The organism is Bacteroides sp. AM54-2NS (genome assembly GCF_003602935.1).
Classification (GTDB): domain Bacteria; phylum Bacteroidota; class Bacteroidia; order Bacteroidales; family Bacteroidaceae; genus Bacteroides; species Bacteroides xylanisolvens.
Map to the genome: position 1 here is coordinate 1 of NZ_QTMZ01000038.1, position 55,939 is coordinate 55,939.

The 55,939-nt window shown below is 38.8% G+C and carries 27 protein-coding genes, 1 tRNA gene and 10 pseudogenes; 14 read left to right on the top strand and 24 right to left on the bottom strand.

Features of this window, described 5'->3' with window-relative positions:
- Positions 1–245: 245 nt before the first annotated feature.
- Positions 246–330, bottom strand: a tRNA-Ser gene (locus tag DXA05_RS19425).
- A 133-nt stretch (positions 331–463) separates the two neighbouring features.
- On the opposite strand from DXA05_RS19425, the pseudogene DXA05_RS19430 reads away from it, so the two are divergent.
- The 3 genes and pseudogenes from DXA05_RS19430 to DXA05_RS19440 all read left to right on the top strand — a co-directional run bounded on the left by DXA05_RS19430 (position 464) and on the right by DXA05_RS19440 (position 5,330).
- Positions 464–2,963 (top strand): annotated as a pseudogene (locus DXA05_RS19430) (Smr/MutS family protein).
- Between the two features lie 86 nt (positions 2,964–3,049).
- Entirely contained in the window at positions 3,050–4,102 is a 1,053-nt protein-coding gene (gene corA, locus DXA05_RS19435) for a magnesium/cobalt transporter CorA (RefSeq protein ID WP_004315191.1), read from the top strand.
- A gap of 19 nt (positions 4,103–4,121) precedes the next feature.
- On the top strand, positions 4,122–5,330 hold the full coding sequence (locus DXA05_RS19440) for an L-serine ammonia-lyase (RefSeq protein WP_009040762.1): 1,209 nt from the start codon (positions 4,122–4,124) through the stop codon (positions 5,328–5,330).
- A gap of 64 nt (positions 5,331–5,394) precedes the next feature.
- Here the strand turns inward: DXA05_RS19440 and DXA05_RS19445 are convergent, their stop codons facing one another.
- From DXA05_RS19445 to DXA05_RS19555, 21 genes and pseudogenes are all read right to left on the bottom strand, one after another.
- Positions 5,395–5,895 carry a PepSY-like domain-containing protein gene (locus DXA05_RS19445; protein ID WP_128859512.1) on the bottom strand — a complete coding sequence of 167 codons (501 nt, stop codon included), beginning with the start codon at positions 5,893–5,895 and terminating at the stop codon, positions 5,395–5,397.
- 37 nt (positions 5,896–5,932) lie between these two features.
- A pseudogene (locus DXA05_RS19450) lies at positions 5,933–6,378 on the bottom strand (PepSY-like domain-containing protein).
- Positions 6,379–6,724: 346 nt separating this feature from the next.
- Positions 6,725–7,081, bottom strand: a complete 357-nt coding sequence (locus tag DXA05_RS19455) for a hypothetical protein (protein ID WP_008643089.1) — start codon at positions 7,079–7,081, stop codon at positions 6,725–6,727.
- A gap of 1,095 nt (positions 7,082–8,176) precedes the next feature.
- Entirely contained in the window at positions 8,177–9,145 is a 969-nt protein-coding gene (locus DXA05_RS19470) for an NAD(P)-dependent oxidoreductase (RefSeq protein WP_128859514.1), read from the bottom strand.
- Positions 9,142–10,263 (bottom strand): glycosyltransferase family 4 protein, encoded by a 1,122-nt coding sequence (locus DXA05_RS19475; RefSeq protein ID WP_128859515.1) that lies wholly within the window; start codon positions 10,261–10,263, stop codon positions 9,142–9,144. Before DXA05_RS19475 ends, DXA05_RS19470 begins: the two co-directional genes overlap by 4 nt.
- Before the next feature lie 6 nt (positions 10,264–10,269).
- The gene (locus tag DXA05_RS19480; protein ID WP_128859516.1) at positions 10,270–11,367 is read right to left on the bottom strand and encodes a glycosyltransferase family 4 protein; all 1,098 of its coding nucleotides are present in this window, start codon (positions 11,365–11,367) and stop codon (positions 10,270–10,272) included.
- Positions 11,367–12,419, bottom strand: coding sequence for a glycosyltransferase family 2 protein (locus DXA05_RS19485; RefSeq protein ID WP_128859517.1), 1,053 nt, complete (start codon positions 12,417–12,419; stop codon positions 11,367–11,369). The genes DXA05_RS19480 and DXA05_RS19485 overlap by 1 nt, the downstream gene beginning before the upstream one ends.
- A complete protein-coding gene (locus tag DXA05_RS19490) occupies positions 12,416–13,147 on the bottom strand; it encodes a glycosyltransferase family 2 protein (protein WP_128859518.1) in 732 nt (243 codons plus the stop codon). Before DXA05_RS19490 ends, DXA05_RS19485 begins: the two co-directional genes overlap by 4 nt.
- 127 nt (positions 13,148–13,274) lie before the next feature.
- The gene (locus DXA05_RS19495; protein WP_128859519.1) at positions 13,275–14,615 is read right to left on the bottom strand and encodes an O-antigen ligase family protein; all 1,341 of its coding nucleotides are present in this window, start codon (positions 14,613–14,615) and stop codon (positions 13,275–13,277) included.
- Positions 14,616–15,218: 603 nt separating this feature from the next.
- Positions 15,219–16,046: a polysialyltransferase family glycosyltransferase gene (locus DXA05_RS19500; RefSeq protein WP_128859520.1), complete on the bottom strand. Its 828-nt coding sequence runs from the start codon at positions 16,044–16,046 to the stop codon at positions 15,219–15,221.
- On the bottom strand, positions 16,036–17,574 hold the full coding sequence (locus DXA05_RS19505; RefSeq protein WP_128859521.1) for an oligosaccharide flippase family protein: 1,539 nt from the start codon (positions 17,572–17,574) through the stop codon (positions 16,036–16,038). Before DXA05_RS19505 ends, DXA05_RS19500 begins: the two co-directional genes overlap by 11 nt.
- 106 nt (positions 17,575–17,680) lie before the next feature.
- Entirely contained in the window at positions 17,681–17,971 is a 291-nt protein-coding gene (locus tag DXA05_RS19510) for a hypothetical protein (RefSeq protein ID WP_256145599.1), read from the bottom strand.
- A gap of 582 nt (positions 17,972–18,553) precedes the next feature.
- A complete protein-coding gene (locus DXA05_RS27910; RefSeq protein WP_284515621.1) occupies positions 18,554–18,898 on the bottom strand; it encodes a hypothetical protein in 345 nt (114 codons plus the stop codon).
- A gap of 59 nt (positions 18,899–18,957) precedes the next feature.
- Complete coding sequence (locus DXA05_RS27915) at positions 18,958–19,230, bottom strand: hypothetical protein (RefSeq protein ID WP_284515622.1); 273 nt, start codon at positions 19,228–19,230, stop codon at positions 18,958–18,960.
- Between the two features lie 114 nt (positions 19,231–19,344).
- Positions 19,345–20,756, bottom strand: a pseudogene (locus DXA05_RS19520) (undecaprenyl-phosphate glucose phosphotransferase).
- Positions 20,757–20,775: 19 nt separating this feature from the next.
- Positions 20,776–21,909, bottom strand: a complete 1,134-nt coding sequence (locus tag DXA05_RS19525; protein WP_128859522.1) for a chain-length determining protein — start codon at positions 21,907–21,909, stop codon at positions 20,776–20,778.
- 24 nt (positions 21,910–21,933) lie between these two features.
- Positions 21,934–24,346, bottom strand: a pseudogene (locus DXA05_RS19530) (SLBB domain-containing protein).
- Complete coding sequence (locus DXA05_RS19535) at positions 24,324–24,920, bottom strand: UpxY family transcription antiterminator (protein ID WP_008019042.1); 597 nt, start codon at positions 24,918–24,920, stop codon at positions 24,324–24,326. Before DXA05_RS19535 ends, DXA05_RS19530 begins: the two are co-directional and overlap by 23 nt.
- Before the next feature lie 336 nt (positions 24,921–25,256).
- Positions 25,257–26,222, bottom strand: coding sequence for a tyrosine-type DNA invertase cluster 3b (locus DXA05_RS19545; RefSeq protein ID WP_128859524.1), 966 nt, complete (start codon positions 26,220–26,222; stop codon positions 25,257–25,259).
- Positions 26,223–26,408: 186 nt separating this feature from the next.
- Positions 26,409–27,605 (bottom strand): heparin lyase I family protein, encoded by a 1,197-nt coding sequence (locus DXA05_RS19550; protein WP_165861536.1) that lies wholly within the window; start codon positions 27,603–27,605, stop codon positions 26,409–26,411.
- Positions 27,606–27,728: 123 nt separating this feature from the next.
- A pseudogene (locus tag DXA05_RS19555) lies at positions 27,729–28,278 on the bottom strand (DUF4738 domain-containing protein).
- Between the two features lie 241 nt (positions 28,279–28,519).
- On the opposite strand from DXA05_RS19555, the gene galB reads away from it, so the two are divergent.
- The gene (galB, locus tag DXA05_RS19560) at positions 28,520–30,967 is read left to right on the top strand and encodes a beta-galactosidase GalB (RefSeq protein ID WP_128859525.1); all 2,448 of its coding nucleotides are present in this window, start codon (positions 28,520–28,522) and stop codon (positions 30,965–30,967) included.
- A 132-nt stretch (positions 30,968–31,099) separates the two neighbouring features.
- Here the strand turns inward: galB and DXA05_RS19565 are convergent, their stop codons facing one another.
- Together DXA05_RS19565 and DXA05_RS19570 are read right to left on the bottom strand one after the other, a co-directional pair.
- The gene (locus DXA05_RS19565) at positions 31,100–31,786 is read right to left on the bottom strand and encodes a TrkA family potassium uptake protein (RefSeq protein WP_008770828.1); all 687 of its coding nucleotides are present in this window, start codon (positions 31,784–31,786) and stop codon (positions 31,100–31,102) included.
- Positions 31,787–31,790: 4 nt separating this feature from the next.
- Positions 31,791–33,618: pseudogene (locus DXA05_RS19570) on the bottom strand (potassium transporter TrkG).
- A gap of 132 nt (positions 33,619–33,750) precedes the next feature.
- Between DXA05_RS19570 and DXA05_RS19575 the strand changes: the two are divergent.
- The 10 genes and pseudogenes from DXA05_RS19575 to DXA05_RS19620 all read left to right on the top strand — a co-directional run bounded on the left by DXA05_RS19575 (position 33,751) and on the right by DXA05_RS19620 (position 55,833).
- Positions 33,751–35,121: a TrpB-like pyridoxal phosphate-dependent enzyme gene (locus DXA05_RS19575; RefSeq protein ID WP_128859526.1), complete on the top strand. Its 1,371-nt coding sequence runs from the start codon at positions 33,751–33,753 to the stop codon at positions 35,119–35,121.
- Positions 35,122–35,329: 208 nt separating this feature from the next.
- Positions 35,330–39,390: pseudogene (locus DXA05_RS19580) on the top strand (two-component regulator propeller domain-containing protein).
- Between the two features lie 124 nt (positions 39,391–39,514).
- On the top strand, positions 39,515–40,636 hold the full coding sequence (locus DXA05_RS19585) for an ATP-binding protein (RefSeq protein ID WP_004316595.1): 1,122 nt from the start codon (positions 39,515–39,517) through the stop codon (positions 40,634–40,636).
- A 601-nt stretch (positions 40,637–41,237) separates the two neighbouring features.
- Entirely contained in the window at positions 41,238–43,427 is a 2,190-nt protein-coding gene (gene hepC / locus DXA05_RS19590; protein WP_128859527.1) for a heparin-sulfate lyase HepC, read from the top strand.
- Positions 43,428–43,439: 12 nt separating this feature from the next.
- Positions 43,440–45,711: pseudogene (locus tag DXA05_RS19595) on the top strand (surface glycan-binding family protein).
- Positions 45,711–48,884 (top strand): TonB-dependent receptor, encoded by a 3,174-nt coding sequence (locus tag DXA05_RS19600; protein ID WP_008643033.1) that lies wholly within the window; start codon positions 45,711–45,713, stop codon positions 48,882–48,884. The pseudogene DXA05_RS19595 and the gene DXA05_RS19600 overlap by 1 nt, the downstream one beginning before the upstream one ends.
- 16 nt (positions 48,885–48,900) lie before the next feature.
- Positions 48,901–50,574 (top strand): RagB/SusD family nutrient uptake outer membrane protein, encoded by a 1,674-nt coding sequence (locus DXA05_RS19605; RefSeq protein WP_008643031.1) that lies wholly within the window; start codon positions 48,901–48,903, stop codon positions 50,572–50,574.
- Between the two features lie 179 nt (positions 50,575–50,753).
- Positions 50,754–52,057, top strand: a pseudogene (locus DXA05_RS19610) (DUF4995 domain-containing protein).
- A gap of 59 nt (positions 52,058–52,116) precedes the next feature.
- On the top strand, positions 52,117–54,117 hold the full coding sequence (hepC, locus tag DXA05_RS19615) for a heparin-sulfate lyase HepC (RefSeq protein WP_087323742.1): 2,001 nt from the start codon (positions 52,117–52,119) through the stop codon (positions 54,115–54,117).
- A 101-nt stretch (positions 54,118–54,218) separates the two neighbouring features.
- Positions 54,219–55,833, top strand: a pseudogene (locus DXA05_RS19620) (sulfatase).
- The last annotated feature ends 106 nt before the right edge of the window (positions 55,834–55,939 follow it).

A 55,939-nucleotide genomic window follows, 5' to 3' on the forward strand; every position in this document is an offset into this window, starting at 1 on the left:
CAAGGATTCCTGAAGGCAAGAACAAGCTTAAAGAAGCAACAGGATCAATCGTTTGGGAAGAGGATGTTTTCATGATGCAAAAATAAGAATTTTAACGCAATCCCCCAAGTTTTCAGACTGAGCCCTAAATTGGGATCAAATCACAAAAAAATATCATAAAATAAAAAAGCATCCCATAAGGTCATTTTCTGATACCTTAATTAGGATGCTTATTCTATAATACATTGATATTCAATGCTTAAAAGCGGAGAGACAGGGATTCGAACCCCGGGTACCTCGCAGTACAACGGTTTTCAAGACCGCCGCAATCGACCACTCTGCCACCTCTCCAAAACTCCTTTATCAGAAGTGCTTTCCGTTGAAAGCGGTGCAAAGGTACGAATCATTTTTAAATCTGCAAACATTCTGATATTTTTTTCGCGAATTAATCGTATTTTTGCAGTCCATTAGTAAGAACAAAGATATGATATACCCTCAAAATTTTGAGCAAAAGATAGGATTCGACCAGATCAGACAGTTACTAAAAGATAAGTGTCTTAGCACTTTAGGCGAAGAAAGAGTTACAGACATGACCTTTTCCGAACAACATGAAGAAGTAGAGGAGAAATTAAACCAGGTAACAGAGTTTGTCCGTATCATCCAGGAAGAAGACGGATTTCCCGATCAATTTTTCTTTGATGTCCGCCCTTCACTAAAGCGAGTGCGGATAGAAGGAATGTATCTGGACGAGCAAGAACTATTCGACCTGCGCCGTTCGTTAGAAACCATCCGTGACATTGTACGCTTTCTCCATCGGAATGAAGATGAAGAAGAGAACGACACCCCCTACCCCAGTCTGAAACGACTGGCAGGAGATATAGCCGTTTTCCCTCAACTGATAGGAAAAATAGACGGTATCCTCAACAAATATGGAAAAATCAAGGATAATGCTTCCACCGAATTAGCCCGTATACGTCGCGAGCTTGCCAGTACAATGGGAAATATTTCCCGCTCGTTAAACAGCATTCTGCGCAGCGCACAATCCGAAGGATACGTAGATAAAGACGTAGCTCCCACCATGCGTGACGGACGTTTGGTGATCCCCGTCGCACCCGGACTCAAGCGAAAAATCAAAGGTATTGTACACGATGAATCCGCTAGCGGGAAAACAGTGTTTATAGAACCGGCGGAAGTCGTAGAAGCCAACAACCGTATTCGCGAACTCGAAGGCGACGAACGACGCGAAATTATTCGCATCCTTACCGAGTTTTCAAACATTCTCCGTCCGTCTATCCCGGAAATCCTTCAATCATACGAATTTCTGGCAGAAATAGATTTTATCCGTGCGAAAAGCTATTTCGCCATACAGACCAATAGTCTGAAACCCGCCGTAGAGAATGAGCAACTACTGGACTGGACAATGGCTGTGCATCCTTTATTACAACTTTCACTTGCCAAACACGGAAAGAAAGTCGTACCACTGGATATAGAACTGAATCAAAAACAACGTATTCTTATTATATCCGGTCCGAATGCCGGAGGTAAGTCCGTCTGCCTCAAAACAGTCGGTTTACTACAATATATGTTGCAATGCGGTATGCTTATTCCCTTGCACGAACGCAGTCACGCCGGTATATTCAGCAGCATCTTTATCGATATTGGTGATGAGCAATCTATTGAAGACGATTTGAGTACCTACTCTTCTCACCTGACCAACATGAAAATCATGATGAAGAGTTGCAACGAGCGGAGCCTCATCCTGATTGACGAATTCGGTGGAGGTACGGAACCGCAAATTGGAGGTGCTATTGCCGAAGCCGTCCTGAAACGTTTCAACCAGAAAGGAACCTCGGAGTCATCACCACCCACTACCAGAATCTGAAACATTTTGCCGAAGATCATGAAGGAGTAGTGAACGGAGCCATGCTTTACGACCGCCATCTCATGCAAGCACTTTTCCAGCTACAAATCGGAAATCCCGGAAGTTCGTTTGCCGTAGAAATCGCACGAAAAATCGGATTGCCGGAAGATGTCATTGCAGATGCTTCGGAAATCGTAGGAAGTGAATATATCAATGCCGACAAATACCTTCAGGACATCGTGCGCGACAAGCGTTACTGGGAAGGAAAACGTCAAACTATCCGTCAACGGGAAAAGCACATGGAAGAAACCATTGCCCGCTACCAAACGGAAATGGAAGAGTTGCAGAAATCACGGAAAGAGATCATCCGGCAAGCAAAAGAAGAAGCGGAACGGATGCTTCAGGAATCCAATGCACGCATTGAAAACACAATACGCACAATCAAGGAAGCACAAGCTGAAAAGGAAAAGACACGCCAGGCACGTCAGGAACTGACAGACTTCCGTACTTCTTTAGATGCGCTGGCTTCTAAAGAGCATGAAGAGAAGATTGCACAGAAAATGAAGAAATTAAAGGAGAAACAAGAGCGGAAGAAAAATAAGAAAAACGAACCGAAAGCCGCAGTCTCTTCCCCGTCAAGTGCTCCTAAAGTAGTGCCGATTGCAGTAGGTGAGAATGTAAAAATCAAAGGACAGACAAGTGTCGGCCAAGTGATGGAAATCAATGGTAAAAATGCAACCGTTGCTTTTGGGAGTATAAAAACGACCGTAAAAATAGACCGTCTGGAACATACCAATAACGCCCCCAAGACGGAAGGAATCGCCAAAAGCACCTTTGTCAGTAGCCAGACGCATGATCAGATGTACGAAAAGAAGCTTAGCTTCAAACAAGACATCGATGTGCGTGGAATGCGTGGAGACGAAGCTCTGCAAGCAGTCACCTATTTTATTGATGACGCCATATTAGTCGGCATGGACCGTGTACGCATCCTTCACGGCACAGGAACGGGAATACTTCGTACATTAATCCGCCAGTATCTGGCACTGTACCGGGAGTGAGCCACTATGCAGACGAACATGTGCAGTTTGGCGGTGCCGGAATCACAGTAGTTGATTTTGACTAACCTGTAAACAAAACGTCCAAAGAACTTGTTCTCATTTAGAAAACCACTACCTTTGTTACAGTGGTTTTCTAAAACGAGAATAAAGCATGAAGAATAATCTGTTAAGCGAAAAGCTTATTTACACAGGAGACAGTCTTACTCCTACCCACTTACATCTTTGTACTTACAATGCTACCGAGATGCAGGAAAGCGCCAACGACACCTTTCAAGCCATCAAGGGAACACTGAACAGCGATCGGATCAATTGGCTACAAATACACGGAATGAAAGATACGGAGACTATCCGGGAAATTTGCAGTCATTTTGAAATAGACTTCCTAGTCCTGCAAGATATACTGAATGCGGATCATCCTACCAAGATAGAAGAGCATGACAAATACATCGTCCTGATCTTAAAAATATTCTACCCCAACGAACATAAAGAAGAAGACGAACTGGACGAGTTGCTCCAACAGCAAGTTTGTCTTATTCTAGGTAACAATTACGTACTTACTTTCCTCGAAAAAGAAACCGACTTCTTCGATGATGTCAGTTCCGCTCTGCGCAATGATGTCCTGAAGATACGCAGCCGCCAGACTGATTATCTACTTAGCGTGCTGCTCAACAGCATCATGGGAAACTATATTTCAACAATCTCTTCCATTGATGACGCACTCGAAGATTTGGAAGAAGAACTGCTCACCATCACCAGCGGTGATGACATCGGAATTCAGATTCAGGCATTACGACGCCAATATATGCTGATGAAAAAATCCATCCTTCCACTAAAAGAACAATATATCAAGTTACTACGGGCAGAAAACCTGCTCATTCACAAAGTGAACCGTGCCTTTTTCAATGATGTAAACGACCACTTGCAATTTGTATTACAGACCATTGAGATCTGCCGGGAAACTCTTTCCTCATTAGTCGATCTGTACATCTCCAACAATGATTTACGTATGAACGACATCATGAAGAGATTAACCATCGTATCCACCATCTTTATCCCTTTGACATTTCTGGTCGGAGTATGGGGAATGAATTACAAATGGATGCCCGAGCTCGAATGGCAATACGGGTATTTATTTGCCTGGATTGTAATGGCAATTATCGGTATTATTGTATATTTGTACTTCAGAAAAAAGAAATGGTATTAACAAAAACACATCATCAATCATGAAATCGATAAAAGAGCTATATAGAATAGGCACAGGACCTTCCAGTAGCCACACTATGGGACCGCGCAAAGCTGCCGAAATGTTTCTGGAACGTCATCCGAATGCTGCATCTTTTAAAGTAACCCTTTACGGCAGTTTAGCTGCTACAGGCAAAGGACACATGACGGATGTAGCCATTATAGACACTTTGCAACCCACTGCCCCGGTAGAAATTGTGTGGCAGCCCAAAGTCTTTCTACCGTTCCATCCGAACGGAATGACATTTGCAGCTTTGGATAGCAACGATAAAGTGCAGGAGAATTGGACTGTTTATAGCATCGGTGGTGGTGCACTAGCAGAAAATAATGACAATCCAACCATCGAAAGCCCCGATGTATATGGTATGGAAAACATGACTGAAATACTCCAATGGTGTGAAGATACCGGAAAAAGTTATTGGGAATACGTAAAGGAATGTGAGGAAGAAGATATATGGGACTACCTGGCTGAAGTATGGGCTACCATGAAAGATGCCATTCACCGTGGACTCGAAGCAGAGGGCGTACTACCCGGACCACTAAATCTCCGGCGGAAAGCCTCCACTTATTACATACGTGCTACCGGATACAAACAATCCCTGCAATCCAGAGGGCTCGTCTTCTCTTATGCTTTGGCAGTAAGTGAAGAAAATGCTTCCGGCGGTAAAATAGTAACCGCTCCGACTTGTGGTTCTTGTGGAGTTATGCCTGCCGTACTTTATCATCTTCAAAAAAGCCGTGACTTTAGCGATATGCGCATTTTACGTGCGTTAGCCACTGCCGGTTTGTTTGGCAACATCGTCAAATTCAACGCATCCATTTCCGGAGCAGAAGTAGGTTGTCAGGGAGAAGTCGGTGTTGCCTGCGCAATGGCTTCAGCTGCCGCCAATCAATTGTTCGGGGGCAGTCCTGCACAAATTGAGTATGCAGCAGAAATGGGCTTGGAACACCATTTGGGAATGACTTGCGACCCGGTATGCGGATTGGTACAAATTCCCTGCATCGAACGAAATGCATACGCCGCCGCACGTGCGCTGGATGCTAATCTTTATTCAGCTTTCACCGATGGCATGCACCGTGTCTCTTTCGACAAAGTAGTGCAAGTGATGAAACAGACCGGACATGACCTACCGTCACTCTATAAAGAAACAAGTGAAGGAGGATTGGCCAAGGATTACAAACAAATGTAATTATAAAAAGCAACGGACCATTCCTTTTATAGAAATGGTCCGTTGTCATTTTTATGATTAAAAGTTATTCAGTTGGCGGCCAATTCGTATCGTCTCCGTTACTGATATCTTTCTCATGTATCAATCCGCCATCCTGCGTGAAATAAAGCGAGTAGCGCTGGCTACCTTGTTTCACCTGAATCACAGATTCCATCGGATTCTGTGGAAATGTCAACACATATACATCTGTCACTACCCACGCGTTATATTTAGAATCCATAAAAGCCGTATAAACAGCCGGCACCAACTGATCAATACTGTTCAGTTCATTTTCTGTCATCACCCAGTTGGCATTAGCATCAAACCAGACTTCCAATTCATCATTGCTCACCCAACAGTCAGCTACATAATAAGCACCTTTCATCTCCCATTCTATATTCTGGGCAGCCGGATATACCTGTTTCAAGGCCTCCGTAATATTACTGGGCGGAACAAAAGTATCATCATCGTCATTATCACATGCACCGAAAAAAAGGGCAGTCATAAGCAACACTACTGCCCATGCGCTAAACTTAAATCTCCACATAGTTATCTTCTTGTTTAGGTCTATTTACTGCAACTTGTTAATCATCAGCCTTGATAAATTTTCCTTTCTTATCAAATTTGAAAGAAAGCCCGGTAGACAATTCAATCTCATACCCTTTGCGGTCACGTTCCACTTTTGTCACTCCTTCATTCACAAAATTATGCGCTTTCAGGTAGTTGACAGCAAATCCCGGAACAATACTAACAGGAACAGTCTGCCCTTTCTTAGCACTTACCTCTTCCCAGTTTCCCTTACTGTCAAAATCAATTTCCGTACCATCCATCAATACCACTTCATACTTGGTAGATTCCATCATATCCTTATCAATTTGATATGGGCAACCTGTGGCTTTGTAAAATTACTATTGATAAAATTACGTGCCGGAAGCGGCAACTGATTCATGTCTTTAGTTATCACATCTTTTGCGAATGAAAACTGCACGGCTACCAGAGCCAGTACAAGTAGAGATAGAAATTTCTTCATAATCGTTATTCTTTTAGCGTTAATACTATACTTTATTCTATGCTACAAATAACGATACAGATTCCGGAAAGATTTAGGAACATTATGAGTTTGCTCTTTTTTTGTATTCTTTAACCATCTATTCTATTTTCCACTCCCCTATGGTACAACGTTCCCTTAAAACGCAATATACCAACGATCCTCACAGACAGTTGGTATATTTCACATATAGATACATATCAGTTTTTACACCGATACGAGGATCAAGTTAAAAATATACCGCTGTACGATTTCTAACCTGCAAAATGTAGGGATTTCATGAGTTTATCATGAATCTAGGGACCTACATATTTCTTCATTTCAACATTTATTTTATACCATCCCAATGCATTACTACCACCCACTCTTTCGGTTGGTAAGTTCCGTGAAAACGGTGCGGAATCGTAGCAACCACCAAATCACAATTGGAAGCTAATACGGTTCTTAATTCCTTCAGCAACATATCCATTCGAACAATTAAATGAAGATACTTCATCATACACCGTATCACCCGTACATACTGATAAATGCACATATCCTCTCCCCGTCTTATCTCACTCAGTGTATTGGGAGAGATAGCAAATTCGCTGGAAAAGAAACTGTTACTGAAAATACGATCTGTTCCCATTAAAGCCAATACCAAATTGCTTAAAAACTCGTATGGTTTCTGTTTTTCTTTTGCCATGTCATTCTATGATTAATAATTTATAATATTTCAGTTTTTATTACTTTATCAAATATTGTCCACATAGGAAAACAATTAGCGATCCACTGCTAAAATCAACTGTCACTGACACTATTCGCAAAAAAGCATATTACGTGAGCTTCCTGCATTTTTTCGAGCACACAAAATTTCGTTCCTAAAAAAACAGCGAGAGTTTATCAACTGGATACAAGCAAGTTACAAACCTCACACACCTCTTCTTTCCCCCACCAACGCGCCCTCTTTTCAAAAGGACAAAAGGACATAAGGACAAAAATCCCCTATGGTACTATAAAAATTCCAATGCCAACGACGAAGCCTATTAGTTGGGAGAGGAATTCCAGAAAGGAGCTCCTTTATTTCCCCGATATTTATAAAATAATCTTACCTTATTGTCGAATGATTGTGTTACTGAAGACGGAAGCAAACGCGAACAAGATGTCGCTCTTCTTTCCAAGCACGGCCCTTTCACTAAATAATCCTTACAATATACATAATTTCGTTCAAGAGTTGACCAAGCATTTCATGACAGACAAAACGATTCAGGTTGGCGCAAAACACGATTTCAACATTCGTAAGGTAACACGTCTACAAAATCATTTAACATAATAAAGATCAGCAATATACCTCATGATTCTTATACTAAGATGAATAAAAACAGTCATATATGTCCTTTTTGTCCTTTTGTCCTTTTGGAGAGTCGGAAAAACATCGGAAGATTTGAAAAAAACATCTCAATGATTGAAATCAAACATTGGGATATTTCGATACAAATTTCCCAATGTTTTTTCTTTATATTTGTGTGTCTAAATACATCACTATACGTAAAATTAGGAAATATCAACGATCTTCACAGACAGTTGATATAGTGGGAAATTCACATCGGCTTTAACCTCCGATGTCAGGGCGTAGATCAGAAAAGTACCGTCGTGCTATTTCTGATCCACAATGTAGGAGAATCATGCTTTTTACAGCATGAAGCTAGGGACCTACATTTTTTTCATCTCACATACGAAACACTCACGTGTTTATTACATCTCAACATTTATTTTATATACCCAAATTGTTTCAGAAAAATCATCTCAAATACTTATTATCGTTATCTCTATACCAATCCTTAATAGCTTCTTCAAATGTATAATGAAACTTATACCCCGAATCAGCCAGTTTCTTTCCGCATATATTAGTAGAAATCATTAACTTCTTCACACGAGCAGGACAAATACCTAAAGCTTTTCCCCCTAACGGACCGACAATCCTTGCAACTGTCATTAGAAGACTTCCCGGCACCTCGACAACGGTACGTTGTAGTCCCGTAGCCTTTTTCATCGTTTCTACTATTTGCTCGATAGTAAAAGCTGGTTCATATGTACAGTTATATAACTCTACTCCTTCATTATGATTCTCTAAACGATAAAGCATAAAGCGAACCAGTTCTTTCACATAAATGCAAGCTTTAATCGTATCTTTACGGCCCGGATAGAAGAACTTACCACCACGGATCCCCCAATACAAACGGGTAAAGTTACCATTTTCCCCTTTACCGAATACCACACCCGGACGAACAATAGTAAGTTGTCGTTCGTTCGACTTTTTTGCCTGCCAAATCGTATGTATTTTTTCAGCCACTAACTTAGAAATTCCATAAGGCGTGTTCGGTGTGGGAAGCGTCTCTTCTGTTTTCAAATCTTCTGCTGCACCATAAGGAGCTATGGAACTGGTAAAAACGATTTTCTTTATCCCGAACTTCTCGGCAAAAGCACATACATTCTCTGCACCACGAATATTCGTCTCAAAATAAGCCTGGTCCGGATGCCCCGGGGTACGATGAACGGCTGCAAAGTTAAAGATGACGTCTTCGGAAGTAACGGGAACATCAATATTTATTTCAGAACGAACATCACAATTGATATATGTAGATTTACCTTCATGGCTATTCTCCACAATATCCAGATTGTATATTTTTGTACCCGGATATAAATTATCAATTAGAGCAATAAGATGCGTACCGATAAAACCGGAACCGCCAAATATAAAATAACTCATTTCAATAGATGATTAAATTCATTATATTTTAACTCTACAAACTCCTTTATTTCCTTCTTAAAACGTTCTTCCGAAAAAGTCTCCGCATGGTTACGTATTATTTTAGGATCAAACGATGTTTCTAGTTTTTCAAATCTTTCTACTGCATCAATAATCGATTCTACAGTTTGTTCATAAAAGAAAAGACCTGTTACTCCTTCTTTTACTGTTTCCAAAGAACCTCCCCTGCCATAAGCAATAACAGGAGTCCCACATGATTGCGCTTCGATCGGAATCATACCAAAATCCTCATCTGCTGCAAAAACAAAGGCTTTAGCTTTCTGCATCTTTTCTTTTAGTACCGCAAATGACTGATATCCCATGACAGTTACATTATGCCCGGCAATCTTGCGTATCTTTTCCAAATTAGGACCTCCACCAATCACAACCAGCTTTTTATTAGGCATACGACTGAAAGCTTCGACAATAAGATCTATTTTCTTATATCCCACCAAACGACTACTAGTTAAATAGAAATTTTCTTTCTCTACGCACAAATCAAAGTTAGAAATATCAATATTAGGGTGAATTGTTACAGCATCCCGCCTATAAGTCTCCTGAATTCGACGTCCCACATAATCGGAATTACTTATAAAATAGTCAACCCGGAAGCTGGATATCAAATCCCATTTACGAATACGGTGAAGCATATATTTAGCCAGATATCCTTTCAAGCCTTTTGTCAACCCCGATTCTTCCAAGTATTCATGATACATATCCCATACATAACGAATAGGAGAATGACAATAACAAATATGCAGTTGATCCGCTTTGGTTAGAACTCCTTTGGCAACAGCATGAGAAGATGATATAATCACATCATATCCCCGTAAATCAAACTGTTCTATTGCAAACGGAAATATAGGCAAATACATCCTATGCTTCTTTACCCCTAAAGGCAACTTCTGAATAAATGATGTATGGACTTTATTCCAGTCAATCCCTAATTCGTCACAAACTTGTTTTTTAGCAACTAAGGTGTAAATATCTGCGTCTGGAAATACATCCGCAATAGCTTTGACTACTTTATCTGAACCGCCAACGGTCACTAACCATTCTTGAATGATGGCAATCTTCATCTTATTTCAATTAATGATTTGTGCAATTTCATGTAACATTTTTCTTTCAAATTGATCTTTACTTAAAAACTCAGATACAATCTGATGTATAGCGATAGATATCTTTTTATAAAGAATATTATTCGAACATAAATTAGATATTTTCTTTGCAAGTTCATCAGAATCTCCTACAGAAAAAAGCATTGATTCACGATATTCATGTAAAAAGGTGTAAACAAGTTCTTTCATTCCCCATGCATTTGTTGCTATAGTAGGAATTCCTAATGACCAACTTTCTGTCATTGCTAAAGAAAACGTTTCGAAAGGCGAGATAGAAGGAATAACAACCAAACTAATTTTAGCCTTAACTAAAAAATCAGGTACATCCGATATAAGACCTGTAAAATGACAATTCACTGAATATGCGAGAAGTTCATTATAATAATCCCGATCTATAATATTACCTATAATGTATAATTCATAATTATCTGATAAGCTTTTTATGGATTCGAATACAATATGTTGTCCTTTAGACCGTATCACATCACCCACTACGGCTATTCGCTTGTTGCAATCTTCGATATGAATATTCTCTCTTAAAAAGACCGGGTTATAAAGTACACAACTCTTCTTTTTATTTTTAAGAGAGATTTGTGTTAATGTATAATTAGAAACCCCAAAAATTCTTACAACAACTGCACTATTCAAAAAATAATCCACAAATAATCTAACTATGCGATCTATATAAAAGACATGAAGGTGTGATATTATTTTTATCTTTCTCCTTTTAGCTAACAATATAGCTACAGGGAGAATATTTTGATGCTGAATATACAAAAGATCAAAAGTATTTTTCTTCAAAACCTCATTCAATTGTACAGAAGTATGGTAAATGTTAAATATCAAATTAAAATAATCTTTCAATGTTTTTCGTCCTCTTGTATATTGTTTCAAGTTGTAATGATACAATTGATAGCCTGATAACAAATTCGATATATCGTTATTGCTTCCTGGAACAAAAATAGCAATATCATATTTTTTTGAAAGTACATCACAAATACATTTAGTTATAATTTGTCCCCCTCCTATAGTCTCTCTCCCTTCTAAAATTAGAATACGCTTCATTACAAATCAATATATTTAGTTTTCAACATTAACAAAACGAATAAAAGTTTTATTCGTTTTGTTCGAAACAGAGATATAAGAATTATATAATATATCATATCTATTTTCAAAGTATTACTTTTATAACACTTCATTAGATTTACATCCAAAATAATATGATAATATGCTGCAGATTCAACTTTTTCGTACATCAATTTTATAAATGCCCTAAATTTTTGATAATCTCCACTACATATGTGATATCCAGTTTTTAAAGAGACAGCTAAACATTCTTTTGCAAAACACAAGCAAAACAAAGCAAGATTACCACTATCTATTATCCCTTTTGCAAATAACCTAGTAGGATGTTCCAATGCAGCTTCAACAATATCAATACTAGATTTAGTAGAAGTACTAAATCCATATCTAATATAATGATTGTAATAAATGTTAGGATTTACCACCAAACTAGAAATATAGTCTAAATAAGCAGAGTTAAAATCAATATCTTCTCCACCTCTTTTAAAGAAAGCATCGAATAATAATCCGTTTTTAGAAATTATTGTTCTTTTGTAAAGTCCATCCCAAACTAATTCAAATACTCCCTCATATCGAAATAGCATATTTTTTTGCATAATCTCAGATTGATTATAAACTGCAAAATCTCTTTTAAGATCAACTCTCCGATATGAGTCTTTCAACATATAAATATTCCTTTTACCAAACTTTACTAAGTCTGCATTATATTGCTGTGCCAATGTATAATTATCTTCTAATAAATCATTTTCCCATTCATCATCGTGATCCATAAAGACAATATATTCACCTATAGCACATTTTAGCCCAAAATTACGAGCATCACATATCCCCCCATTTTCTTTGGTATACAATTTTATTCGATTATCTCGCCCCATCAGATTCAGACAAATATTATAACTTCCATCGTCAGAACCATCATCTACAACTATAAGCTCAAAGTTTTTAAATGTTTGATTTAAAACACTATTTATCGCAGTCTCGACATATTTACACGCATTATAGACTGGCATTATTACTGATATAGCAGGCTTCATACTTGTCTTTTTAAGTAATCCTTAACAAACAAAGGAATCAATGATACAATAGGATCCAATAATACTCTACAAATCAAATACTTAATTGATATCCTTTGATAAATAACATCAGCACATAACTTTTGATAAAAGCACCATTTACCTGATGAAATTCCTGATAAATCATAGATAGCGATAGGAATATCAATCTTCATAAAAAACGAATAAGGAATACTGCAAAAAAATAAATAATCAGATATTATTATTTTATCAGTCAACACATATCTACCATACACAGTATGTAACTCTTTCTTATAAAGAGTTGCTTGATGAATAATATCTCCCTTTTCTATGGAACATTTATATATTTTTGTTTTACCTCCTTTTACTCCACAAAAATCCGAATAGATAATTTTTTTGTTACTTGGTATATTCAAATTGAACACAGAAGACAATGTTTTTTTATCCACAAATACATCTCCTGCATTCATAAAATTGAGCCATTCACCAGTCGCAATATCAATTGCTTTATTCATTGCATCATAAATCCCCCTATCAGGTTCACTTACCCAATAACTAATCTTGCCTTGATAACGTTTTATTACTTCCAAAGTCCCATCTGAACTTCCACCATCAATAATGATATATTCTATGTTATGATAATCCTGATTAAGAACTGACAAAATAGTCTTTTCTATATCAGAGACACAATTAAAACAAACGGTAATAACTGAAATTTTAGGTGACATAAATACAAATTTTAAACACTCCAATATACAAGTAAAGACTCTACAAACACTTTCAAGGCAGTCTCTTTACTCTATTTTCACTATAAGCTTACCCTATATAATAACTATTTTACAATTCACTAATTTACTACAAGCATCTTTTTTTGCTATATCTATAATATCCCATAGATATTGCCAAAAACAGCCAAATAAACAAAGAATAAACAACCGATACAGAAAACATTACAGACACATTAAATATTCCCCCAATAAAAAACATCCTTCCATAAGGTGTAGTATTTCTATTCTTCCATAGCACACGCAAAATATAAAAAATCAACAAAAAAAGAAATATTCCCCCTAATATCCCCTGTTCTGCCAAAACACATGAATATAAATTTTGAGGAAAAATTCCTAATCCTAATGTCTCACCAAATGCAACAATTCCCATTTTATATTCAAAAGGATGCATATAATACACACTATTACCTACCCCAACGCCACACCAAGGATTATCCTTAAATATTTCCAATCCAATACGCCCTGTATAATTTCTAAAACTACCACTGTCAAGAGTATGTTCAGGTGACAAAAAAAAATTTTGGGCTTTGTTTATAAATAAACTTTCAAACAAATTATATATACCAAGATTTACTAAGATAATATACCCCACTATACATGTAACAACAAGTATTGACAATACAAGAATCTTATATTTTAACGCTGATTTAAAAATAAATGGAATTAACAATACGACTCCTAATAAGGCTAATAGAGCTGTTGAAAAAGTCAATATCAGGGAAGTTACATTTATAACTATTATCAATATCCACATAATCTTAGAAAACGAAGAGCGGGAATAACAAGCATATAATACAATCCACACTTGATAAAGAACATAAAAGCTAGGTTCTTGCGACAATCCACTACTACGAAAATTGTACACAGTTTTATTTTGAACGAAGTTAGGAAGCAAAGTTATTACATCAACAGTAAAACAAGCAATTATAGAATAAATAGCTATAAATGTTCCTACTACAACAACTTTCTTTTTTAGCTTCTCAAAATTTTCAAAAATTTCATCATTATAATAAATATGAGAGAATACTGAATAATTAAAAATCATGTAAACAAGTTGCAGCAAAGGAAAAAGTGGATTATCAAATTTAAAAGAATGAAGTGCTTCCGGATATCTAACAAAAAAATCATATGGTATATTCTGAAATAAAAAAGCGTTCAAAAAGCTAACTATAGGAGAAAATACAAAAAGTGCCCAAACAATAATAACCAAAGGAGTTTTAGGCTTTACACTCACATACTTTAACAAAAGTAAAATGGATAAAAACTCATAAACCTTAAAACTACCTCCGATTCTTAATACCGGAAATTGCTGAAATCCTATCAGAATAATTATTGCTGATAAAAGATAATATTTATGCCTCACGGCATTATTTATCTTTCTCTCATATAAAATACTATTTTTATACATAAAAAATGCAAGTGTTCTATCATTTTCTAATCATCAGTATCTTAAACTAAAGAAACTGGTTATTATTCCATTTAATGCCTCAATTATTTATTATATCAACACTGGAATTCTTTTTTTTGATTCCGCTTTACTCACACATTACGAGGAATCCTCCAAGGAACAAATCAGAACATAAAATTCCCGATTTATATATCTGCAAAACTAATTCTTAATTAGAAAAAATTCATATGGTAATTATCACTCCACTAATGACTGTTATTCAAAAAATATGTGACATCTTAATACCATACTCAAATCATATCTTCTTATTTCTACTTGTAAATTTCCCCATTATTGTATCACCATTATTGTATCACCATTCGTTTTTCGTAAAATTTGTTAGTCACATCATTATTATATTTTTTATGATAATACGAGAATCACTATCACGAAATCATTCAAACATTTCAGAATACGATTTTATCAACTTGACTTTGGAACCATTACGCTCCATATATTTCATAAAATCTAAATACACCCTCTCATCAGTCACTGTACACATTTTAAATACACTATATGCCTTAATATCATTTGCCACTTCACATAATGATGTAGAAGTAAACCCTACAGCAAACTCATAAGCAGAAAAATCAATATATTCCGAAGGATATAATTTGCTAAGACTTCGTCCGCCATTTGCTCAGCATCTTCTTGACAACCAATGCGAGGATGTCCTTTCACTGCTATTTTATATCCTGCTTGATGGATCTCATTTATTATTTGTCGATTCATCGCATTATACTCTTCTTTGCTTTGATAAGAAAACCTATAAGGTTCTGTAAAGAAAATAGCATATCTTCCAGAATTGACAGAGATCTTTTTTTTATATCTAACACATATCTTTCTATCACTATAATCTATCTTGGAGAATTTCAATTTACGATTATCCATTACTAACATCCAACCTCCTTCTCCATAGATATAACATAAAGAAATCTTATAAAGATAGGAGTATATTATCCCTTTGCACTTGTTGATAAATGGTAAACCTCGTTGTCTTTCTTCATAATTTTCGCCATCAGTCACATCCACAGGAGATAAGATATGTATAGGATTAAAAGGTATCAAAATAGGCATTAATACCCCCATTCCAAAATCGTATATATCAGTAAAAAAAATTCTCACATCATCTATTCTATTCAAACCTAGCAAACAAGCTAATTCCTTATTTTGTTTCTTGTTTTTCCAAAAATAAAGACCAGAAGAACCTCGATCTTCAATCATTTGAATATTTGCTTTTAATCCTAATTCCTTATAGAATTGATAAAGTCCTTTTAGATTTGTACGAACGACAATTGTTATCTCCCTCCCCTCTGATAGCTCGTGCTCGTAACAATTAAGTACAGCTACAATTTTCGCAGGTGCTTGACTAAAAATTATACTACGCTTCATTTTTCAATTTATTTATCATTCTTCTCATTACCTGAATAACAAATTTTCTTTCCGTTCCATTGAGTCCCAATGTATAGTTACAAAATATAACAATAGATATTGTTATCACCACATTCAAAGATAACGATAATAAACTTTCACTTTCTGGAAGCAAATAAAAAGCAAGCGTAAAACCCATAAGTAATGAAATTATCATCGGAAGATGTACAGAGCGATAATATTCTATGCCTTTTACACCAATACAACGGCAACTATAATTTGCTATATATAAACTGGTTATAAGTGAATTAACAACCATTATACTATATGGTACATATATATTCATATCTAATTTGAAACATATATATATAATTAGAAAGAATAACCAAATTATTGTATTTAGAGTTATTTCATAAGTTCTTATTTTTCCTGTAGCACGAACTAATGTATTTGAAGTCGTTGCTAATATTGTAATCAATGATGAACAAAGTATAATCCGAATAAACATTGTAGTATGTAATGGTACTTCATCAAGCCATAATTTTAATATATAATTTAAATTAAGCATAAGAGGAACAACCATCACTGACATTATACAGAAAGCTAATTTAGGTCCAGTAAAATGCATTGCTTTTACTTTATCCCAATCTTTTGCCGCATAGCCTTTAGTCATTTGTGGATAAAAAGCTGTAGTAAAATTACTTACTAGAGTGTTTACTGCTGCATTAATTTGTTGAGCTACTCCCACCGCTGCATTAATAGCCACTCCATAAAATGCATTATATAAAACCCCAATACCCTGCTGATAAGCAAGAGATGATATCCCACTTAGTGTTGTCCATGATGAAAACGAGAGCATTTTTTTAGTGAGAACACTGTCGATTTTCCATTTATAGTGCGACTCTGGAAACCTGTAATTACAATAAAAGGAATAAATGAAACGGATCACTACCTGAGCCAACATAATAAGTAAAGCATAGACGATAAGACGATCACCACCATAATAACTAATAAAAATAACAGCAAAGAGTTTAAGCAAATAGCCCAAAATGTCAATATAAGCAAAGGAGCGAAACTCTTCTTTCGCCATAATGAGAGCATTATATGGTACACTGATAATACTAAATAACAATGTAACAATGCTAAATTGTAACACCCAAAATGCTGCATTTATACGATTAGCAGGAATAGAAAGATAATTATAAAGCAAATACGTTCCAATAACCTCACCTCCCACAGTAATGAGAACAGCCATAAGCAATTGTATATTGACTGATGTACAAAAGACAAGATTCACTCTCTCAGTTTTACCACATCCCATCTCCATATTCATAAATCGTTGTGTAGACACCATTAGAGCAACATTAAGAAACGAGAATAACATTACCATACCACCTACTACATTATATATACCAAAATCGTCAATCCCTATCACTTGTAATAAAACACGTGATGTATAGAGACTGATAAACATCGCAATGATAGAACGACAATAGAGAACTACTGTATTTTTACCTATACGAGTAAAAGTATTATTTGAAGTAGACATAAAGGAGGCGGTATTGACTAAATATTGTTGATTTTACACATCTTTATCAGCATGAGGTAAGCAGTTACATATTTTATCAATGTTCAGTTGTGAATATTGATATCAGTTATTCAATATTCATAATCTGTAAAGCCCATACAACCATTTTAGTCATACCCTCTTCAAATGAGATTTTAGAAGTCCAATCCAAATTTCTAATAATTTTAGAATTATCACCGTATACCCCCATTTGATCACTTAGAGCACCTTCAACATATTGATGAGTAACCTTAAAAAGCAATGATTTTTCTATTAGCTCTACAATCTCAAATACACGAGTCTTACATGTATTACTAACATTATATACTTCATACACATCTCCTTTCTTCCTTGACATTGATTTTATTACTGCACTCACGATATCATCAATAAAAACAAAATCACGAAATCTATCTTTAGCGCCAACGCTAAATAAATACTAACCATCCCTTGTTTTAGATTATCCATATTCTGCCCTATACCATAAACATTAAAGAACCTCAAAGCTGTGCACTAAATACATAAATACGGCTCAAGGAATGAAAAAGTGCCGTACCGACAGTAAGTATAATGCCAGCAACACTGAATACCACTATACGGTCTATATTACGAGCAAATTGTTGAAATAGTTGTTGACATAATGAGCTATAAACAAAGCATATATTAACCAAATATTTTGAGTAAAACTATTTCCAATTGAATAACAATCTGCCACAATACTCACTTCTGCAAATATAATTCCTGTGATAAGAAACGCAATTATTAAAAATACCAATCCAGATGATAATAATTCACGTTGTTTCTTGTAGATATGAACATTATTCAAAATAATATAGTTACACAATCACTCTTAACAATGATTAATAGACTTATTTATTTCAATCACAAGAAACGCGTATTCTAATTACCCATTCAAAAAGAAAATATAACAAATACCTTATTCAATCAGAATATCTCTTGATCAATCTAATAAACTCTTATCTTCAATAACTGTTTTTATGTATATCTGTTCTGCAATAAAAAAATCTAAAGGAGTATCTATATCAATAGACTCTATATCGGTAGTTCTTATAAATTTTGGTTTTTTTCCTATTATATTCCTATATCTTATCAAATCATTTCTATTTATCAAAGTAAACCCAAAGTTCAGAGCTTCAATATCAGGCAAATTCTGACTGTTTGGTGCATTCAAAGGATTATAATTTATTGCCTTCCCATCTAACCACATAAATTCTTTAATTACTGAGACTGTTGATATACAATCAAACTCTTCCTCCTCATAAAATCGATGTATGGCAGTCTCCATAGTCTCAGTTTTTATGAAAGGAGACGTTACTGGACAATATGCAAATACATCGGTATCAGTCACCTGCCTAGATGTTCAAAGAATTCACTACCTGTACATTTTGAAGAAGCATAGTAATCCTCTCTCCTATGAAATGAGACTCCCATTTTCTGCGCTATTTCAATAGCTTGTTCTGAATCTGTATTAACTATAATTTCATCAATAACTTTTACTTCTTTTAGTTTTTCGATTTTTATTGTCAAAAGATTTGTTCCTGCAAAAGGCCGCAAATTCTTGTCAACTACTCTTTGAGACCCCTTTCGAATAGGAATGACCGCTGTTATTTTTTTCATAAGTTTTTATAATTTATGATAGTCTTATTTCCATATCATCCCTACGACATTTTCTTCAAGGATAAACATAGAAAATAGATACCGGTTTTACACTTCATTCACAAATTAGATATCTTAATATGCGTTCTCCTCTCCCACAATAACATTCGCCACAGTCTTATAAATGATATATAAGTCAAGCAACATTGTCCAATGTTCCATATACCAAATATCAGCCTTGACACGTTCCTCCATCTGTGAAAGTTCCCTCGTTTCACCACGAAAACCATGTGTTTGAGCCCAGCCGGTTACCCCTGGTTTTATAAAGTGCCGCACCATATATTTATCAATCAATCGGGCATAAGTCTCCGTATGAGCCAACATATGTGGACGGGGACCAACTATAGACATATCACCCTTAAAGACATTGATAAACTGAGGAAGTTCGTCTATATTAGAACGACGGAGAAAGTTCCCAAACCGAGTTTTACGAGGATCATCAACCGTAGCCTGTTTACTGTCAGCTTCATCATTCACTTTCATGGAACGAAACTTGTAACACACAAAATCTACACCGTTCAAACCTGTACGCATTTGCTTAAAGAATACAGGACCGGGAGAAGTCAACTTTATAATGCTTCCAACTACGAGATAAACAAAAGGAAAAACAGTAACCAAAAAAAGACCGGAGAAAACAATATCAAATAGCCGCTTCAGTATCCGATTTTCCATTTTCCCCAAAGGCTCATAACGCAGATTCAAGATAGGCATATTGCCAACCATACTGTGCCAGATACGACGCGGAAAACCTTTGCACACATTAGGAACACCATGAAAATAAAGCAAGTGGTTCTCACAATGATTCATAATAGAAAAATTATAACGTCCCTCCTCCATCGACAAAGAACAAAAAACATGTTTGATACCCGGGTGTGTAGACATAAAATCTGAAAAACCGTCAGGATTACCCAAATAAGAACATTGCGAAGAAAGGGCTTCGTTCGGTTTAATATCAAAATAACCCACAACCTCATATAGGGAAGAGGCTAAAGAACTCTCCATCTCCTCATACAATACCTGCATATTATTACCCCCTCCTATAAAAACAGCATAACGTCTATGCTTGCCCTTAGCACAATAAACTATCAGAAAATGACGAATGATAATGCGATAAATACTTAAAATGACAAAGAGAAAAGAGAAATATGCAACAAAGAAAAGAGGAGAATAGATAGAGACTCCACTAAAAGTCATGATACATGCCCAAAAGATGGAAAAAGCTATAATATTCTTCAACACGCGCAACACAAGTTGATCAGGACGAATTCCCCGACTATCCCAAACCCTCCCGCGGAGCCCGAACAGGCCAGATAGCAAAGACTTAACGAAGTCATCATCCAGGAAACCCTGCAAGAAAAAGGTAAAGAGACAAATACTTCTTCCCAAAAGAAAAGGAGAAAGAACAATACCAGATTCAGAATGATTAGATCTCCCAGAACTGCTACAAATTCTATAATTTTATTGATTTGACTGGTGGTTGATACCATATCACATTAAAAATTGATTTTAAGCACATACTTCTTTGAACTTATTCAGAAAATCTTTTCCGAATAAATTCCAAAAAATAACAATACAAACTGATAGGAAAATAAAAGCTAAAACATATACCTTTCTGCTGGTTCCCGAAGGTTCCAAGGGGACAACAGCAGGTTCTACAACAGCAAACACTGGTTTTTCTTCCTGAACTTTAGCTCTGGCAACTTGAAGCTGACTGGCAACCTGACTGTATACCTGGTAAGCAAGGCTCATATCATTCTGCAAACGTTCCTGTTCGGCACGAACACTCTGCAAAATTAGGTTATCATGAGAATCCAGATAGTCTGCGTATTTCTTCTGAGCAACATAATATTCTTGCTGACGTTCTTTGAAAAGTTTCTCCAAATAGATACAATCTTCTTTCGCCTTGAAGGTACGATAGTCTATTATATACTCCTGCAGTTTCTTCACTACGGAATCGGCTACGACTGCAGCAACCTTAGGGTCCTGAAAAGTCACAGAAATAGAAGTCATTGAGGTTTTCTTATCCACAGAGGCAGCTATCATTTTCTTTAGAGTCGCAATCTTCCTCGAATCTTTCTTTGAAAGCTCAATTGCGCCCTGACTTGTTTTATCAAAAGATGCAATTTCATCCTCCTCAGTAAACAAAGACTTTACTCCACCAATTACCATGCCTGGAAACCCGATTACATAACTCCACCAAGGAGATGTTTCTTCATCTAAATAAGTATTCAATGTCATGACTTCATTCTTTGTTACCGGTATCTCCATTGCAAAAAGCTCCAGTAAAAAAGGAGTAGAAGAAACAATATCAGCAGATAAGGAAGCATTCAAGGCATCAGTACCATCACCCATAGAAACTCCACTTCCTAAAAAGGATGCAGCCAAACCGGATAAACCACCACCTTTGTTATTACCCATTTCCGGAGAAAGAGTGACTTCAACCGTGTACTGCTTAGGGATGCTTATCGCAACAATAATACCAATCACCAAACCGATACCGACTGCTTTATAGATCTTCTTACGAATACCTATAACCTTACGAAGAAAATCCATCAAATCAATTTCTATCTCCTCATCATTATGATTATTATGCAACTGTTTTGTTTCCTTTTCAGATGCTTGTTCCATCAAAGTAGACATAATAAAGGTGTTATAAAGTATTCGTTATTTCTTGATTAAATTAGCAAGAGAGGCAATCATCATACCCAAGGAACTGAAAGAAGTGGCATATCCCAAGATTTCTCCCATATTAGTACGCTTCTTAGATCTACTGGGAACGATTATTTCACAACCGGGCTCGATTTGTTTCTTACCGCTACCTTTAACCTTAGTTACCTGACCATTCATGTAAACAATGAACTTCTTGCTCTTCTTCGCATTGTCTGAATAACCACCGGCCTGATTCAAATAATAATCAATATTCTTACCAGCTATATAAGAAACGGTATTAGGAACCATGACAGCACCATTGATCTTAACCGTATTGGTACTCTTGGGAATAAAGACCACATCACCCTCACGCAAGACAATGTCCGCCGTACTCCCCGGATTAGCTAAAGCTTTCTCCAAGTCAATGCCGACCGTAAAATGGTCTTCCACATGAATATCCAAAGAATCCATCATAGCCTCACCTAACTGACGGCTCATTAAACGGATCACATCTCCCATACGTTTCTTCTCACCCTCAGTAGCGACACGAGTCAACTTGGCACCGCGTAGGTAGGCTTTTTTGGTAGAACCGCCGGCTTTGCGAATCAAATCGGAAAGACGTTCCTCACGGCTGGTCATGGCGTAAGAACCTCCGAACAGGATTTCACCTTCAACAGCTACATTCTGCTGAGCCTGATAACCCGGACTGCGGCGAACATAAACCTCATCATAAGGTTGAAGAACAAAACCTGGTGTGCCGTCGACGACAAAACCTTCTTTCAGAGAGAATGTATACGTCCGACCGATAGTATCATTATCCGCTGTACTATGGGGATTCCTGATCCTACGCGATACATCCACACGAACAACAGAAGCGGCTTCACGCAAGCCTCCGGCCTGAATGATCAAGTCTTCAAGAGTCATGTTGTCAGCATAAGGATAGGAATCAGGTTTGGCCACTTCGCCGTGGATTACAACATCTCCCCTATCTTCCAAATCATGGATACTCGGAATATAAAGAATATCGTTTTTCGCCAGGATGATATTTTGGGAAGTACCATCATGATGGCTTTAATGTCAACAGGGATAACTTCAGTAGTAAGGTCCTCACGCTGACGATAAAGGACAGCACGGTTCAAGAAAGCATCACCCGTCAAGCCTTGGGCTTCGTTCACCAATTCGCGAACGGTATTCAGTTTACCGTTTAGCTGGTAGATACCGGGACGGTAAACGGCACCACGGATTTCAAGCTTATTAGTGAAGCGGTTAAGGATAGCCTCGGCAGTCACAACATCACCATTCCGCATTTTATAGACACTATAATCAAGGTCTTTGACTGTGTTTACTTCATACTCCTGTCCGTTTTGGCGTACGACACGTAAGGAACGGGTGTAGGCATCGGCTTCAAATCCACCGGCATAACTGATAAGCGTAGATAAATTTTCGTCCTTCTTCATTTCGAAACGCATCGGACGTTTCACTTTTCCATCGATCTTAACCAATACGTCATAGGCAGGGACTATTACTACATCGCCCTCCTGAAGACGGATGTCATCCTGAATGTTGCCTTTCATGATAAATTGGTAGACGTCGATCGTGGCGATGTTTTTGCCGTTACGTACAGCTGGACATTACGAAGGCTACCTATGTCACTCACACCTCCTGCACGGTAAAGTGCATGGAATACAGTAGAAAAGGAAGAAAGAGAGTAAGTGCCCGGTTGGACTACTTCACCCATCACATTGATCTGAATAGTACGGATGCTGCCCAAAGTCAGACGGATGTCAGAAGTGGGGTCATTCGTATTATTAAGACCATTATAAATCTTGTTTAATGTTTTCTTGAGATAGTCATTGGCTTCAGAGATAGTCAGGCCGTTCAGGTTGACAGGACCTATTTTCTGAATGTTGATCGTGCCATCAGGAGAAATCTGTTGGCGGATAGTGTTCTGGCTGGCTCCCCAGATGTCGATAATCACTTCATCACCGGGACCAAGACGGTAATTTAAAGGGGTGGCGATGTTGACACTGGGTTCAAAAGTCAGGTTACGGGTATTAAAAATGTTACGTCCGAAAACCTGATTACTACGTTCAAGGTCTTGAGTGCTCGGATGGTCTTCCAGCATATCGGAAGTGTTCTCCTTCATTTCTTCACGTAAGCGTGATTCATTGACATCCGTACCGGTAGCGTTGGAAGCATTGACATTGTTCTGCTGCTCATAAAGCTGCTTCACACGCATAGCCTGTTCTTTGGTCACGCCCTTACGGGCAAGTTCGGAGGCTAATTGTTTTTGTTCTTTCCCTTGTCTAATCCCCTCTTTGACATACTCCAACACTTGAGAATCGCTCATATTTTGAGCCATCAAAGGAGAGAAAACTCCTAACAGTAGAATGAATAGAAATACGTTAAAGTTTTTTTGTGTCGTCATTACTAATCTTTGTAGGTTCTACATAACCGATTGGCATATCTACACAAGCACAGCCAAGCATATTTAAACGAACAGCAATCTTACTCTTACCCCCGACAGTCACGAGTTCGCCGACAAGGCCGCTCAAAGGACCTTTAATTACACGAACTTTCTCACCACGCGCCAGTGGAGTATCATTCATACAGACTGCTTCTTCGGAATAATCGAGCATGAAACGGAAACGCGCCATCTGCTCATCAGGAATAACGGCAGGAGTGCTTTCACCACGCATTACCATATAACGGCTGACCGTGGAGAAGCTTAGGACTTCCATACGCTCTTTTGGATTGACATGAACAAAAACCATCATTGGAAGCAAGACTGTATCAACCATCTTTCGACGGTCGCTCCATTGATGAATTTGTTGCTGAACGGGAACAAAAGAATCAATTCCCATCTTAGACAAACGCTCGGCAACTTTCTTCTCATGATGCATTCGAACGAGTGCTACATACCAGCGTTTTGAGTGTGCTACGCCTTCCCCTGTCCCACTAATAGGCCCGGCATTTACTGATTTTGGTTTCGTTAAAATCATATTTTTTTACCCCATGTTATTCCGTTACTTCTTAGGTAACGGATAATACATACACGAAGCGTACACTATGATGAAAATAGAAATCACACACATGACAAAGGCGTAAAATATGGAAAGGCCTAATACTCAACAGGGAAAATCTAGAGATCAGGCAATAAAAAGTATAGAGCATGAAAATAAGGTTATTTCATGTTCGGATAGTTTTTTGCTCTATGTTTCAGATAAAACGAAAAAAAGTGGAGGAATATTTGCTTTCTATTCGTGTTTTTGTCTATCTTTGCGTCAAATTTAAGTTCCGTTACCTAAGAAGTAACACACATATTTTAATTCTGATGATTAACACTTTACAGTTTTTACGCTACCTACACAACAGTTTTTTATGTAAGATAAATTTCCTTTATTTACCTCTGTACGTTCTTTAAGCCCAAAGCCTTTCAAGTAGATTTGTGTGGTTTTAATAGATTTGTGCCCCAATGATTCACTAATCATTTCAATGGATACTCCACGATACTTCGCAGTCGTTGCCCAGGAATGACGAAGCGTATAGGAAGTGACGGGGGATTGCAAATGTAAAGCTCTTGCCAAGTCCTTCAGAGAATTATTAAATCGACGGAGAGCGGACTGATATTCCCGGTAACCTCTTTCATCTTTCCGTTTCTTATCCCCACGAAGAATATCAAACAGATAATCCGGACAGTCAGGATGAGAATTTTCCTTGCTACGAAGCTGATTAATCATTTCCTTTGCAGTATTCAGCACTTCCACACTCATCGGAGTTTTGGTTTTGATACGATTGTATCGCAGTACATTCTGATCGAGTGCCGATTTCTCCAGATGAGCTAAATCCGCGAACGACATGCCACAAAATTGGAACATCAGGGCGGCAATAGCTTGCGTACGGCGTAAACGTTCCGATTTGGGATCTTCATACAGAAGCTTATGCAATTCCGTAGCAGGCAAAGCCTTCTTTTGCCAGACATCCACACCTGTATAGACATCATGAAACAGTCGCGGAATATAAGGCGCACTGCCCGCTTCCACTCCACGGTTATAAATACTACGAAGCATACGCATGTACGTAGAAATCGTATTGGGCTTCAAGCCACACTCATAAAGATACTGGCCGTAACGTCGTAAACGTTCACGGGTGATCTGTCTGAACGACACATTAGACGTGCCGCAAAATTTGCTGAAAGAAAAGAGGGCATTCTTGTAGACATGCGCCGTAGAATACCGTCCCTCCTTCCGCAAACGACCGATGTAGAATTCCGCACACCGGTTAAATCCATTTTTGTTCATCATTTGCATCACTAATAATTTTATATATTATACCATTTGGCAAGCAACAAAAAAACAAATCTTTTTGCAGAATTGAAGCACACTTGACAAATGCGATATTATTTTTTCAGATTATTAACCTATAAAAAAATATCCGGATGCCCACTAAACGGACATCCGGATATCACTCTCTTTCTACCTTCTGACTAATTACCTCTCTGAATAGTTTGCCAGATTGTAACATACCGGCTTCGTGCTATTACCTACGCGGTAGATACCGAACTTAAAGTAATAACCATCATCGTCGTTACGTCCAATCATGATTTTCTCATTGTCTACAATGTGTTTATTAACCTTTTTCCCTTTTTCCTGATAGTCCATCTGTACATCGAGCATACCCGGCTTTACAATTGTTTCCGCCTCTTTGCCATAGACTGTCCAATCGATATGAATACGGAATGTAATCCAACAATCTTTCGGAAAATCGGCGAAAGGCATTTTGTAAGCAATGGTCGATGCTTTATATGTAGATGTCACAGGTTTCATAACCGGTGTCTTTTCCGGATTTGCGTTGCAACGGTCGTCTTTATCAGTCAGCCATTTACGGTCGGAATTTGCTTTGATGTAAAACCATCCGCCTGAAAATCCGAATGCCAATGGAGGATAGCCACCTTGTTCCACCAGCCATCCGTTGGCCTTTCCGGCTTGATAAACGGGATTGCCTTGTTTGTCATTCACCGGATTACCTTGCTTGTCCAACTTGAGTTTCTTTTCGTATCCCATGTTTTTCTTAAAAATAGTAGTCTTGTCCAGTTCCATGAACTCATCAGCTGTCAGTTTCTTCACTTCACCCTGTGGAGTCTGTACCAAAGTACGATCCGGCATTCCATGCCATTGAGCAAAAATGGTGGAAACATCACTGCCTAATGTAGAAGGGATATATACCGAAAACTCATAATCGCGGGAAGCACCTTGCGGACAAATACCTTTTCCATGATGATATACAGTTTTCATTATTTGTGCTTTCTTATATGTATCGGCTGGTTTGCCTTTGAAATCATCGGAAGTTGCATAACAATAAGAAAATTCCGCACGCCCTTTTGTTTCCCCCGCTGCATATCCGGATAATGTGTTATCATCTTCTTTCAGTTCAAAACGATAAGAAGGTTTTCCGTTGAACATAAGGTTGAAATCACGTTGAATGGCATGCGCTTTTTTAGCTCCGACTGCTACCCAGCAACCATCTATAATCTGATTGACACATGCCGAATCTGCCTGTACATTTACACGCTCGGTCAGTGGCACCAAAGTCTGTGTTTCTATAGCCGGACCGGGTTTCTCGACTTGTTCAGCCATCGCCATGCATCCTGATGCCAGCACGCAAATAATAAAAATGCTTTTCTTCATTCTATTCGATATTAAGTTTGTTGACGGTGCAAAAATACGAAAGGCAACCTCATCGGTTGCCTTTCGTTTGTCTCAAATGTTTTCACATTTGTGTAATTTTGCTGTCAACACCTGCTTGGAGGCTTAATTGGGTGCTTCATCGTTCAAACCTTCTTCAAGCATATCGACTTTCTGTATGCTCATTTTTCCATCAGCAGTGATCGTTATAGAAAGCGGCATATACAAATCTGTCTGCGGATAACAAACACTTGCGGCATATACAATGCTGCGGGGTGGTCTTGTCGTATACAATTCCTTCCAATATAGATTTCGAGAGAAATTTTGCATCGACTACGGATGAAAAATCATTCTTGGTAAATGTCTTGTTCAATACCGTTTCGTTACCGCGTGTCAGGTGCAGCACTATTTTATTGTCGACATAAGTATCTCCCATCTCATTTGTTACATGAGGCAGACTTTCATCCGGAGTACGTGAAACAAAGGAATGATAATCTTTTCCTTTGAACTTAAAGTTAGTTTCGCTCTTAGACGTCTGCATACGTTGCAATCCGTGAGCATCTATACTGTCTATTCTTGCCAGCATCGACTGATTATCTGAAGATCCTTTTTTACCGCCACATGCACTCACAGCCACTGCCAACGGCAACAAAAGCAAATAAATTAGTTTTCTCATACGTAAGTTTTCTGTTTATAAATAGATGGCAAAGGAACAAAAAGAGCGGGATATTTACAAGTGTAACCGACATTTTTCCTACATTTGAAGGAAAGAAGGAATGGAAATACTATCACAAAGGGATGCTCGACGCCAGTGGCAAACCGGCCAGTACATTTAATGCTTTCAAGAGATAAGATTATTGAATCCTTTTTTATAACTTTACGCCGAATCCAAAATATTTTATACCTGAAAAGTAAAAATGAACATGAAACACCCCAAACAGTTATTAGCTGTACTTTTGATGGGCGCCGCCTGCACTATGCAAGCGCAACGCAGTGAGGCACTGCTGGAGAAGAACTGGAAATTCAGTAAAGGAGATTTTAAAGAGGCCAGTCAGCCGGAGTTCAATGACACTAAATGGGAATCGGTTGTTATTCCACACGACTGGGCGATTTTTGGTCCATTCGACATGAACAATGATCTTCAGAATGTGGCAGTAACACAGAACTTTGAGAAAAAAGCTTCCTTGAAGACAGGACGTACCGGCGGTCTTCCTTATGTAGGTACCGGATGGTATCGTACCAGTTTTGACGCCCCTGCCGACAAAGAAGTGACACTACTTTTTGACGGTGCCATGAGTGAAGCGCGTGTCTACATCAACGGAAAAGAAGCTTGTTTCTGGCCTTTCGGCTACAATTCTTTTCACTGTAATGTGACTTCCTTATTGAATAAAGACGGTAAAAACAATACGCTTGCCGTGCGTTTGGAAAACCGTCCGCAATCTTCGCGTTGGTATCCGGGAGCAGGTCTGTATCGCAATGTACACCTGATTGTGACTGACAAAATCCATGTGCCTGTATGGGGAACGCAAATCACAACTCCTCACGTCAACAAGGATTTTGCAGCCGTACGTCTCCAAACGAAGATAGATAATGCCGGTGAGAAAACAGCCATCCGTGTAGAGACGGAAATTCTTTCTCCGGAAGGTAAAGTTGTTACCCGCAAAGAGAATACAAGCCGCATCAATCACGGACAACCTTTTGAACAAAATTTTATTGTAAACGCGCCCGAACTCTGGTCGCCGGAAAGTCCGTCGCTTTACAAGGCTGTCTCTAAAATTTATGCGGATGATAAACTGGTAGATACTTACACCACACGTTTCGGTATCCGCAGCATTGAATACATTGCCGACAAAGGGTTCTACCTGAACGGGGAGCACCGCAAATTTCAGGGTGTATGTAATCACCACGATTTAGGTCCGTTGGGCGCCGCTATCAATGTTGCAGCACTGCGTCATCAGCTTACGCTATTGAAAGATATGGGATGCGACGCGATCCGTACTTCTCATAATATGCCGACTCCCGAACTCGTTGCGTTGTGTGACGAAATGGGATTTATGATGATGATCGAACCGTTCGATGAATGGGATATCGCCAAATGTGAAAATGGTTATCACCGCTACTTCGATGAATGGGCGGAACGTGATATGATAAATATGCTTCATAATTACCGGAATAACCCTTGCGTCGTTATGTGGAGTATCGGCAACGAAGTACCGACTCAATGCAGTCCTGTCGGTTATAAAGTGGCCAAATTCCTGCAGGATATCTGCCATCGTGAAGATCCTACCCGTCCTGTCACTTGCGGAATGGACCAGGTGACTTGTGTACTTGCCAACGGATTTGCAGCAATGATTGACATTCCGGGACTTAATTACCGTACGCAACGCTATCAGGAGTCATACGACCAACTCCCGCAGAATCTGATTCTGGGAAGCGAAACGGCTTCTACTGTCAGCTCACGCGGCGTGTACAAGTTCCCGGTGGAGGATAAGAAAGGGGCCAAATATGAAGATCATCAATGCTCTTCATACGATGTGGAGGTTTGTCCCTGGTCGAATATTCCGGACGAGGACTTTGCATTAGCTGACGATCATCATTGGACCATCGGACAGTTCGTATGGACCGGATTCGATTATCTGGGTGAACCGTCACCATACGATACGGATTCATGGCCTAACCACAGTTCAATGTTTGGTATCATCGACCTTGCCAGTTTACCTAAAGACCGCTATTATCTTTACCGTAGCGTGTGGAACAAGAAAGCGGAAACCTTGCATATCCTGCCTCACTGGACCTGGCCGGGACGTGAAGGTGAAGTGACTCCCGTTTTTGTGTACACTAATTATCCTACTGCCGAATTGTTTATCAATGGCAAAAGCTATGGAAAACAAAGCAAGAATAATAGTTCGCTAAAGAACCGCTATCGTCTGATGTGGATGGATACAAAGTACGAACCGGGTGAAGTGAAAGTAGTAGCCTACGACAAAAACGGAAAAGCGGTAGCTGAAAAAGTAGTCCGTACTGCCGGAAAGCCTCATCACATCGAACTGGTAAGCAACCGTAACGAACTGACTGCAGATGGAAAAGACCTGGCTTATGTGACTGTTAAAGTAGTAGACAAAGACGGTAACCTCTGCCCTGCCGATAATCGTCAGATAAATTTCTCGGTAAAGGGAACAGGTAAATATCGTGCTGCCGCCAATGGAGATCCGACGAACCTTGAACAATTCCATCTTCCAAAAATGCATGCTTTCAACGGTATGTTGACAGCTATCCTGCAAGCCGGTGAAACTGCCGGTGAGATTGTATTTACAGCAAAAGCAAACGGAGTGAAAGCCGGAAATATTCGTATTCAAACGAAATAAGGCATACGCTTCAGCATATAACAAACCCACCGGATTTCTTCACTGAAAAGAAGTCCGATGGGTTTCTTCATACAACTATCTCCGAAACTTGCTCACTTGTGCTCAATAAAAGCGACGTTATAAGTACTCGGGCTAAATAGCCTTCCAAAAGGCCTGAAAATCACGATACCTGCCGTAGCAGACCAATTCGTCTCCTTCTTCCACTTTCTCATTTCCCGGTAATTCATTCTTCACATGAAGCTCGGTCAGAGAGATACCCAGGCAGTTGGTGATCTTATTCGCCCGTTTCAATCCTATCATTTTTAAATGAAACTCTTCATCCAGGTTTAACTCATTCACAAAATATCCTACAAATTTCTCCGGAACCGTGAACTTCACAACATAATAATCCTGATCGATGCGGAATCCTTCCATGTTAGTACCGAAATCGAGCAGTTGTACCAGGCTGCGGGCAGCATCTTCTTCCGGAGTCAGGATTCGTTCCAGATCAAAAGCTTCAAGCACTGCTTTATGTACGGCATCAATAGCACGGGCAAAAATACGGGGAACCTTTTTCTGCTTTAACAGGGCAACGACTCGTATCGACGCACCAAAATTCTCTCCAATCGCTACAATAACTATATCCACACTATTCAATGGCAACACTGATAATGATTGTTCGTCAGTGGCATCAATGACAAAAGCTGTAGCAACCTTATCTTTGATGGAGTCTACACGACTTTCGCTTATATCCGCACCTATAATTTCGTGTCCCAAGGCGGACAGTTCTTCCGCCAACACATGGCCGTAATTTCCTAAACCAATAATAATATACTTCATAGCTTTAGTTTATTATGATGTTATCACTTGGATAACGGTATTTTGTATTCTTTTTCTGTTTGACGATTCCTAGCATCAATGTTATTAATCCCACACGACCAATAAACATCAACAAAGACACCAATAGTTTGCTCGCGTCGCACAAATGAGGGGTCAGATTCAGACTGGAACCCACGGTACTAAGCGCAGAGACACATTCGAAAGTTAATGCCATAATGGAAACACCCGGTTCGAGTATGCTCAATGTAAAAATAAAAATGAATAAGACTCCCAATGACATGACTACTGTTGCATTGGAACGCCGGATTGAATCGTAAGACAATTCTCTGCCGAACACTTCCACTCGTTCAGTGCCACGCAATACGGCTACAAGATTCAGAACTACGACCGCAAAAGCATTCACTTTCACACCACCTGCCGTGGACTGTGATCCACCGCCCACCCACATCAGGAATAGATAAACCAACAATGTCTGCACGCTCAATGATGCCAGGTCGACACTGCTGAAACCGGCTGTTCGCGGACAAGTGGCATTAAAGAAAGCTTGTGTCCACTTATCTGCCACAGGCATACCGGCAAAAGAACCATTCCACTCAAAAGCAGCAATAGCTAATGTACCGATTAATAAAAGCAGGAAAGTCATGATTAACACGATTTTCGTATTCAGGTTATAGAGGTGCTGCATTTTATGCCGATCCAGTTTGCGGGTACGAATCAATTTCCAGAAACGACGGAGGTGATACAATACAATATCCTTGAAATTGACAAGGATGGGGAAACCGATACCACCAAATATAATCAATAGAGAAACGGTAATAAACAGCCAATTGTGGTTAGTCATCACCATCGGATTTCCTAAATTGCCGGAAAGCGTAGAAAAGCCCGCATTGCAAAAAGCTGAAATAGAATGGAAAGCAGCAAAGCCCAACTCTCCTTCCAGAGTCATTCCCAACGTTCCGTGAATACTAAACCAAATCGAAACCATACCGATCCCTTCAATCACTAAAGTGAAGCCTAATATATATAATAAAGTAGACAGCAAAGAACCTAATGAATTGGAACTAACCATATCACGCACAACAAGCTGGTTGTAAATGGAGGTATTCCCCATGAAGAACATGGCGAAGAAACTGGTTAATGTCATCACTCCCAATCCGCCAATCTGAATCAACAGGATAATGACAACTAATCCCGAAGTGGTGAATGTAGTAGACACGTCTACCGGTACCAGGCCTGTAACGCATACGGCACTGGTAGCGGTAAATAAAGAGTCTACCCAGGTGATACCATTTACCGTGCAGCGCGGAAGCATCAACAAGCCTGCTCCAATCAGAATAATAGCCATAAAACTGACTGCCAATATCAAAGACGGATTGGTACGCCGTCCCAACAGACGCACCAGCCCATTGGACAGATTGAGGAAAGAAAGAACTAACAATAACAAAAGATGATAAAACTTCCCATGTAAGAATTCCCAAATATGCAAAATAGCTCCTTCTTCTTCCGGACGATGGAATATAACAGGTACCAACGTGAGATATAACAATCCACTCAATATCCAGGCTAATCGCCGGTATTGCTTTTTAGTATTCCGGTATTCCAGCGAGATATGTAAAGTGACATCAATCAGAAAAATGATCCAGACAGTTTTATACAATGTCTGCAAATTCGCCACTTCATCAATAGACAAGGGAAAGCCATGTTCATATACTACTCCGACAATCAATGATAAAGATGCCAGATAAGTGAGTGCTTCTATCAGCTAACAAAATACGTACATAGGGTTTTAGGAGTTTATTCTGATACAATAAAAACTTATGATAAATCTTCATATCATCTTTTTTAACGGGGTCGTGCAAACTTAACTAAAATAACAATCAAACACGATTCTTTGTTGACAAAATTTTCTGAATATTAAAAATTTGACTACTTTTGGCAACAGAAAACTAAAAAACTACAATATTATGAGTAAAAAAAGAAAACGGTATATTCTACCGGAAGAAGAAATTCCACATTACTGGTACAACATTCAGGCTGATATGGTGAACAAGCCTATGCCTCCGTTGCACCCGGGAACCAAACAACCGCTGAAAGCAGAAGATTTATATCCGATTTTCGCAAAAGAACTGTGTCATCAGGAGCTGAATCAGACGGATGCATGGATAGAAATACCGGAAGAAGTGCGTGAAATGTACAAGTACTATCGTAGCACTCCGCTGGTTCGTGCTTATGGTTTGGAAAAAGCACTCGGCACTCCGGCTCATATCTATTTTAAGAACGAAAGCGTAAGCCCTATCGGTTCGCATAAGTTGAACTCTGCATTGGCACAAGCTTATTATTGTAAAGAAGAAGGAGTTACCAACATTACCACTGAAACCGGTGCCGGACAATGGGGAGCCGCTCTTTCTTACGCAGCCAAGGTTTTCGGCCTGGAAGCTGCCGTTTATCAGATAAAAATCAGTTATGAACAAAAACCATACCGCCGCAGCATCATGCAGACTTTCGGAGCACAGGTCACTCCTTCTCCATCTATGTCTACCCGTGCCGGTAAGGATATTCTGACGAAACACCCCACTTATCAAGGTTCATTGGGAACTGCTATTTCGGAAGCTATCGAACTGGCACAAATGACTCCCAACTGTAAATATACGCTCGGTTCCGTACTTAGCCACGTGACTCTCCACCAGACTATTATCGGACTGGAAGCTGAAAAACAAATGGAAATGGCAGGCGAATATCCGGATATCGTGATCGGTTGTTTCGGAGGTGGTTCCAACTTCGGAGGTATCTCTTTCCCGTTCATGCGCCACACCATACAGGAAGGGAAAAAGACTCGTTTCGTTGCTGCCGAACCTGCTTCTTGTCCGAAACTGACACGTGGTAAGTTCCAATATGACTTCGGTGATGAAGCCGGATATACTCCATTGCTGCCGATGTTCACTTTGGGACATAATTTTGCTCCTGCTCATATCCATGCCGGTGGGCTTCGTTATCACGGCGCAGGTGTAATCGTTTCACAGTTGCTCAAAGATAATCTGATGGAAGCGGTAGATATACAGCAACTGGAGTCTTTCGAAGCCGGTTGTCTGTTTGCGCAGTCCGAAGGTATTATTCCGGCTCCCGAATCCAGCCACGCTATTGCAGCGGCTATCCGCGAAGCTAACAAATGTAAGGAGACAGGAGAAGAGAAAGTGATTCTGTTCAATCTTTCGGGACATGGTCTGATCGATATGGCTTCTTATGACAAGTATTTGGCCGGTGATCTGGTGAATTATACATTGAATGACGAAGATATTCAGAAGAATTTAGACGAGATAGGAGATTTAGCTAAATAAATTACCTACCAGTTTCAAGTTTCACCACCGATTACACAGATTAACACAGATTTAATTGTAATTCGAAGATTGTCGATATAAAAATCCGTGCTAATCTGTATAATTGGTGGTATTTTTTCATTCCCTATATTTACTTTCTCTCTATTGAATACCTCCATATAAAAGATTTTGCTATCTTTGATGCCATTATTAATCTTATGAACTAATAATGAACAGCCTTAAAAAAACAACAATCTGTCTACTCTTTCTATGTATAGGGGTTACTTGCGTTTTTTCTGAAGTTCCGGAGCAAATTAACTTCTCTTATATTTCTATTAACGAAGGATTGTCACAAAGCACCGTATTCTCTATCGATCAGGACCAAAGAGGTAATATGTGGTTCGCTACCTATGATGGAGTAAACAAGTATGACGGGTATTCATTTACAGTTTATCAACATAATGAAGAGGATCCGAACAGTATTGCTAATGACATTTCACGAATCGTAAAGACTGACAGTCAGGGACGTGTCTGGATCGGTACGCGGGATGGTTTGTCATATTATGACGAAGAAAAAGACAAATTCAGAAATTTCTTCTACGAGAAAAAGGGCAAACGGCAACAAATCAATGGTATTGCAGAAATCTCACCGGAACAGTTGCTTATAAGCACACAGGAAGGACTGACCATGTTCGATATTAAAGAATCCAAGTTTGTAGACGATTCTTTTAGTACCGCTATGCACAAGCTTATAGCTTCAGCTCTTTACAGACAGGGGGATATTATCTATATCGGTACCCCGGTCGACGGGCTTTACAGCTATTCCATTCCTCAAAAGAAACTGGAAAAGATTACTCCGATAACGGAAACGAAACAGATTCAGGCCATTTTGCAGCAATCTCCTACCCGTATATGGGTAGCTACCGAAGGAGCCGGTCTGCTTCTGCTCAATCCGAAAACGAAAGAGGTCAAGGCTTATCATCATTCTTCTTCCAATCCTAAAAGTATCAGTTCCAATTATATCCGCTCTCTGGCACTGGATTCGCAAAATCGCTTATGGATAGGAACGTTCAATGATCTAAACATTTATCATGAAGGAAGCGATTCTTTCGTTTCCTACAGTAGCAGTCCGGTAGAAAACGGCAGTTTGTCACAACGTTCGGTTCGCAGTATCTTTATGGATTCGCAAGGAGGTATGTGGCTTGGAACCTATTTCGGGGGATTGAACTATTACCATCCTATCCGCAACAGATTCAAGAATATCCAGCGTATTCCCTATAAGAATTCTCTAAGCGATAACGTAGTCAGCTGCATTACGGAAGATAAGGATAAGAACTTATGGATAGGAACGAATGATGGTGGTTTGAATCTGTATAATACAAAGACACAACAGTTTACGCACTATATCTTACAGGAAGACGAACGGGAAATCGGTATTGGTTCCAACAATATCAAAGCCGTATATGTAGATGAACAAAAATCACTTGTATATATAGGGACACATGCCGGCGGACTGACTGTTCTCCATCGAAACAGTGGAAAAATGGAAAGTTTCAATCAGCTGAACAGCCAGTTGGTGAATGAGAATGTATATGCAATTCTTCCTGATAAAGGGGGAAATCTCTTATTGGGGACATTAAGTGCTCTGGTTAGTTTTACCCGGAAAAAAAGAGTTTTACCACCATTGATAAGGAAAAGGACGGTACTCCATTTACTTCACAACGAATCACAATCCTGTTCAGAGATTCCCATAAACGGCTTTGGGTCGGGGGTGAGGAAGGTATATCTGTCTTTCAGCAGGAAGGAATCGAGATAGAAAAGGTGCCTATTCTGCCGGAATCATCTGTAACAAAGACGTTTACCAATTGCATTTACGAGGCTGCCAACGGTATCATTTGGGTAGGTACGCGTGAAGGCTTCTACTGTTTTAATGAGAAAGAAAAGAAAATCAAACGATATACTACGGCTAACGGTTTGCCCAACAATGTGGTATATGGTATTCTGGAAGATACTTTCGGACGTCTTTGGGTAAGTACCAACCGTGGCATTTCCTGTTTCAATCCGGAAACAGAGAGGTTCCGTAATTTTACGGAATCCGACGGGTTACAGAGTAATCAGTTTAATACTTCTTCGTTCTGTCGCACTTCGAGCGGTCAGATGTATTTCGGAGGTATCAACGGGATCACTACTTTCCGCCCGGAACTATTGCTGGATAACCCTTATACGCCTCCGGTAGTTATCACTAAACTTCAACTGTTTAACAAGACAGTTCGCCCGGATGATGAAACCGGTATCCTGACTAAGAATATCAATGAGACAGAAAGTATCACCCTGAAATCATGGCAAACTGCTTTCACGATTGAATTTGTAGTATCCAATTATATTTCCGGACAACATAACACTTTCGCTTATAAACTGGAAGGATATGACAAAGAGTGGTATTATCTGACAGATAAACGTACTGTCTCCTACTCCAACCTACCACAAGGCACTTATCACTTTTTGGTAAAAGCTGCCAATAGTGACGGAAAATGGAATACTGTACCTACAATGTTGGAAATCATAGTTCTCCCTATCTGGTACAAGACCTGGTGGGCAATCATGATTTTCCTCGCCACTTTTATCGGGTTTATCACTTTCGTCTTCCGCTTCTTCTGGATGCGTAAGAGTATGGAAGCGGAACTGGAACTTGAACGCAGGGACAAGGAGCATCAAGAAGAAATCAACCAGATGAAGATGCGTTTCTTCATCAATATTTCGCACGAGCTTCGCACGCCATTAACTCTCATCTTAGCTCCTTTACAAGAAATAATCAATAAGATTAGTGATCGCTGGACTCGTAACCAACTGGAATATATCCAACGCAACGCCAATCGTCTGTTGCATCTTGTCAACCAGTTGATGGATTATCGCCGTGCCGAATTGGGAGTTTTCGAGCTGAAAGTAAAGAAAGAGAATGCGCATCAACTGATACAGGATAATTTCTTGTTCTACGATAAACTGGCACGCCACAAGAAGATTACTTATACTCTCCACTCCGAACTGGAAGAAAAAGAGGAACTTTTCGATCCGAATTATCTGGAACTGATCGTTAATAACCTGCTTTCAAATGCTTTCAAATATACAGAAAGCGGGCAAAGCATTACTGTTACGTTGAAAGAGGAAAACAATTGGCTGGTACTGCAAGTTAGTGATACCGGTATTGGTATTCCTATCAACAAGCAGGGGAAAATATTCGAACGTTTCTATCAGATAGAGAGTGAGCACGTAGGAAGTGGTATCGGGCTGTCACTGGTACAACGTTTGGTGGAACTGCATCACGGACGTATTGAGTTAGACAGTGAAGAAGGCAAAGGCAGTACTTTCTCTGTTTATCTGCCACAGGATATAAATATCTATAAATCTTCCGAATTAGCTTCTAATGACGCTAAAAATGAGGAGGACCAAGTTTATTCTACCAACTCGAAAGAGATGTATTTCATTGATACGGAAAAAGTAGAAAACGAAACGATCGAAACTGGTGACAAGAAACGTGGTACGATTCTTATCGTAGAAGACAATAATGAAATCCGCCATTATCTAAGTAGCGGACTTGCCGAACTTTTCAATACACTGGAAGCCGGAAATGGTGAAGAAGCCCTGGAAAAGCTGAAAGAGAATGAAGTGGACATTATTGTGACCGATGTCATGATGCCTGTGATGGATGGTATCAAGCTATGCAAGAATGTGAAGCAGAATATCCGTACCTGTCACATTCCTGTGATTATCCTGTCTGCCAAAAGCGAAACCAAAGATCAGATGGAAGGTCTGCAAATGGGAGCAGATGATTATATCCCGAAACCGTTCTCACTGGCTATCCTGACTACGAAGATACAGAATATGATGCGTACCCGCAGGCGTATGCTTGAACGGTATTCCAAATCTCTGGAAGTGGAACCGGAAAAGATTACGTTCAACGCCATGGATGAAGCTTTGTTGAAACGTGCCGTTGCCATCGTAGAAAAGAATATGGATAATATTGAATTCTCTACCGACGAGTTCGCCAGAGAAATGAATATGAGCCGTTCTAATCTGCACCTCAAATTGAAAGCTATCACAGGTGAATCGACTATCGACTTTATACGCAAGATTCGTTTCAATGAAGCGGCAAAACTACTGAAGGATGGCCGTTATACAATAGCAGAAGTCAGCACAATGGTAGGATTTAATACGCCGTCTTACTTTGCTACGAGTTTCAAAAAGTATTTCGGATGTTTGCCTACGGAGTATATTAAGAAAGCAAAGGGATAAACAACTAGAGAGGTAAATCCAAAAATATTATGATTTTTACGGAATCCAATCCATAAAAATCATAATATTTTTGGATTTGAAGAAAAAAAGCTTGAAATTTGTTCTTAAATAAAAGAGGTCAATTATGATAGCAAGAATATTAGAACAAACGATTCAAGAAAAATTAGGGCAAGGCAAGGCCATTATAATAATGGGACCTCGCCAAGTTGGGAAAACCACTTTGCTAAAACAGATGTTTACAGACAGCAACGATATTCTCTGGCTGAACGGAGATGAACAAGATACCCGTAGCCTATTCGAGAACATATCGGCAACCCGCCTGAAATATATATTCGGGCAAAAAAAAATAGTTATAATTGATGAAGCACAACGTATCGAAAATATAGGATTACGTCTGAAATTAATTACCGATCAGATAAGTGACATCCAATTAATTGCTACAGGAAGTTCCTCTTTTGACTTAGCTAACAAAGTTAATGAACCTCTTACCGGAAGAAAATGGGAATATAAAATGTACCCGCTTTCTTTCAAAGAAATGGTCAACCATCATGGGCTACTAGATGAGAAGCGTCTCATCCCCCATCGTCTGGTGTATGGTTATTATCCAGATGTCGTTACACATCCCGGTTCAGAAAGCGAAATACTAAAACAGCTTTCCGATAGCTACTTATATAAAGATATCCTGGACTGGGAGCATATCAAGAAGGCTGATAAGATTATGAAACTTCTTCAGGCATTGGCCTTTCAAATTGGCTCAGAAGTTTCTTATAATGAATTAGGGCAATTGTGTGATCTCGATCCCAAGACAGTGGAACGTTACGTGATATTACTCGAACAATCATATATAATCTTCCGGCTGAGTTCATTCAGCAGAAATCTAAGAAATGAGTTAAAAAGCAGCAGAAAAATATATTTCTATGATAATGGAATACGCAATGCTGTAATCGCTAATTTCTCGTTGGCGGAAACTCGTTCAGACATAGGAGCTTTATTCGAAAACTTCCTCGTTTCAGAACGTATCAAATACCTCCAATATAACCGTTTATGGCATAATACATGGTTTTGGCGCACAACAGCTATGCAGGAAATTGATTTAATAGAAGAAGGAGATGGTAAACTAATGACTTATGAATTTAAATGGAATCCTAAACGCTCCGCCAAATTCCCCAAAGCTTTTTCAGACAATTATCCTGAAGCAACTTTCACCGTGATTACTCCTGACAATATAGAAGAATTTCTATTGTAGGTACAAGGTGAAAGTTTGTACATAACAAACAACCCTAATGTATAAGACAGTACTTTTCTTTTTTCAGTAAGGTTTTGATCTAAATTCATAGTTACAAAGATTAATCTAGTGCAATAGTCTTTTTAATATTTCTTCTTGGAGCTATTATTTTCTTCGTTCCCTAATAAATTTGCGTTCCACTTAAGTGGAGCGATAGTTCAACTTAAGTGGTTCTATCGTTCTACTTAAGTGGAACGCAAACTAGAATGTAGAGCTAATTATTATTTATAGAAGATAGGAAACTAAACACAGTATTAAGACAGCTTATCTCTTATTGACAACTAGCGTTTAGTTCGTCTCCGTACCGTTTCCCTCCCGTATCAAAATGAATTAGTTCATTTCATAAAAGAATAGGATGAAAGTTACATTATGATGTATAAAAAGCTTAATATCAGCCTAAAAACCGTTTTTCTAAACATTATTAATATATGATTCAACAATATTAATATCAAAAATCATTTTTTGAACAAAGTGTGAACAAGACGGATTAGCATTTATAAATAAACAGACTACATTTGCAAACAGTAAAATATAACTTTTAATAATTAAAACCTAATAAAGTATGAAGAACATCTTCTTTATTTGTATGTTCGGTCTGCTAGCATTTGCCGGATGCTCAGACAACGAGGAGGAAATATTGACTGGAGGCAATATAGACATAGATATGCTTCCTCCTAATCAACCTAATGATGTGATCGATGAAAAACTATTTGCAGTTATCAATCTTGATTATCCAGGACTGGAAAAAGCTAAAGAATTTTATAATTCAGGGAAATACTACTATGCAGTAAATGAATTATTAGAGTATTACAGAAATCGGACAAGTGTCATCAACCCTAATATTCAACTGATGAACACACCAATTACGGCATCTGAACTAAATATAGCTGACCAAGCATTAGAAAACAGATTTTATGTTAGAGGATTTGCAGAGCGAGTTGAGGATGGAAAAGAGATCTATTATTCTTTTACCAAAGATAATAAAATAGACTGGTCGTTCATTCCCAGTAAAGTCACTGACCAAGAATTTAAATATCAGATTCATCGCCATCAATGGATGCTTCCACAAGCAAAAGCCTATCGCACAAGTCGTGATGAAAAATATGCAGAATCATGGATCAATGTTTACTCGGATTGGCTTAAAACTTTTCCTTATGAAGAAGGAACAACATTCCCCGAAGAAGGAGGAAAAGAGAATGATGTTGATTATCAATGGAAAGGTTTACAGGTAACTGAAAGAGTTATCTCACAGATAGATATCATGACTTATTTCATTCAATCTAAAAATTTCACACCAGAATGGCTCTCTGTTTTCTTGACAGCATTTGCCAAAGAAGTAGAATGTATTCGTCTGAATTATTATAAAGAAGGTAACATTCTGGTTACCCAAGCACAAGCTGTAGCAATGGCAGGCATACTTATGCCTGAGTTCAAGAATGCCAATGAATGGCTATCGGAAGGTTCTCAGAAACTAGGAGAACAAATAGATAAACAGTTCCTTGCAGATGGAGTACATTACGAATTTGATATTAGCTACCATGTTGGTGCCATCTCTGATTTTTATGAAACTTACAGAGTAGCTCAATTAAATAATAAAGCTGGCGGATTTCCGGCAGGATACCTTGAGAAGTTAAAATTACCAGCTCATTTTGTCATGGATATCACTTATCCTAATTACAGTGTAGAAAACTTTAATGATACCCGTTCCAATCGTTTAGGAAAAAGTGTACTCATTAAAAATTTCAAAAAGTATGCAGAAATGTTCCCGGATGATCAAGAAATACAATGGATGGCTTCAGAAAGGCAAAGTGGATCCACACCTACTTATTTACAAAAAGCTTATGCAAATGGAGGATATTATATTCTGCGTAATAAATGGGATGACCAATCTATGATGATGATCCTAAAAAACAACAATAATCCTAATAGTAAATATCACTGTCAACCAGATAACGGTACATTTAGTTTATATAAAAAAGGACGTAATTTCTTCCCTGACGCAGGGTCATACGCATACAGTGGGAGCGATAGAGAGACCTATCGCGGAACAGCCAGACATAACACGTTAACCATAATGAGTAAAACAATACCTGATGATAGTATGAAAGGGAAATTGCTTCAATTAACAACAAAGACGGATGAAGCAACATCCTACGATGTCTTGGTTACTGAAAATCCGACATATACTGTTTCAGGTGAAAAACATCTGAATTTGACTCATCGCCGTTCTGTATTTTTTGTTAATCAAAAGTTCTTTGTGATAGTAGATGAAGGATATGATACCACAGCAGACCATAACAGTAACATCAATGTGAATTTTCATTTATGTCCTATTGAAAACGCATCGAGCGATGTCGTAATAGACGAAGGACAAAAAGACAGCCATATTTACGGTGCACATACGGCTTTTAGCGACAATAACAATATCATGCTTAGAACCTTTGTTGAAACAGCCAACGATTATAGCGCATCCGTAAAAACGACTAATACTTCTAATGATATAGGACAAAAAACCGAACGTAAAGGTTATCAAGTTACCATACGTAAACCTAAAATAGTAAATGGTGCTGCAAGATTCATTAGCATAATTTATCCAATTAATGATGGCGCGGAAGCAGCAAACATCAACATGACAGCCACATTTACAGATATAGCAGATGATGAAGCCGCTGGAACATTCCATGCAAATGGAACATCAGTAAAAGTAATTATTGATAATAAAGAATATAATTTGTCATACACACTTAATTAATATATCTAAGAAATGAAACATGCATTATTAAAAACCAAATCAAGGCTTATAATGAGTCTGATGATAGTTATAATGGGTGTAGTTTATACATCTTGTGATGATACAGAAACTACTGATTCTACTAAATTCACAATATTCTACTCAGGTATGACTGATATAGGTCCTTCAATGAGTGGAAGAATTAGTAGCCCAACTTATAAAGGAAATACACCTTCTGATTTTGCTATAACCAAAGTAACTTTAAAAGGTGAAGCCTATTCCGGAGATTGTTTTACTATCGACCCAAATGATGGATTCATATCTATAAATAGCACCAAAGATATGCAAGTTGGCCTATATAAATTATCCATATCATGCATATCCGGAGGGAATTATTATGAATTTAAAGATATTGTAGAAATAAACTTCTTGAGGCCGTCCCCGATGGAATTTCAGTGGAACCCAACAAACTCCAAGTCAAATATAATGATATTATTGATGAAACAAGTGAAGTAGAACTACCAACAGCGCAAGTCAAGACAGATGGAGATCATGTAACCATTACCAACTATGAGATTGCCAAAAGTGACTATTCAAAATACTTCGACATCACTAAAAGTGGAAAAATAAGTATTATCAAAGGTAGCGCAGCACTTCTTCCCGGTATTTATAATATCTCATTAAAACTAACAACCGGAGCTTCTTCTGAAGATGAAGGAATATTTGAGAATGCACTAGAAATAAATGTCACGTCAGCACCTTTTGGTTTGGAGTACACTCCTAACGAAGATATGCTAGAAGCTGAAAACGACAAAAGTGGAAAGACCTCATTTCAGAGTAATGCGCCTGCACTTAAAGGTTCATTAGAAGGAATAGAATATTCTATAAAAATATCACCCCTACAACAGATAAAATTAAAATAGATCCAACTACCGGAGTTCTTTCCGTTGACAAAGACCACGGATTGCAAAGTGGGAATAACTATGTCATCTCAATACATGTTCAAAACAATTTTGGAGAAGAAGATTTCAATAATGCATTTACACTACAAGTCGTAGAATACATTGAGCCAATTTCAGGATTCGAATATGAAACAAGTATTGATAAATATCAATATTCAAAGTTCACCATTAGTCCTAAGGAAGGGTTGAAAGGAGATAATATCCAATTCAGCTTGATTAATGAACCGGATGCATTAAAGGGACAGATAGAATTTGACGCCCAAACTGGAACAATCTCTGTAGAAAAAGGGAATACTATTCCACAAGGAAATTATTCACTTACCGTGAGAGCTACTAACTCTAAAAACGCAGAAAATCCTGCAGATGCAACATTTACTCTGAATATCATTGAGAATCCTAATTACTTCACTGATATTCGTTATGGAAACAACATTGATGTACCAGAAGAAAATAATGCTAATCAATTTAGAATTACAGAAGATAATGAAGCTAATGCGGATGCTACATTAAAAGGCTTCACTTTCCCAAGTCCACAAACAGGGCTTAAAGGGGATGTATCGGTCGCATGGAGCATCAAGAACGGAAATAAATGCGACAACTTAACAATCGATAGCAATACAGGAAAAATCAGTTTCAATCAAGAAGCTACATGGCCCGCAGATAACAATGGAGTCAAAGCAAATACAATAGGTTTTTGTTATGTTACAGCAACAGCCGGAACAGATAAAGATAGCCAGATATCTCAAACAACTCTTGTATTTATTCATTATGACTTAAAAGCAAATAATGGAGTACATATCCATTATAATCCTTTTGTCTTCCAAGCTGATCCTAAAAATGGTGGTAATTCAACTGTTCCGTTGGTTACAGTTAACGGAACAACTACAACTTCTAATTTCGCATTAGATTATCGCCGTTCATTTAACTACTATCCCACAGAAGGCACTTTAGTAAAAGGAGCACCCGGAACTGCCGGTTCATTCTTAAATGAACTATGGACTACATATTATAAAGCTATGGATATAAAACTATCAACCGGGTCTAGAAATCCGATGTCATATTACGGCAGCGTATACGATATGAGCCATAGTAAGAAATTACCTAATCAATCGGATAGACTATCCGTAGCATTAGCCTATGTAGTTCCTAATGACCTGACTATACATATCAGTCCGAATATCTGGAAAAATAGTAATGGAGAATATGCTAATGGAATTATGGTTGGAGAAATGACTTTCCTTACAAATGTCACCGTTGATACAACAGAAACCGGAGAATCATTAAAAAATGGAAAGAAAATAGCACCTATCATTATATGGTTTGACAAAAAATTTATTAAATAATGAGCAAAACATCATTAACTATGTATAATACAATCACTAAATCAATAAAACTAAGAGGGTATATCACCCTCTTAGCACTGATTTTCACAATCAGCCTACAAGCCCAGAATATAACTGTAAAAGGTGTTGTTGTAGATGAAACAGACACTCCGCTTATCGGAGCAACAGTTATGGTAAAAGGTGCATCTACTGGAGCTATTACTGACTTCGACGGAAACTTTACGTTAACAACCTCAAAAGGTTCAATAATATCTTTCTCATATATTGGATATAAAACCCAAGAGATTAAATATACCGGACAATCTCCTATGAATGTTAAAATGGTACCAGATAATAAAACTTTAGACGAAGTTGTTGTTGTCGGATATGGTTCCATGAAGCGAGGTGATTTGACAGGTTCTGTTGCATCCGTCGCTTCCAAAGACATTGAAGGCTATAAAAGCAGTTCTGTTATGGGGGCTTTAGGAGGACAAATTGCCGGAGTACAAATTACCCAAACTGACGGTACACCGGGAGCTGGATTTAATATCAACATCCGTGGTGTAGGTACTTTAACAGGAGATGCTTCTCCACTTTATATCGTAGATGGTTTTCAAGTAGATAATATCGATTATTTATCGAACTCCGATATTGAATCTATAGAAGTTTTAAAAGATGCCTCCTCTGCCGCTATCTACGGTGCGCGCGCAGCCAATGGGGTGGTTATGGTTTCCACCAAGTCAGGTAAAGTAGGACGCCCTGTAATTAACTACAACGGCTCTGCAAGTTATCGTAAGATTTCAAAAATGTTAGATGTACTTTCTCCTTATGAATTCGTTAAATTGCAAGGAGAAATAAAAACCGAATATGCAAATTCCTACTATAAATCAGGAAATGATGATAATGGAATTCCTTATCTTTATCAATCAGCGGAAGATTATATCGGAATGAAAGGAGTAGACTGGCAAGAAGAGACTTTCAATCCGACATGGTCACAAGACCATAATCTATCCATCTCAGGCGGTAGTGATAATACCAAATATACAGCTTCATTTTCCCGTTATATTGAAAATGGTATTTTTAAGAATAGTGGATTTGATAAAACGACAGGTAAAATTCGCTTTAATCAAAAGATAACAAAAAACATCACTTTTGATACAACTGTTAATTACGCACAAACGAACCGTAAAGGTGTGGGAACTTCCGCAGACTCCGGACGTTTTAATATGTTAGCACAAATTCTAAGTGCACGTCCAACAGGTGGTCTGAAGCTGACAGATGAAGAATTATTAAATTCTGCTATTGACCCTGAAATGCTAGAGACTGGAGAAAGCCTTGCTCAAGTCAATCCTGTCATGCAAACCGAATCCGTTACTAATAATAAACGTGGAGAAATGTGGTCAGCCAATGCATCTGTAACCTGGCAAATTATTAAAGGATTAACATTTAAGACAGCTGGTACCTATAATACAACTGACAGCAGAACTGACATTTTTTACAAAACAGGTTCTAAAGAAGCATATCGTAATGGAGAAAAACCGTATGGCCGAACTCAAATGGGACGCGACGTACGTTGGACTAATTATAATAACCTCACATGGAAACAAAAGATTAAAAAACATACTTATGATGTGATGTTAGGCCATGAAGTTTCATTCAAAAGCAGCGAATATCTATTAGGAGAAGCGATGGATTTCCCATTTGATAATCTGGGCAATGACAATTTAGGCATCGGAGCTACTCCTAGTAAAGTGAGCTCCAGCTATAATGACAAGATGCTACTATCCTTCTTCGCCCGTGGTAACTATAATTATGACAATCGCTATTTATTAACAGCGACAATACGTGCAGATGGTTCTACTGTATTCTCCCAAAAGAATAAATGGGGATACTTTCCCTCTTTCTCAGCTGCTTGGCGTGTTTCTGAAGAAGCATTCATGAAAGATATAAAATGGTTGTCAAACTTTAAAGTTCGCTTCGGTTGGGGTACTGTCGGTAATGACCGTATTTCAAACTATTTATCATTAGATTTATATGAAGCCAGTAAATATGGAGTAGGTAATAATACAGTAACGGTATTGACACCGAAACAACTCAAAAACGCTAACCTGAAATGGGAAGGTTCCAATACCGTGAACTTAGGTGTAGATCTTGGGTTCTTTGATAGTCGCCTAAATATTACAGCAGACTTCTTTATCAAAAACACAAAAGACCTTTTGCTAGCTCAATCACTTGCACACATTACAGGTTTTAACTCACAAATGCAGAACATTGGTAAGATCCAAAATAAAGGATTTGAATTAAATGTGAACAGCATTAACATACAAACAAGAGATTTTACTTGGAATACGAACTTTAATATATCATTTATCAAAAATACATTAAAGTCACTTGCTTCCGGTGTAGATGCGATGTATGCACGTTCCGGATTCGACAGCAACTTCACCGCATATGATTACATAGCCAAAGTCGGTGAATCTTTAGGATTGATCTATGGATATGAGTTTGATGGGATCTACCAAAGTTCTGATTTTTACACAAAACCAGGCGATCCTACATTGTATTTAAAAGACGGAGTCGTTAATGACCCGCGCTATAGTACAAAAGAGCCTTTAAGACCGGGTGTAGTAAAATATAAAGATCAAGACGGAGATGGTAAAATTACAACCAAAGACCGTACTGTCATCGGTTCTGCAATCCCCAAATGGTATGGAGGTATCACCAATACACTAAATTATAAAGGGATTGACTTCAGTTTCATGCTACAATTCAATTACGGCAATGACGTTTATAATGCAACCCGTCTATATTCAACTCAATCAAGAAGCGGACGTAGAAATATGCTGGCTGAAGTAGCGGATCGCTGGAGTCCGACCAATGCATCCAATAAAGTACCTTTATATAATGGATACATTACCAATGATGTCTATTCACGTTTTGTAGAAGACGGTTCATTCCTTCGTTTGAAAAATATAACATTAGGTTATACTTTACCTAAAAAATGGACAAGTAAATTCTATGTATCCAGACTTCGTGTTTATGCTACAGGACAAAACTTATTCTGTGTTACAGGATATAGTGGTTATGATCCGGAAGTAAGTACAGCAGGGAGCAATCCGATGACTCCTGGACTAGATTGGGGTGCATATCCAAAGAGTAAAGTATTTACTTTTGGGCTTGATATTCAATTTTAATAATAAATTAAGTACAATGAAAAAGATTCTATACTATATAGCAATATCAGTAATATGTGCATTACCTTTTAATTCTTGCACATTAGACGAAGAAACCAGCACCGATGTAGAAAAGAAAAACTTTATGCGAGATGCTAAAGAGGCAGAGATTGTATTACAAGGTGTTTATCGTTCAACCATAGAAGATGGACAATATGGCTATCATTTATCTATATTGTTTAATTTAGGAACAGATATGGAGCAGGCAGAAGGAAATAGTACGGAGAACTATCGTATCATACCAGCCAATGCATTTCCTACCACTCAATCGGAAGTACAAACCACTTGGTCATCTTTGTATGCCGGTGTCTATAATGCGAATGATTTTCTAGAAAGAATCTCAAGCAAAATAAATACATACTCAGATACCGACCGTCAATTGGCCACTTTATATATAGCTGAAGCAAGAGCTTTAAGAGCTATGTTTTACTTTGAATTAGTGCGCAGATATGGTAATATTGCTCTTATGACCAATACAGAAATGTCGAAACAAGATCCAAGAACATTTGTTCAAGTAAAACCGGAAAAAGTGTATGAATTCATCGAAGATGACCTGCTTTACGCTAGTAGAATACTGCCCTATGCACAAGATGACCAATACCGCATCGATAACAGCTATCGTTTTTCCAGGGGGGCTGCTCTAGGCTTATTATCAAAAGTTTACGCCACATGGGCAGGATATCCTGTATATGATGAGTCAAAATGGGAAGAAGCCGCTAAAACCGCGCGTACTTTAATAGAATCCGGCAAACATGCTCTTCTATCTGATTACGAACAATTATGGAAAAACACTTGTAACGGGGTTTGGGACCCAACAGAAAGCTTGATCGAAATATCATTTTACTCCCCTACCGTTTCAGGAAACAGTGACCCTGTAGGCCGTATTGGAAAATGGAATGGAGTTAAAACCACATCAATCGCAGGACAGCGTGGAAGTTGCGCAGGAAATGTGAAAGTGGTGCATACTTTCGTAACAGAATGGCGTGAACATCCTCAAGACTTACGCTGCGATCTTTCCGTTGCCAATTATAAATACGATGATGATAAAGTACTTTGGACAAAAGGAAAAAATGATACCGATTATTCTGCTAAAGAAAAAGACAAAGACCCCACTAAAGGACAAAAAGAAAAACAGAATTATACACCTGCTAAATGGGACATTGAAAAATATGTAACCACCAGTAAATTAATCAATAACGATAAATCAAATGTTAATTGGTATTTCCTACGTTATGCAGATGTACTTTTACTTTACGCAGAGGCTTTGAATGAATGGAAACATGGACCTACTGATGAAGCTTATGAAGCGATCAATATGGTGCGCCGTCGTGGATTTGGTAATCCTAGTAAGACGAGTATTTGTGATTTAAAAGATTTAAATGAAGAAGATTTTCGTAAAGCAGTCTATCAAGAAAGAGCTTATGAGCTGGCTTTTGAAGGACACCGCCGCATGGATTTAATCCGCTGGGGAATATATTATGAAACTATTCAAAAAACATACAATGATTTGCTTAACTGGTGGACTGCGGAAACTGAATTTAATTATGTTGTTTACAGACATACTGTAAAAGGTAAGCATGAACTATTTCCCATTCCACAAAGAGACATGGACTTGATGATTAAATTTAATCAAAATCCAAATTGGGAATAGTCCTCATTCTCTCCAATATGCCTTAATTAGGCATATTGGAGAAAATTAAAACCTTTTTCAACAAAATCAAAACTTGAAAAGCAGAGTTCAAACTCCTTTTGGACAATCCTGCAACACAAAGTTAAGCCTTTCCACTACTTTTGTATCAGTTACAAAACTTCTAAAAACAATCACTTAAAATGAATAACATGAAAATGAAACTTGTTCTCTTTGCTTCGGTTAGTATTGCACTCGCGTCGTGCCAGACAACCCCAAAGGAAGACTACAGTTGGATAAAAAAAGGACTGGATGTAGCTTCTGCCCAATTACAACTTTCTGCTGAAGAGGTTAGTGGTACGGGAATGTTGCCACGCTCCATCCGTACCGGTTATGGCATGGATTTCCTTTGCCGTCAGTTGGAAAGAGATTCATCAACATTCAAAGATTCACTACGCGCACAACCCACTGCTGACCAGCTAGGCAAACGTCGCCTCTGCAACGTTTATGACTGGACGAGTGGTTTCTTCCCCGGCTCATTGTGGTACGCATACGAACTGACAGGAAACGATACACTGAAAACTCAAGCCATCCAATATACAAATCTGCTGAATCCGGTACGCTATTATAAAGGTACGCATGATTTGGGATTCATGGTCAACTGCAGCTATGGCAACGCAGAACGTCTTTCACCCAACGACACCATTGCCGCTGTGATGAGAGAAACTGCCGATAACCTCTGCGGCCGTTTCAACGATTCTATCGGCGCTATCCGTTCATGGGATTTCGGAACATGGAACTTCCCGGTTATTATCGACAATATGATGAACCTCGATCTTCTGTTTAATGTAGCAAAAGCGACAGGTGACAATAAATACAAAGACATTGCTATCAAGCATGCTATGACTACCATGAACAATCACTTCCGCCCGGATTATACTTGCTGGCATGTAGTAGCTACAACAACGACGGAACTGTTGAACGCAAGCAAACTCACCAAGGCAAGAATGACGATTCTTCATGGGCACGTGGTCAAGCATGGGCTGTATATGGCTACACAGCTTGCTACCGTGAAACAAACGACAGTACTTTCCTGAACTTCGCTATCAAAGTAGCTGATATGATTATGGATCGCGTTAAAACAGACGATGCTATCCCCTACTGGGATTATGATGCACCTGTGACTGAAGAAACTCCACGTGACGCTTCTGCCGCTTCTGTTACCGCTTCAGCATTGATCGAACTAAGCACAATGGTTCCCGACGGACAAAAATATCTGGATTATGCGGAAAAGATTCTGAAGAGTTTGTCAAGCGACGCATATCTTGCAAAAGTGGGTGACAATCAAGGTTTCATTCTGATGCACTCTGTCGGCTCACTGCCCAACGGTTCTGAAATCGACACTCCACTGAACTATGCTGACTATTACTATCTGGAAGCATTGAAGAGATTCATGGAATTGAAGAAGTTGAGGGTTGAGCATGGAGAGTTGAGAATGATCCAATAATACAAAAGCAAGAGTGTTCTCAATCGTAAATAGTAAATCGTAAAATCGTAAATTATATCATGAATAAAACTTTAAAGTATATCGTTCTGCTGGCAATCGCTTGTTTTGTAGGCAAAGCTAGTGCCCAAGAACTGAAAAGCGAAGTCTTTTCAATTCTTAACCTGGACTATCCGGGATTGGAAAAAGTGAAAGCTTTGCATCAGGAAGGTAAAGATGAGGATGCTGCCAAAGCATTATTAGACTATTACCGTGCACGTACCAATGTAAAAACTCCGGATATCAATCTGAACAAAGTGACTATCAGCAAAGAAGAACAGCAGTGGGCAGATGACGGATTGAAACATACATTCTTCGTACATAAAGGTTATCAGCCTTCTTACAACTACGGAGAAGACATCAACTGGCAATACTGGCCGGTGAAAGACAATGAACTCCGTTGGCAATTGCACCGCCACAAATGGTTCACTCCGATGGGAAAGGCTTATCGCATATCCGGTGACGAGAAATATGCTAAAGAATGGGCACATCAGTATATCGACTGGATTAAAAAGAATCCGTTGGTAAAGATGGACAAAAAAGAATATGAGCTGTTAAGTGATGGAAAAATCAAAGGTGAAATAGAAAACGTACGTTTCGCATGGCGCCCGCTGGAAGTTAGTAATCGTCTGCAAGACCAGACTTCACAGTTCCAGTTATTCCTCCCTTCTCCTTCTTTCACTCCGGACTTCCTGACAGAATTCCTGGTAAACTATCACAAACATGCTATACATATCCTTGCTAATTATTCCGATCAAGGTAACCACTTGCTGTTTGAAGCTCAACGTATGATCTACGCCGGTGCTTTCTTCCCTGAATTCAAAGATGCTCCGGCATGGAGAAAAAGCGGTATCGATATTCTGAACCGTGAAATTCATGTACAGGTATACGAAGACGGCGGACAGTTCGAACTCGACCCACATTATCATCTGGCAGCTATTAACATTTTCTGTAAAGCTTTAGGTATCGCAGATGCCAACGGATTCCGTAAGGAATTCCCTCAAGATTATTTGGATACCATTGAAAGCATGATTATGTTCTACGCAAACATTTCTTTCCCTGATTATACCAATCCATGTTTCAGCGATGCTAAGTTGACAACAAAGAAAGAAATGGTGAAAAACTACAAAGCATGGAGTAAACTATTCCCCAAAAACCAGGCTATCAAATACTTCGCAACTGAAGGTAAAGAAGGTGCATTGCCGGATTATATGTCTAAAGGATTCTTGAAATCAGGTTTCTTTGTATTCCGTAACTCATGGGGAATGGATGCTACGCAAATGGTAGTAAAAGCTGGTCCGAAAGCATTCTGGCATTGTCAGCCGGATAACGGAACGTTTGAACTTTGGTTTAACGGCAAGAATTTGTTCCCGGATTCTGGTTCGTATGTCTATGCCGGTGAAGGCGAAGTGATGGAACAACGCAACTGGCACCGTCAGACTTGTGTTCACAACACAGTAACGCTGAACAACAAGAACTTGGATACGACAGAATCTGTGACTAAATTGTGGCAACCGGAAGGTGCTATCCAAACTTTAGTGACCGAAAATCCTAGTTACAAGAACCTGAAACACCGTCGTTCCGTTTTCTTCGTTGACAACACTTACTTTGTCATTGTAGACGAAATGATCGGTAGCGCCAAAGGTTCCATCAATCTTCACTATCAAATGCCAAAAGGAGAAATTGCCAACAGCCGCGAAGACATGACGTTCCTGACACAATTTGAAGACGGCAGCAACATGAAACTGCAATGTTTCGGTCCCGACGGTATGTCGATGAAGAAAGAACCGGGTTGGTGCTCAACTGCTTATCGCAAACGTTACAAACGTATGAATGTATCTTTCAACGTGAAGAAAGACGGCGAAGAAGCTGTACGTTACATCACAGTTATCTACCCAGTTAAGAAAAGCGCAGATGCCCCTAAATTTGCAGCTAAGTTCAAGAACAAAGCGTTCGATGAAAACGGACTGGAAGTAGAAGTGAAAGTAAACGGAAAGAAACAGTCATTAAAATACAAACTATAATAAAGCTGACTAAAAAGTCGGTCGCATCTCAATTTCTCCTCCTTCCGGAAGGAAGGGAATTGGAGATGCAACCGGCTTTTTAGTCACTCCCCTTCATCATTATGGAAAACTATTACACCCCCTCTGCCCTACTCCTCCCACTAGCTGCACTAAGTCTCGCTTCCTGCGGCAATCAAAAGAAAGAAGAGACCAGACAACCGAACATCATCTTCATGATGACGGATGACCATACCACTCAAGCAATGTCCTGCTACGGAGGAAATTTGATTCAGACTCCTAACATGGACCGGATTGCCAACGAAGGTATCCGTTTTGACAACTGCTACGCTGTCAACGCTCTTTCAGGACCTTCACGTGCGTGCATCCTCACCGGTAAGTTCAGCCACGAGAATGGTTTTACCGATAACGCCAGTACGTTCAACGGAGATCAGCAGACATTCCCCAAACTGCTTCAACAAGCCGGATATCAGACTGCAATAATTGGTAAATGGCATCTTATCAGTGAACCGCAAGGATTCGATCATTGGAGCATCCTTAGCGGCCAACACGAACAAGGTGACTATTACGATCCTGATTTTTGGGAAAACGGGAAGCATATTGTAGAAAAAGGATACGCCACGGATATTATTACTGATAAAGCCATTGAATTCCTCGAGGTCGCGACAAGAACAAGCCTTTCTGCATGATGTATCATCAGAAAGCTCCGCACCGCAACTGGATGCCTGCTCCCCGTCATCTGGTATATTCAACAATACTACTTTCCCGGAACCGGCTAATCTGTTCGACGACTATGAAGGCCGCGGAAGAGCAGCCCGTGAACAGGATATGTCTATCGAACATACACTGACAAACGACTGGGACCTCAAATTGCTGACTCGTGAAGAAATGCTGAAAGATACCACCAACCGTCTTTACAGTGTATACAAACGTATGCCTGTTGAAGTTCAGGATAAATGGGACTCTGTATATGCCGGACGCATTGCCGAATACCGCAAAGGTGACCTGAAAGGCAAATCATTAATCAGCTGGAAATATCAGCAATATATGCGTGATTATCTGGCGACAGTTCTGGCAGTAGACGAAAATATCGGCCGCCTGCTGAATTATCTCGAAAAAATTGGTGAACTGGACAACACAATCATTGTCTACACCTCCGACCAAGGTTTCTTCCTTGGCGAACATGGCTGGTTTGACAAACGCTTCATGTATGAAGAATGTCAACGCATGCCGCTTATTATCCGTTATCCGAAAGCAATTAAAGCAGGAAGTACCAGTAATGCCATCAGCATGAATGTGGACTTTGCTCCTACTTTCCTCGACTTTGCCGGAATAGAGATTCCATCAGATATTCAAGGGGCCTCCCTGAAACCCGTATTGGTGAATGAAGGCAAAACTCCTGCCGATTGGCGCAAAGCTGCTTATTATCATTACTACGAATACCCTGCTGAACATTCTGTGAAGCGTCATTATGGTATACGCACGCAAGACTTCAAATTGATTCATTTCTACAACGACATCGATGAATGGGAAATGTATGACATAAAAGCTGACCCAAGAGAAATGAACAATGTCTTCGGCAAACCGGAATATGCTGAAAAGCAAAAAGAGCTGATGCAACTGCTTCAGGAAACTCAAAAACAGTATAAAGATACAGACCCGGATGAAAAGGAAAAGGTTCTTTTCAAAGGTGACAGAAGACTGATGAAAAATCGCTAAATGATAATTTTGCGGAGTGCCCTGAAAGGGCTTAATTATATAGCGTAGGGCAACGCCCTACGTAAAAACGACAATCTGAATTTGCGCCCTGAAAGGGCATAATTGT

Excerpts from the sequence above, each read along its gene's own strand:
- DXA05_RS19545 (WP_128859524.1), bottom strand. The coding sequence starts at position 26,222 with ATGATGAACAAAAATGGATTTAACCGGTGTGCGGAATTCTACATCGGT.
- DXA05_RS19475 (WP_128859515.1), bottom strand. The coding sequence starts at position 10,263 with ATGAAGATTGCCATCATTCAAGAATGGTTAGTGACCGTTGGCGGTTCA.
- DXA05_RS19605 (WP_008643031.1), top strand. The coding sequence starts at position 48,901 with ATGAAAAAGATTCTATACTATATAGCAATATCAGTAATATGTGCATTA.
- DXA05_RS19505 (WP_128859521.1), bottom strand. The coding sequence starts at position 17,574 with ATGTCTACTTCAAATAATACTTTTACTCGTATAGGTAAAAATACAGTA.
- hepC (WP_087323742.1), top strand. The coding sequence starts at position 52,117 with ATGAATAAAACTTTAAAGTATATCGTTCTGCTGGCAATCGCTTGTTTT.
- DXA05_RS19490 (WP_128859518.1), bottom strand. The coding sequence starts at position 13,147 with ATGTCACCTAAAATTTCAGTTATTACCGTTTGTTTTAATTGTGTCTCT.
- DXA05_RS19455 (WP_008643089.1), bottom strand. The coding sequence starts at position 7,081 with ATGGCAAAAGAAAAACAGAAACCATACGAGTTTTTAAGCAATTTGGTA.
- DXA05_RS19485 (WP_128859517.1), bottom strand. The coding sequence starts at position 12,419 with ATGAAGCCTGCTATATCAGTAATAATGCCAGTCTATAATGCGTGTAAA.
- DXA05_RS19495 (WP_128859519.1), bottom strand. The coding sequence starts at position 14,615 with ATGTATAAAAATAGTATTTTATATGAGAGAAAGATAAATAATGCCGTG.
- DXA05_RS19600 (WP_008643033.1), top strand. The coding sequence starts at position 45,711 with ATGAGCAAAACATCATTAACTATGTATAATACAATCACTAAATCAATA.
- DXA05_RS19500 (WP_128859520.1), bottom strand. The coding sequence starts at position 16,046 with ATGAAGCGTAGTATAATTTTTAGTCAAGCACCTGCGAAAATTGTAGCT.
- DXA05_RS19525 (WP_128859522.1), bottom strand. The coding sequence starts at position 21,909 with ATGTCTACTTTGATGGAACAAGCATCTGAAAAGGAAACAAAACAGTTG.
- hepC (WP_128859527.1), top strand. The coding sequence starts at position 41,238 with ATGAAGAACATCTTCTTTATTTGTATGTTCGGTCTGCTAGCATTTGCC.
- DXA05_RS19575 (WP_128859526.1), top strand. The coding sequence starts at position 33,751 with ATGAGTAAAAAAAGAAAACGGTATATTCTACCGGAAGAAGAAATTCCA.
- DXA05_RS19470 (WP_128859514.1), bottom strand. The coding sequence starts at position 9,145 with ATGAGTTATTTTATATTTGGCGGTTCCGGTTTTATCGGTACGCATCTT.
- DXA05_RS27915 (WP_284515622.1), bottom strand. The coding sequence starts at position 19,230 with ATGAAAAAAATAACAGCGGTCATTCCTATTCGAAAGGGGTCTCAAAGA.
- DXA05_RS27910 (WP_284515621.1), bottom strand. The coding sequence starts at position 18,898 with ATGGAGACTGCCATACATCGATTTTATGAGGAGGAAGAGTTTGATTGT.
- DXA05_RS19440 (WP_009040762.1), top strand. The coding sequence starts at position 4,122 with ATGAAATCGATAAAAGAGCTATATAGAATAGGCACAGGACCTTCCAGT.
- galB (WP_128859525.1), top strand. The coding sequence starts at position 28,520 with ATGAACATGAAACACCCCAAACAGTTATTAGCTGTACTTTTGATGGGC.
- DXA05_RS19535 (WP_008019042.1), bottom strand. The coding sequence starts at position 24,920 with ATGATTTTAACGAAACCAAAATCAGTAAATGCCGGGCCTATTAGTGGG.
- DXA05_RS19585 (WP_004316595.1), top strand. The coding sequence starts at position 39,515 with ATGATAGCAAGAATATTAGAACAAACGATTCAAGAAAAATTAGGGCAA.
- DXA05_RS19480 (WP_128859516.1), bottom strand. The coding sequence starts at position 11,367 with ATGAAGCGTATTCTAATTTTAGAAGGGAGAGAGACTATAGGAGGGGGA.
- DXA05_RS19550 (WP_165861536.1), bottom strand. The coding sequence starts at position 27,605 with ATGAAGAAAAGCATTTTTATTATTTGCGTGCTGGCATCAGGATGCATG.
- DXA05_RS19445 (WP_128859512.1), bottom strand. The coding sequence starts at position 5,895 with ATGTGGAGATTTAAGTTTAGCGCATGGGCAGTAGTGTTGCTTATGACT.
- corA (WP_004315191.1), top strand. The coding sequence starts at position 3,050 with ATGAAGAATAATCTGTTAAGCGAAAAGCTTATTTACACAGGAGACAGT.
- DXA05_RS19565 (WP_008770828.1), bottom strand. The coding sequence starts at position 31,786 with ATGAAGTATATTATTATTGGTTTAGGAAATTACGGCCATGTGTTGGCG.